This is a genomic window from Kitasatospora sp. GP30, assembly GCF_029892145.1.
Lineage (GTDB): Bacteria > Actinomycetota > Actinomycetes > Streptomycetales > Streptomycetaceae > Kitasatospora > Kitasatospora acidiphila.
Map to the genome: position 1 here is coordinate 1 of NZ_JARZAH010000013.1, position 53730 is coordinate 53730.

Here is a 53730-nt window from a genome sequence, read left to right on the forward strand (position 1 = left end):
TCGAAGCCGGCCAGTTCGGCGGGGTCGGCGGTGGGGCGGTAGCGGCCGGCCGCCAGCAGCGGGCGGAGCCGGTCGGCCGGGATGTCCTCCACGTACGACTCGCCGGCGGCGAGCTGCTTGGTACGGTGCTGGTCCACGTCGTAGCCGACGACGTGATGGCCGACCTCGGCCGCGCGTACGGCGAGCGGCAGACCGACGTAGCCTTGGCCTGCGACGACAACGTTCATCATGATGACTCCGTCTGGGTAAGGAGCGGCCGTGCCCCTGGTTTCTGTGGTGATGCCGGTTCACAACTCGGCTGCCACGCTTGGTGCCTCGGTGCGCTCGGTGCTCGCGCAGACCCACGCCGACGTGGAGCTGCTGGTCACCGACGACGCGTCCACCGACGATTCGATGGATCTGCTGCAGGAGCTGGCCCGTCAGGACGGGCGTGTGCGCCCGCAGGCGGCGCCCGAGCAGGGCGGTGCGGCCAGGGCCCGCAACCTCGCCCTTCAGCGGGCGCGGGGGGAGTACGTGGCATTCCTGGACAGCGACGACATGTGGCTGTCGGAGAAGCTGGAGCGGCAGCTCGCGTTCGCCGCCTCGGGCGATGCCCCGCTGACCTTCACCTCCTACTACAAGGTCGACGGCGACTATGTGGGCGAGGCCTCCGCCTTCACGCCGAACAGGCGCGTTATCGCGGCACGGGAACACGTAACGTACCGGGACATGCTGGTGCAGGACCACATCGGTGCCCTGACCGCCATGTACGACCGGACGGTGCTGGGCACCCGGCTGATGCCCGATATGCCGCGGCGGCAGGACTACGCGTTGTGGCTGTCGATCATGCGGGACGGGCACCCCGCCCGGGGCCTGCAAGAGCCGCTGGCGATCTACAGGTCCGGCCGGGCGGGGTCGCTCTCCTCCAACAAGCTGGCGCTGGTCCCGTACAACTGGGAGTTGTACCGCCAACACGAAGGGTTGTCGGTTTTCCGGGCGGTCGGAGCGCTGGCCGGGGCGACGTGGGCCAGCGTGCGGAAGTCGCGGATCTAGCGCGGCCTGCTGCAGTCCCGCAGGAACAGCTGGAGCAGCAGGCGCCGATTCTCGGGCGCCACGTCGTACTGGCCAGCGGCGAGCGCTTCGCGGCCGTGAACACAGCGATGCTGGTTCACGATCAAGACGTCACCGCGCTGGAGCGTGAACGAAACCTGCCCGGCAATCAGTTCGTCCGCAAGCTCCCTGGCCGCCTGGGCGTGCTCCGCGGCAAGCCCAGACTCGGTGAGCATCTTGGCAGTGAACCGGACGAACCCGAGGTCCGCCGGCTTGTGGTCCAGGACGGGGAACGGGCGGTACTCCGTGCCGACGTCGGACAGCTCGTAGAACGCCCCATACGTGTACGCGACTTCGGCGAGGAGGGCCCGGCTTGCCGGCGTCAGACGCATGACGGCAGCGCGGGCGTCGGACAGGATGCTCGCGCCGGCGCCGAGCGGGTCGGGTCGGACGCACAGCAGCGCCGAGTAGTCCGGCGGTTCGGTCCCGTTGACCACATCCATGTGGAAGGCGTTGTACCCGACCCCGGTAGACATGCCGGGATTGGCGCTCAGGTTGGTCCCGAGTTCCTTCCACAGCGGCCAGCGCCGGAACGGTTGGAAGGGCACAGCCACCTCGGCGAGGACCGCCGTTGCCAAGCGCTGGAACTCGTCCTTGGTTCCCAGAGCCTGAGCGATGTTCCCCAGGCGCACCACCGCGTATCCGGGGCCGTCCGCGCCGAGCATGGCGCGCAGGGATTCGGCGGTCTCGGTGAACTGCGGGACCGAAGCCAGATGAGTCCGGTACCGATCGATCGTGGAATCCGCCAGGAAGGCGCCCTCCATGCTCCAGGCGGGAAGCGCGCGTCCGATCGAGATGAGCTCTTCCTCCAGTTCCGTCGGCAGGTTGATGAAACCGTTCCAGTCGGCACTCATTGGAATACCCATGCCGACCCCTCCTTTCGCAACGCCCTGGCTGGCCCTTGCGGCCGGCCATCTCCAGAACACGGCCCATCACCGCTGCGAAACCAGGTGCGCGCTCGCCGCGCTGGCGTGCGAATCTCGCCATCCCAACCTGCTGTGTGCTGCTGCGAATTGCTGCGAATCGCGCGCCACCCTAGGTCCGGGATGCCTGCGAAGGCAGTACCCTAGGCCGACCGCACACCTGACGTTCCGTCAGCCGAGGAGGTCCGGTGGCTCCACCCGGCCAGCAACCCAATGCCGCGCTCGCCCACTGGGTGAGCCGTAGCGGAGCGAGCCACCAGAAGATCACCAGAACGATCCGAGCTGTCGCGGTGGAGCGCGGCCACCGCGACATCGCACCCGACCGTTCCCGGGTGCCCCGCTGGATCAAGGGCGAGAATCCACGGCCACCACTGCCTGACCTCATCGCCGAGGCACTCAACCGGTTGTGCGGCCCCCCGACCCGGCTGACACCCGCTGACATCGGCATGACCGGCCGTCCGGCGGCCGGGGCCACCTCGGGGTGGTCGGGCGCCGCGGTGTGTGCGGCGATCATCGACACCACCCGGAGCGACGCCGTGACCGACGGCTTCACCCCCACGAACGCCCGCCTACTGGCCGGTCCAGAGCTGCTCACCGCGGTGCAGCCCTGGCTGCACCTGCCGGACAGCGAGTTACCCAATCCGGCGAGGCCGGGCCGACTCGGCATGTCCGATGTACGGAGGATCAGGGACACTACTGACGCTTTCCGACGGCTCGACAACACGCACGGTGGCGGCCTCAGCCGGCGAGCCGTCGTCGGCCAGCTCCACGACGTCACCGCCCTCGCCCAGCAGAGCCGCGCCAGCGACGCGGTGGGGCGTGAGCTGTTCGTCGCGGTCGCCGACCTGGCGTCGGTGGCCGGTTGGATGACCCACGACACCGGACGCCACGCCGAAGCACAGCACTACCTGCTGCTCGGCCTCCAGGCCGCCAAGGCAGCGGGTCTGGCAGGTGCAGGGATCGCTGGCCACCTGCTCAACTGCCTCGCCCGCCAGGCGAATCATCTGGGCCGCACGACCGACGCCCTCGAACTCGTTCAGGCTGGGCTGTATGGCACCCGCAAGAGGCCGGCTGACCGCCTGCGCGCCGTGCTGGCCACGTTGGAGGCGCGCTGCCACGCCTCGCTCGGCGACCTGCCTGCCGTCGAGCGGTCGATCGCGGTCGCCGAGCACGCCCTGAACACCGATGCCGAGGTCCCGACGTGGGTGGAGTGGTTCGACCGGGCCGAGTACGAGGTCACCGTGGGCGTGTGCGAGCTGATCGCCGCCGAGCGCGACGCAGACCGAGCCCGGCGGGCGATCACCGGCATCCAGGCTGGTACCGCACTGCGGCCAAAGGAACGGACTCGCAGTCGGGCCTTCGACCGGATCGCATTGGCCCGTGCCTACGTCCGGGCGGGCGAACTTGAGGGCGCGGAGGCGGCCACAGCGGAGGCCCTTGCTCTGTTCGGGCAGGTCACGTCGACTCGGGTCACTGACCGCCTTGGGGAGCTCGACGCCGAACTGGCGGCCGCTGCGGGTTCGTCGGCGGCGTGCGCGGCGCGGGAACGCATCCAGGCCGCGACCGCGGCCTGACTTCCGGTCAGCCGGCTTGATCCCGCGCGGCGGCCTGGAGTGCGTCCCAGGCCGTCCAGAAGCGGCCCTCTATGCGGGCCTGGACCATGACGGGGTGCTGCCGGACGTCGCGGCCGAGCTGGTCTCGCTCGGCGCGTAGCTCCTCCAGCTTGGTGCGCTCCTCCTCGCTCCAGCGGGCCCGCTCCTGGGTCTGCTCGGGTGCGGGGTACTGCTCGCGGCGGAACCGGTCGACGGCGGCGATGTGCTGGGCGACGGCGGTCTCTGCGGTGATGCGGCGGCGCTGGAGCTGGACGAGGTCGTTGGGGATGAACAAGGGGTCGGGCACGGGGCGATCCTAGGGTGCGGGTCGGACAGGTGAGCGGCTACGCGCCGAGGTTGGCGGCGTCCATGCCGTCGGGGGTGAGGGGCTGGAGGGTGGCGGGGGTGTAGGCCAGCCAGGCCCAGCCGTCGCCGGGGTCCGCGGTCTTCCGCCAACGAACGTGGGCCACCCAGCCGGAGGGCAGCCGCCGCCACTGGGTCAGCAGGGCGGGCTGCCAGGCACCCTCCACATGCACAATCACGATCTGCCAGGCATCCGTGCTCGGGTGCTGGCCGGGGCCGGCCATCTCGGCGCGGTCGGCCAGCCGGGCATCGGCGGGGCAGCTCGGGCAGTACACACTGCCATTATCGCTCATATGTTCGAAAGCCAGCCCACCGCTTTGCCGGGTAGGTCACCAAGCAGGGAAGCGCGGGGCTATGTGACCCTCAGGTGGTGGAGCAGGAGTAGCGCAGCCACCGCGTTCGCGCTGCGGATCTCGCCCTTGGCCACCAGGTTCGGGACCTCGCCGAGCGGGACCCACTCGCGTCGCTCTGATTCGAACGCATCCTCGGGGTGGCCAACGTATTCGGCGGTCTCGGACCAGTAGACATGGTGTCGACCGTCGGCGAGCCCGTTCGACGGCTCGACGGTCAGCAGGTGGTGGAGCGGCCCCGGGCGCCAGCCGGTCTCCTCCAGCATCTCCCGGGCTGCGGCCGCCTCCAGGTCCTCACCAGCCTCGACGACACCGGCAGCCAGCTCCCACCCCCAGCTGTCGGTGATGAAGCGGTGCCGCCACAGCAACAACGCCTCGTTCCATTCGTTGACCGTGGTGGCCAGCGCGACCGGGCGCTGCCGCAGCACGTAGTGGTCGAGGTGCCGGCCGTCGGGCAGCTCGACGTCGGCGAGGTGCACCCGTAGCCATGGGTTCTCGTAGACGCTGTGCTCGCCGAGGTTCTTCCACACCGACATGCGCTGCTCTCCTCACACTGGCCTGGTCCGGCCAGGGTATCCAGTCAGATCGGGACGGCGAGCGCAGCGTCGATCTGCTCTACGGCGTCCCGCGCTGAGGCGGTTTGCTGTTGGACCAGCTGCCGCCGCAACGCCACAAACCGATCTCGGAGACGCTCCGACTCCATCCCGGCCGCGAGCCTGAGCGCGCTCAGTGCATTGCCGGCTGCCTGCTCGACCTCACCGCGGCCAAGGTCGACGGTCGTGAGGGTGGCCATGCGGTGGACCTGACCGCGGGGGTGCGCCTGGACGCGCACTGCCTCCTCGGCGTAGGACCGCGCGGGTGTCCAGTCGCCCAGGCTGATGAGCGCTTCGGCCAGCTGTGCTTCAACCAGGCCGGGTTGGACGTATCCGGTCTCTGGCGGTTCCTCGTCGCGGCGGATTGCTGCCGCCGCGCTCTCCGCCCGACTCATTGCTTGGTGGGCGCCGGTGGCGTCGCCCATGCGGGCGAACGCCTTGCCTTGCATGGCGTACAGGTCTGTGGCGAGGGCCGGGCTCAGAGCGCTGCCGGCGCTGCGGACGCCGGCCTCTGCGAACGCGACTGCCTGCCGGTAGTCCTTCAGGAACAGAGCCTGGTTGGTGAGGAGCGCGACGACGTAGCCGCCGAACGCGCGGTCCCCGCTCGCCTTGGCCAACCGCAGCGCGTGGTGGAAGTAGCGCTGGGCGAGCCCCTGATGGTCAGAGTCGTACGCGCAGATTCCGGCGACTGCGACGAGGCCGCCGGTGGCCCGGAGCAGGTCCCGGCCGACCGCGTCCGTGTAGGTGCCGCGGACCAGTGGTGCGGTGTGATCGGCCAGGAAACTCACGATTCGGCCGCGAGTAGCGACCCCGCCGGACGCCCGGTACATCTGCTCGTAGCGGCTCCGCGCGCCTCGCAGCATCTCGATGTCGGAGGCGCCAACGCGCAGACTGCCAGCGTGAGATACGTCGGCGTCGTCTGGTGGGTTCTCCCATTCCCAGACGGGGACGATGGCCGGGGTACCTACTATGGCGGCTTGCTGTTCGTGCTCGATGCGATGCTGCTGGTCGGATCGCCAGAGCGCTGCGGCGCGGTCGATGTAGGCGCCAAGGCTGGTGGGTTGGGGAAGCGAGTTGGGCTTGCCCATGCCAATGTCGTCCAGGCTCACAGACCGGCCGAGGTGCTGGGCCAGGAGCTCAGCGATGACGTCGGGTGCTGCGCCGCGTGGCCGCTGGCCTCGAAGCCAGCGCGTCACGGCCGTGTGGTCGTAGCGGCTCTTCTTCCCGCGGGCTGCATTCGCGTTGTTCACGCGGGCAGCAAGCCCGGCGTGGGACCAGCCTGCCTCGTCCAAGAGGATGTCGAGCTGTGTATTGGGGGCCATCTGATCACCTATCAGCCGTTCGGCCCGCATGACTGTACGCCACTTGGAATCACACGGGGTGTGAAACGAGCGCTCGGCCTGGCGCCCTGTGCGCGCTGCCGCGCGGCGGGCCGGCCCACCAGCATTGAAGCCGTGATGACGTTGAAGAAGGACGTTGTTCGCGTGGTGCCGCGAAGGCATACCCCGACGGACGCGCAACTCCACGCGAGGGCCTGCATCGACTGCGGCAGCACTAGCGGCCCGTTCAGCCCGGCAGGCCACGTGTACACCCGGTCGGGTGCGGCTCGTCTCGGGTGGGCGGTCGTCGCGTGTTCCGGTCATGCCAGCGGTCCCCAGGCACGGAATGCGACGGAGCTGGCCCGGTGACCCCACGGGCGCCGTTGGTGCCGGTGGTGGCGACGTCGCCGATTGCGTGGCTGGCCAGTGTGACGGGGGCTGATCAGCCTGCGACGGAGCGGGATTGGCCGCAGCAGCCCGGGGGCATCCAGATGCTGCCGTGCGGCGTGCAGTGGGACGTGATACGCCTGCCGGAGGAGCCCGGGGTGCCCGCACTCCACGCGCTCCTCGCGAGCAGCGCTGCCGGCGCGATCGGTCCGGTGATGCACGACCCGCGAGGCGGCCACACCTACTGGCTCGTCTCGATGCAGCTCCACGCCGATCACACCTGGGCCCGTATCACTCGGTCGTCCCGCGTGCTCTCGACCGGTGACTACCTGCCGGCTGTCGAGCCGGAGCCGGAGGTCCCGGGTGCGATCCGCTGGCTGCACTGGCCGGCCGTCACTGGTGTGCTGACCCCGCCGTCGCTGCTGGCCGCTGCGGTGCTCCAGGTACTGCCCCCGGTCTGAGATGCTCCCGCACCGCCATGCCCATGGAAGAGGCGGTGCGGGTCACGGTCCCGCCCTCAGTGATGCCGTCTCAGGGCCGGACCGTCCATCCGCGAACGGCTTGGCCGTTCGCGGACTCGGTCCCGTCCGTTGACGCCCCGCCGTCGGCGGGCGGGACCTCCGCCCCCTCTACAACCGAAGGACTGCGATGAGCGCCACCATCACCCGCCAGTTCGACCAGGCGCGCGCCCTGGCCGAGCTGCGTGCCCTCGGCCTCCAGCTCCACGGGCAGGCGACCGCGCACGCCGCCACCGCCGAGCTGGATGACACGCTCGGTCAGATGCGGACCGTGCACGACGGGCTGACCGCCGGGCTGGCCTCCGGCCTCTTGCCGAAGCTCGGCCGCAGCATCCGGAGCGTCGCCGCCCGCCGCGCCGCGGTGACGGACGTCGTCACGCGGGCTGCCGAAGCGGCCTGACCCGAGACGGCCAAAGATTGAACTCCCGTGCCAGGGCGGCAGCCACGCCTTCGCCCCCTGGCACGGGGCACCACCCCCAAGGAACGGAGCCGCATCATGGCCACCCCACCGCCACCGCCCCCGCCGGAGATCTGTGCCGTCTGCGGCCGGCCCGTGAGCGCCTGCGGGCGTCAGCATTTCGTGTGACCCACGGGTGCCCAGGCTCGGCAGGGCCTGGGCACAGCCGGCGCGTCTTGTGGGGACGCGCCGGTCGCTTCAGCTAAGCAGGTCACTTGGGAGGGGCCGGAGAAGAGCGTCCGGCTGGATGCCTAGCGCCGCGGCAATAGCGACGAGGTCATCCAGGGTGGGCGGCGTACGGCCAGCCTCGAAGCTGGCGATGGTGCGCCGGTCGAGTCCGCCAGCCTGTTCACCGAGGCGCTCCTGGCTGTACCGGCGGATGTGACGCCACGTCCGGATCCGCTCGCCAACCTGGCGGCGCGTCTGAAGCTGCTGGTCGGTGGGGTGGCGGGGCGCTGGCACCCGTCGACCGTTGCGTGATCGTGATCAAAAGTCTGTACGCGTAGACCGACATTTGCTCGAACTATGTTCGATAAACTGCAGGTCACAGCCTCGGGGGGACCGAGCACCGGAGCACGCAGTTGAGCATCCACGACGATCCGTACGCCGACGCCGAAAGCGCGGCGGACGAACTCCGCGCTGCCCTCCTGAGGCACGGCATCACTCTGCCGAACCTCGGCCTCGATCTCGGCGCGATCATGATCGGGGTTTCCGCAGTTAGCCTTGGCAGCGTTCCAGCTGAAATCGTTCGTCAGGTCACCGAGCTGATCCCCTGAGCTCTTGCTCGTGGCGCATGGCCTCGTGCCAGTTGTGCGCCAGCTGAAACGGCGTCGCGGCCTCGTAGCGTTCTTTGAGGCCAGCGACCGCCTCGGCCACTGTCCGCTTTGCCAAGTTCAGCTCCCGGGCGATGCTCTGCTGGCTGCCGCCGGCCGCGAGAAGCCGCATGATGTTCTTCTCGCGCACTGAGAGGGGGTCATCTTCGGCCCCTCGCCAGGGATCCGCCCGGCTCCAGTCCCGCTCGAACTGGCCAGCGAGGAACCCCGCAAGAACGGGATCGTGCACCATGTGCGCAAGCGCCTCGTTGCTGGTCACCATCACGGTGTTGCCTGGGATGACGGCAATCTTCCGGTCGATGACGAAGAACCGCTGAAACTTCTCGCCGAGTGTCCGGTACTCGGCGCCTGCGTCGGTCATCAGTGCGACCCGTCGGTCCATATTCTCGATGAGGCGGACTTGGTCGTTGTACAAGGTCCGCATGGTGACGCCGCGTCGAAGGGCGTCGGTGTCGCGGGGTGTGGCCTCATCCATGGCTTCGGGGCGGCGAACGGCCCCGGGCTGGGCGGAGAGCACCTCCTCCGTTGCGGAGGCGAGAACCTGCGTCAACCGGGCTCCGATGGCATCAGAACCACGCAGCACCTCGATCAGCGTGGAATCTACCTGGCGGTTCCCGTAGGCGTAGATCAACGGGCGCAGGGCGTCGGAGACGCCGGCTGAGTGTCGGAGCATCAGGGCGGCCTCTGCGTGGTGGTCCGCGGCCCTGTCGTGAAAGTCGGCTTGCCAGCGAGCGGCGACGTACGACGGATCGACGGGCACGGGTCCGTCGGGGGCACTCCGTAGCAGGCCGAGGTTGAGAAGGTGGCTCACTGCTCGCGCATCGGCATCGGTAGGCCTGTAGCCCTCCGTTGCGATGCGGACGTACAGCCGTTGGCTCTCTTCGTCTACGACTGGCGTGAGGTCAGCCATTCTTGGGCTACTCATGGCATGCAACTTAGTGCGATTGCATCTTAGTGCGCAGCGAAATGGTGGACGAGTGCACCGTGCGTACGAGATCGTTACAGAGAGCTTTGACGGATCATCAACAAATGATCATCACTGCCTGGTGGGGCGCGCCAGCTTGGGGGCAGAGTGCAGACGATCGGCGGGTTGACACGGAACGACGGCCACCCCCGTTTTGGTAGTGGCAGCAGGCCGCGGCTTCCCCGGCGACGCGGCCACCACGCACCATCTAAGGAGCTCACTCATGAGGCATTGCATCGGCGGTCCGCTCATTGCCCTCGCGGCCGCGGCCCTGATCGCCCTGGCAGCCGCCGGTCAGGCAACGGCCGACGACACCACGACCACCCCGCCGCCGTCGGCGCCAGCGTCATCGCCAGCACCCACGGGCACGATCATCACCAACGACACGCACTGGGGCGGCTGAGCGCGCTTCTCGCGTGAGGGGCGCCAGCCTGCTTCAGGCCGGCGCCCCGTTGCACCGCCCGGTCCAACCCCTTCAGCGCTCCTTGACTGAACAGCGCCACTCCCTGCACATCGGATCGAACTTGCGTTCGACCTACGGCCCGATGAGGTTCTATGCCCGACCACACTCACCCCCGGAGTGCCCCCTGTGTGCTGTCCAGCGTCTCGCAGGCCGAGCGCGAAGCTGTCATCGCGGCCTACGTTTGGTCCGCCGAGCCTCGGCGCTGCTTCCGCTGTGCTGACGGCGCGGGTCCGACCGCGACCGTGGGACACATCCCGGCCGGCGCTCTCAGGGCATGCGCTCAGTGTGTCGTCGAGCTGGAGCGGGACCGGGCTCGCGCGGCCGCGCGGTACGGGTGGCCGTACGCTCCAGGAACGCCGCCTATCGCCGCGCGGCCGGAGCTGTCTCGCCGCGCCGGGTAGGCTGCTCTGCGAGTCGCCATTTCCGCAGGTCGACGGGATGGTTTCCGTAGGGGAGTCGTAGGGATCGTCTTGCGTAGGGGATAGGTAGGGAGCTGGTGATCCCAAAATGGTCATAAGATATGCCCACGACGGATCACAACATCACTGCACGTCACGAGGGTGATGGAGTACCAGTCAGCCGTTTCCGCAGCATGTAGTTGCAGTCCCAGTTAGTAGTACGGCTACTTCATGCGCCGCCTGGCGGAGCGCCCGGCCAACCTGACGTTCTTCCTGCGGGCCATGGCCACCAAGGGCTAGCGGTTTCCGAATGGCGAGATGGCGAGTTGACGATGCGTCAACTCGCCATCTTCCTTTGGTCGTTGGTGCCCGCTTTGTTCGTTGTCGACGTCGCGTCGAATCAACTGGACTGCTCGCGGCGATTCAACCGGACTGCGCCGCCCGCCTGGAGCGGATCGCCCGGCGCAGTGCCGCCGGCACCGGCCCGCACAGGTCGGCGAGTTCGGCGATCCTGGCCTTCTCCTCGCGCCGCTGCTGGCGGCTCAGCACCAGTGTCAGCTCGCCCGCGTGGGCCAGCGCCACCAGGGCCGCGTCCGCCGCCTCGACCCGGCTGATCGGGTCGCGCAGCGCCGCCGAGACGGCGGCGGTCAGCTGCTTGCGGGCCCGCGGGTCGCGCGGCTCGATCCGCACCGCGTGGAACAGCCCCAGCACCCGGCGCTCCTCAAGGCGCAGCACGCCCTGGTCGGCGAGGCTGCCGCGGACCTCGCGCACGGTCGGCCGACGCCGGCCGATCCACCGCTGCCAGGACCGCGGCCGGCTCTGGGCGATCAGCCGCAGCGGCTCGGCGAGCAGCGGGTCGAGGCCGGCGGGAGCAGGGGCGACGGCCACCGGCCTGCCGCGGTCGTCGCGGATCAGGCCGAGCCGCAGCAGGTCGGCCAGGCCCGCCGCCCGCAGCAGCAGGTCGAGGTTGGAGCGGCTGGTCAGCCGGCCCTTGTCGGGGTCGTAGGCGAGCAGGAACAGCTTGCCCTGCAGGGTGTCGGGTACGTCGGTCACGAGGTTTCCTCCTCCTCATCAGGGCTGCTCGCGTCCTCCTTGGCGGGCCGGCCGCGCTTGGGCAGCCGGCCCACGCCGCCGGGCATCCGGCCGCTGTCGGTCAGGGCCCGGCGCAACAGGAACTCGATCTGGGCGTTGGTGCTGCGCAGTTCGTCCGAGGCCCAGCGGGCCAGTGCGTCGTGGACCCCCGGATCCAGGCGCAAGAGGATCTTCTTCCGCTCGGTCGCCACCTGCGCATTCTCCTACTGGTACAGGGACCCGGTGTTGACCACCGGCTGAGTGCCACGGTCGCCGCACAGCACCACCAGCAGGTTGCTCACCATGGCGGCCTTGCGCTCCTCGTCCAACTCGACCACATCGCGCTCGGCCAGCCGGTCCAGGGCGGCTTCCACCATGCCGACCGCGCCCTCGACGATCAGCCTGCGGGCCGCGACCACCGCGCCGGCCTGCTGGCGCTGCAGCATCACCTGGGCGACCTCGGGGGCGTAGGCGAGACGGGTGATCCGGGACTCGATGACCTTGACGCCGGCCGACGCCACCCGGGTGCCGATCTCCTCGGAGAGCCGGCCGGTGATCTCGTCGGCGCTGTCCCGCAGCGACAGCTGGCCGGGCTGGTGGGAGTCGTACGGGTAGCTGTTGGCGATGTGCCGGACGGCGGTCTCGGTCTGGATCGCGACGAACTCCACGAAGTCGTCCACCTCGAACACGGCCTTGGCGGTGTCCTCGACCTGCCAGACCACCACGGCGGCCATCTGGATCGGGTTGCCGTCGGAGTCGTTGACCTTGGCGGTCTCGGTCTCGTGGTTGCGGATCCGGGTGGAGATCCGGCGGCGCGAGGTGAACGGGTTGACCCAGGTCAGGCCGTCGGCCCGGATGGTGCCCCGGTAGCGCCCGAACAGCATCACCACCTGGGCCACACCGGGGGCGACCACCGTCATGCCGCCCCACAGCACCAGACCGGTGATGGCCAGCAGCGGGCCGACGCAGACCAGCGCGATCCCCAGTGCGCCGCCGTGGTGGGTGGCCAGCTCGGCGATGGCGACGACGGTCAGCGCGGCGCCGCCGAGCACCGAGAGCAGGCAGAGCGCGAGCATCGGCAGACCGGCGCGGCCGGTGATCAGCCGTTCGGTGATCTTGGGGGCGGGCATCTCGGGTACCGCGATGGGGTGTTGCTGAGCGGCCATCGGACCGGCTCCTCTCAATCCTCCGTTGAGCCCGTTAGCACGGGCCTATCAAAGTGATATCACTTTACGCGGGAAGGCGGAAGGGGGGCGGTCGGAGGCAGCTTGGGAGGGGAGCCCGGAAGGGGAGCCCGGAAGGGGCACTCAGCAGTGGGCGGCGATCAAGGTCGCGGGACACCCCGGGTGGCGATCACCACGGTGGCGTCCAGCTCCTCATCCGCCACCACGCGGGCGGTGAGGCCCGCGCCACGGACCACCGACAGTGCCGCCGGAAGCTGGCGCTCGCTGGTCTCGAACAGCAGCGCGCCGCCGGGTGCCAGCCAGCTCGGCGCCTCGGCGGCCATCCGGCGCAGCACGGCCAGCCCGTCGGGGCCGCCGTCCAGCGCCGCCCGGGCCTCGTGGTCGCGGGCCTCGGCGGGCAGCACGGCCAGCCGATCCGTGGGCACATAGGGCACGTTGGCGATCAGCAGCTCCACCTCGCCGCGCAGCCCGGCCGGCAGCGGAGCGAACAGGTCACCGGTCCACACCGTGCCGCGCCCGGCCAGGTTGCGGGCGGCGCAGGCGGTCGCGGCCGGGTCGATGTCCGCCGCGTGCAACTCCAGCTCGACGGCCGCGGCCAGCACTGCGCCGAGCGCTCCCGAGCCGCAGCACAGGTCGACGGTGCGGAATCCGGTGCGGACCAGGCCGAGCGCCTGCCGGGCCAGGAACTCGGTGCGCCGCCGGGGCACGAACACCCCGGGGTCCACCGCGATCCGCAGACCGCAGAACTCGGCCCAGCCGACGACGTGTTCCAGCGGGTGCCCGGCCACCCGCCGGTCCACCATGCGGGCCAGCTCGGCATCGGAGCGGGCGGCGGCGAGGAGGAGGTCCGCCTCGTCCTCGGCGAAGACGCAGCCGGCCGCGCGCAGCGTGTCGACGACGGCGGGAAAGGCGGGAAAGGCGGGGGAGGGGGAAGTGGAGGATGACGCGGAGTGGGGCTGAGCGGTCATGGGGAGAGCCTTCCGGGGATCCGAAGGGTACTCTCGGCGGCTCAGCTCGACGAACGGCGACCGCGCGGGGCGAGTACCCGGACAACACCAGCGTTGATGGGTCTCACCTCCTTGGTCGGGCCCCGCGATCAGCGGAGCGGCAGCGGCCCTCGGTGGGCCGGGCAGAACCGTATCAGAAGAGCGGTGGCCCGATTGTCCGAAAATCGCCTGGTATCACGTCAAGTTCGGCTGCCACAGTCTGCGTGATCTTGGCGCGACCCGAGATCACGGACCGATCCGAGCGGAGCATCCCCACATGCGAACCACCGTCAAGCGCCTCGTCCTGAGCGCGGCGCTCACCACCGGCCTCATCGGTGCCTTTCCCGCCACCGCCAACGCCTACAGCGCGACCGCGATCTGCGGCTCCGACGGCTACAGCTACACCGTGCTGACCTCGTCCCCGGTGACCGCCCCGAACGGCACCGTAGTCGGCACCGTCTACCTGGCCTACAGCTCAGGGAACGGCGAGAACTGCGTCGTCACCATCAAGAGCTCCTACGTGGGCAGCTCGACCTGGACGGGCGCCGACCTGACCGTCCAGAACGTGGGCGACTTCTACGACAACAACAACTACTCGTACTACGCCGGCCCGGTTCGTAAGTACGCCGCCGGCCACTGCGTGAAGTACCAGGGCATCATGAACATGAGTGACGGCACGACCGCTACCGGTGGCAACTCGGCGTGGAACTACTGCAACTGACGTTACGTCAGTGATGCATCGGCCGGCTGTCCTTCGCCTGGACAGCCGGCCTTTGTGCACCTCGTGCTCCGCGCTTCGTGCGGCTAACGCATCTGTTCGCCGTCATTCAATCGAGGCGTTTGACAGCGAACCCAGTCGTTCAGGCTTCCTTGTCAGTGAACCTGGTCGTTCTTCGGCCCGATGCCTTTGATCCTGGTCGGAGTTCCGTCCGGGGCGAACGAGTGGTGGAAGGTGAAGGCGTGCGGCGCGGAGCCGTGGTCCTGGAGGTGTTCCAGCCTGGAAACCCCGTCCTGCCAGGTGGGTATCACGCCGTCGGAGACCCACCAGAACACGTAATTCGGGTGCTCTGTCCTCTCGAACCAGTCGTAACGCCTGTTCAGCGCCTCACGGTGCAGACCGGTGTAGACGGCGTCGAAGGCGGGGTGCAGGTCGGTCCAGAGTGAGAGGGTCGCGGCCAGGGCGGTGGTTTCCACCGTACGGCCCTTGCCGTACCAGGTCGGTACGGCGAACTCTCCCCATGCACCCCAGTCTGCCTCGAAGAGTGTGCCCCGGTTACCGTCTGCCGCTGCAGCATGACCGAGGTACCCGGGGTGCTGGCTGATCTTCCGGTAGATGGCCTCGCCGCTGTCGTAGAACTCGTTCGTGAGAGGTGTGGGATCAGCGAGAGGTGACTTCAGGACGCCGAATGTGTACAGCGCAAGATGGGGCATGCGTCTCTCCTTGGATGGGGGTGCCCGGTGTGGACCCGGTTCGGTGGCTCACACATGGGGGCGAGGATTCGTGGGGCGTGACCAACTCATCCCGTCGCGGGTGGCTCAGCCTGAAGGAACTCCCGTGCGCCCGTGGGCGATCGCCGAAGACCAGATGAAGGTAGCTGCCTTTGCGGGCCATGTCGAAGTTGCGTTTTCCCTGTCCAAGTGGCCTCTTGCACCGGTCATCGCGGGGGCTGGGGCGGTGACGGGCGGGGCAGGCTGCGGGGTGCCAGTGATCCACTTCGGCCGATCGGTTCGCCCGCCGTGCCCGTCCGCACCCCCTGGCCGATAGCCCCGAGTGCCGTTCGAACGCGTGCGGTTGAAGAAGATGGCCTACGGCCACTGGGGAGCCGGTGTGCCTGGTGATGGAGGGTGCGCAGTGATGCGGTAGCTGGTCATCTCGACGTCGAGCCCGAAATCCATATGGTGAGCGGCTGGTTCGCCGGTCCGCGCTCGATGTGGTGAGCCGGGTCCCCGTGGGCCCCGAGCGCGGACAGCCGCACGAGTGGGTACCGGCGCGCGGGGGCGCGCGGAGGGTTGCGCGGTGCGGCCGTACTGTCGCGGAAAGTCGTCGATCGGCTACGGGCGGTGTAGCGTGCGCGGTGAGCGGGTCGCCCCCGAACAGAAAAGGGGCGAGCCCGGCGGGTGTTGACGCACCTGGCCGGGCTCTTCACCCATCGAGTGGACGGAACCCACTGAGGATGCTCAGGAATGTTATCGCGCCCGCGCGCGGGTTCACGCAGATCGCCAACTCCCACATCTGGGATGACGATCTCTCAGATTCGGCTTTCCGGCTGCTGGTTCGGGCGTTGGCGCTGTCGGAGGCGGCGGCGCGGAAGACGACGGTGACGGAGCTGGCCGCTGGGTTGACGGGTGGTCGGATCACGGCGGACCGGGCGCGGCGGCAGTTGGCGAAGAAGGGGCTGCTGCACACCACGAAGTGGCGCAACCCGGCCGGTCAGGTGCGGTCGGAGTCGCTGGTGTCGAGCGTGCCGCTGCGGGCGGAGGAGGCGGAGCGGATCTTCGCCGAGCGGCGGGGAGTTGGCGGACTTGGCGGAGTTGGTGGAGTCGACGGCCGACCGGGTGCCGGATCACGAAAGGTCGGGCGGGCCGACGTTCCGTCACCCGGCACCGTCCTCCCTACGGGAGAAACACTGGGGGAGAAGACGTCTTCCCCCCTCCCGGTCCCGCCGGGTCCGGATGGGCGCCTGGAGGCTGCCGGGCAGCTGCTGCTGACGCTGCGTCGGCTCGACGAGCGCCTGGTACTCGGGTCCCGTGAGGCGGCTCGCTTGGCGCCGCTGGCCGCCGAGTGGCTGGCCAGGGGCGTCAGTTCGGCGGGCCTGCGACATGCGCTGACGGCAGGGCTGCCACCGCAGGTGAAGTGCCCGGCGGCGCTGCTGCGCACCCGGCTGCTGGAGAAGATGCCCGACCACGAGACGGACCGCCTGCCGGTGACGCTGGCGATCTGCGGCGACTGCGAGCGCCCGTTCCGCGTCGTCGCGGGCGAGGCGCGGTGCGCGAGCTGCCGCAGCGCGGCACCGGTGCAGCCACTGCAGCCCGAACCGGAGCGCCTGGGCTGGCGGGAGCGCGTGCGGCTGGCCGCTGCCGGGCGCTGCTAGCCCGCCAGCTCGGCCAGCCACGGTTGACCCGGGTGGATGCGCTCCAGTCACCCGCTGAGGACGTCGCGCCGTGCCCGGCTCAGCAGTGGCAGCACACCGTCGATTGCCTCCCGTGGAACAAGTCCAGCGCCCAGCCTGCTGCGACACACCAGCTCGTACTGACCCCGCGCAACCGCTCCACGACCTGTTCCGGCCGCCATGCGTCAGCCCATCGGGCCTTCGTGCTGGACGAACGCCAGCAGGTCGGCGTTGAGCTGTCGGCGGTGCGACAGGTGGAGCATGTGAGAGGCGTTGCGGTAGACCACGAGCCTGCTGCCGGGGATCAGGTCGGCCGAGCGGCGTCCGCAGATCTCCAAGGGAGCGAAGGCGTCGCTGTCTCCGTGGACGACCAGCGTCGGAACCCTGATCGCGCGCAGGTCGGCTCGGAAGTCGGCCACCAGATTGACGGCCGTGCAGTCGACCGCCGCCTTGAGCGACACGGCCATCCAGTCCTGGATGGTCCGGTCCTTCTCCACCTGCGGTATCGAGCAGTCGGGCAGCCCGTCGCCGAAGGCCAGCGCGGCGTTCTCCGCCACCCACTGGCCGTAGCCGACCCGGAGACGGTCGAGCAGCGCTGCCGCCACGGTGGGTTCGACATCCAGGTGCGGGAGGGTCGAACCCACGAGCGCGATACGGGAGATGCGCTGGTCACCGTGTCTGCTGAGGTACCGCACCACCTCGCCGCCGCCCATCGAGTGCCCGACCAACGTGACGTCGGTGAGGTCCAACTCGGCCAGCAGGGCGGCCAGATCGTCGGCCAGGGTGTCGAACTCGTAGCCGGTGCCCGGGTCGTCTGATCGCCCGTGCCCCCGGCGGTCGTAGGCGATCGCGCGATGACCGTGCTCGACCAGGTGCTGCATCTGGTGCTGCCACATCTGACTGCTCATCAGCATGCTGTGGACGAAGACGACCGGGCGTCCGGTGCCCCAGTCCCGGTAGAACAGCTGGGTGCCGTCCGGGGTGCGGATGGTAGGCATGATCGGCGTCCTCTCTGCCATCTCTGGCGGCCGGGGTGGCCGCGGACGCAACGATGGGCGGTGCTGCCGTGGCAGGGTCAAGTCCGGCTGCCCGCAGGACTCTCCCGCTACCGGAGACTGCATCACCCGCACGCGTCAGGCGTGCCGAACGGCCCGTAGCAGGTAGTCGCTCGCCGACAGGGCGGCCAGGGCGAGGAGGAAGGCGGCGAGCGGGCCGAGGGAGACCGGGGCGAAGCAGAGCACCAGCAGGAAGCCGAGGGTGCCCGCGGCGGAGGTCAGCGCGCCGCGCATCATCTCCTGAGCGGCCGGCGCTCCGGCCGTGCGGTGCACGGATGTCCCCATGACGGACAACAGCACCGGCAGCGCGGACAGTACGCCTCCGACGAAGGAGCCCAGTGCGCTGGCGGCGGCCAGGGCCGTCACGACCGTTGCGCCCGCCAGCGCCATCCGTACCGGTATCTCCCACCTCCGGGTACGGCTCGGCGGCGGGCAACTCGGCCCGGTGGCAGGCCAGGTGAGCAACCCGGCGCTGATGACGGCGACGGTCAGCCCGGCGGTCAGCCAGACGCTCCCGCAACTCGCCCCGACCAGCCCCGCCACGGCCGCCCACGCCAGGGTGAGCACCAGCGTCCACGCCGGGCGGCGGGCCGGGGCGAGGCGCGCGTACGCGAGGCAGAAGCACGCCACGACCAACGTCCCCGTGACGGTGCCGTGCGCGGCCGCGGCGGTCTTTGCGGCGCCGGAGCCCAGCCACGTCAGGGCGAGGAACGGCCCGGTGCTCGTCGGCGCGCCGAGCAACTGCCCACCCCGGCGCGGCCCCAGCCGGCGGGCGACCACGGAGGCGAGCAACACGAGCGACGGGGCGAGGGCGACGCGGACCAGTAGCAGTTCCATGGCTGCGATTCTTGCGCTGGTCGGGCCGACTTTGTCTCGGATCTAACGGGCACGGGTAGGTTGGTGATGAGGGAAAGTCGATGGCTGGTGAGATCTGCCGAGTATTCATAGCATGGGTGCCGTGGACCGTATCGATCGAGAAATTCTCGCCCTCCTGCTGCAGGACGGCCGGGCGACCTACCAGGAGCTGGGGCGCCAGGTCCGGCTGTCGGCGAACACGGTGGCCGACCGGGTGCGCCGGCTGCAGGCCGCCGGCATCATCAAGGGCTACCGGGCCGAGCTGAACCTGGAGGCGTTCGGCCGGGGCATGCAGATGATCAGCGACATCCGCTTGGGCGAGCGGGTGGACCGCCACGCCTTCGAGCGCCAACTCGCCGACGTGCTACAGGTGATCAGCGCGATGCGCCTGACCGGCGACTACGACTTCCAGCTCCGCGTGGTGTGCGCGGACGCGCGCGAGTTCGAGAGCGTCATCGACCGCCTCAAGGCCGAGTTGGGCGTGCGGGAGCTACGCAGCCGCCTCGTGCTGCACGAGGTGTCGCTGGGGCTTGAGCGGGTTCTGGAAGGCTGACTTCAGCAGCGGCGGGGTGACCCGTCAGGGCCAGCTGCCCGGACAGCTGGCAACCGGCCAGGCGGGGTTCAGTGTTGAACGGCGAGGTGGAGGAAGGCGGAGCTGCGCCCGGGCTTCTGCTGTCTCGGGAGGCCAGCGGCGGCAGCCAGTCTGGCTGGAGGCGCCGGTTGCAGGCTCATCTAGCCCAATTACGAACCAGACATTGGAGCACGTACCGCCATCTCAGGCCGACTGGCGCTTTCGGTGAGCCGGCATTCAGTGGGAAGTGGCCTGCCACAGGCGTACGGTGTGGTCCGTGTCGGCGGTGGCGAGGGTTTTGCCGTCGGGGCTGTACGCCATGTCTGCGACGGTACCGCCCTGTGCGGGGAGTGTGGCGCTGGTCGTGCGGTTGGCCACGTCCCAGAGTGTGACGGTGCCGTCTTCGTGAGCGGCGGCGAGCGTCTTGCCGTCGGGACTGAATGCCAGTGCTGTGACGGAGCCTGTAAGGGCTGGGCCCAGAACGGCGATGGTCGTGCGGTTGACCACGTCCCAGAGTTCGGCAGTGCCCTCGAGGCTGGCGGTGGCGACGTATCGGACGGTGGGACTGAACGCCACATCTATGACGGTACTGACCTGGGTCGGGGTGAGCGTGGCGATGGTCGTGCGGTTGGCCACGTCCCAGAGTGTGACGGTGCCGTCCTTGTGGGCGGTGGTGAGGGTTTTGCCGTCGGGGCTGAATGCCAGAGCGGTGACTACCTGCTCCTGTACGGGGAGTGTGGCGCTGATCGTCTGGTTGGCCACGTCCCAGAGTTCGAGGGTGCCAGGGCTGGCGGCGGTTGCGAGGGTTTTGCCGTCGGGGCTGTACGCGATGTTTGTGACGGTACCGGCCTGTGCGGGGAGTGTGGCGCTGATCGTGTGGCGGTCCACGTCCCAGAGTTTGACGGTGCCACCGCTGGTGGCAGCAAGGGTTTTGCCGTCGGGGCTGTACGCGATGTTTGTGACGGTACCGGCCTGTGCGGGGAGTGTGGCGCTGATCGTGTGGCGGTCCACGTCCCAGAGTTTGACGGTGCCACCGCTGGTGGCAGCAGCGAGGGTTCTGCCGTCGGGGCTGAAGACAACCTTCTGGAAGTCAGAAGCGTCGCTGAGGGTCGTTGCAGGCCTGATGGTCGGGCTTGGCGTGCCTGGCGAGCCGGTTTGCGTCGTAGTCCGTTGGCTGAGGATAAGGCCGAGAGGCATGGCGAGCAGCAGGGCGACGCTGAGGACGGCGAAGGCGAGGGGGAGTTTTCCGTCCGAAACCCTGCGCTTGTGCTTTGCGGGAGCGGTCTGCTCGCTTCGATCGGAGAGAGGGGCGGCCGGTGGCAACGCGGGCAGCGGCACGTCCAGCAGTGAGGAGAGATACCGACGCCACAGAGGGTAGCCGTGCCACAGGCGGGGCTCGGGTGTCGGGCGGGCCCTGCTGGTGCGCGAGCGCGATTGAGGTCCAGAGAAGCTCGTCCTCATTCGGAGATCTCCCCCTCCCGAAGTGAGGACTGCTTCCCACCCGCTGTGGACACGCGAGGTGAAAACCCCAGCAGTACGTCGGCGGTGTCAGCCGTCGGACTTGGCACCACTGCGCGTGTGCCCGGATCTTCGAGGATGGTCTGCCCGGAGAGCAGCTGTTGGACGCTCTTGGAGGTCGAGAACTGCCGCAGTAGTGCCGGAGCTGATGCACCTGCGGCAATCGCCGCGAATGCACCGGTCACTTGGCTGTGAAGGACGAAGCCGGCGCTGGCCCCGAGCAGGATCCGACTCAGCGCGACGAGGGAGTCCGCCAACGGGTCGACGTACCGGGTGATATGCGGCATGCGGCGTCGGCCGACCCGCCTCACCTGGCGTCGCTCGATCTGCCAGTCGGTCAGGTGGCCGAAGACGGTGACGATCTCGACCACAGAGCCACCGATTGCCCCGTAGCCGACTGCGGCTAACCAGTCCATTCGTCCTGCCCTGTTTGGTGTGGCTGTCGCTCAGTCAAGAGCTCTACTATCCACCGTCAAAGGGGCTGCGGGGGTGGAATCCCGGCTCTGACAGTTGTTCAGCAACCGAGGCTCGGTCCAGACGGCGCCTCGAAATTACGGATCTGGCCAAGAACTTGTGATCGGCATACTCAGCATGCAGGGCGTGGGCGCTGCTTGGGCTGCCCCCGACCTGCGGGCGACCAGCCGTCGGGCGAGGCGTTGGCCTGGGTGGGCACGCTACTCCTCGATCTCCGTGCGGTACACGCGCAGGCCCCGGCGCTGGTAGTTGAGGAGTGCGCTTGGGTGGTCGTTGGAGTTGGTGTGCAGCCACACCCTGCGAATGGCCTCCGCCTCCAATGATTCGCTTGCCCAGGCCTGTTGCAGCGCCAGCGTCAGGGCATGCCCGCCGAGCCCCTGGCCGACGTAATCGGGTAGGAGGCCGAAGGTGCGGATCTCCACGTCCCCACCGGGCTGGGGCTCCAGCGCGGCGATCCCGGCCGCCTCGCCCGCCAGTGTGATCAGCCAGTACTGGCCGTGCGGGTGCGATCGCGCCAACTCCTGCCACTCCTGGTCGGAGCGGGTCGAACTGCGCCATCCGTAGGCCGCGCCGACCCGCGCCTGCACCGAGCACGCCAGCAGCGAGAGCCCTTCCTCGCGCCGAAGTTGCAGCGCAGGCACGACCCGACCGGCCCTCAGCTCTCCGAGATCGGTCATCTCCAGATAGGTGACAGTCTTTCCCATCCCGCCACGCTACCGGGGGCCACCAACACCGGTCGCTACCGGCTGCTCCGGGCAGGCCCCGGCCGTGGCGTCGGGGAGATCCAGGGGAAGCACCGATGTATGGACCACCGCCGCGATACGGAGAATCCGGGTTGACCCGTCAAGGCCGGCTGCCCGGACAGCTGGCAACCGGACGGGCGGGGTTCAGTGTTGAACGGCGAGTTGGAGGAAGGCGGACCAGGCGGCGGGGGTGAGGGTGAGGGCGGGGCCGTGCTGGTCCTTGGAGTCGCGGACGTGGACGGTGGCGGGGGTCCTGGCGACCTCCACGCAGTCGCCGCCCTCGTTGCTGCTGTGGCTGCTCTTGAACCAGGCGAGTTCGGTGGGGCTCATCGTTCTCCCAGCATCTTCTGAATCAGAGTCGTGGACTCGGACGGGGTGAGCGCCTGAGCCCGGAGGAGGCCGTACTGTGAGGCCAGAATACGGACCTCCTCCGTCACCGTGCAGAGGCGACTGATGTTCTGCGCCTCCAGGTAGCCGACCTGCGCCCGGCCCTTCGGGGTGAGGAGAGTGAACGGTCCGCCCATGCCTGCGTGTTCGGTGCGCTCCATCGGCATGACCTGGAGCGATACGTTGCGCTGGCGGCCGATGCGGATCAGCTGCTCAAGTTGTCCGTGGTGTACGTCCCAGCCGCCGATCGGTCGGCGTAGGACGGCCTCCTCGAGAATCCAGCTGAAATCGGGGAACGGCCACTTGGCCAGGATCGCCTGGCGGGCCAGCCGGGCCATCACCCGTTCCTCGATGGTCTGTTCGGCCAGCAGCGGCCGTCGCATGTCGTACAGGGCCCGCGCGTGCTGCTCGGTCTGGAGGAGACCGGGGATGAAGTGCGAGCTGTACTGGTGGAACTCGACCGCCTCCGACTCCAGCCGGACGTAGTCCCGGAACCATGCCGGATGCCGGACTCTAGCCCGCGACTTCGCCGCCTCCAAGTCCGGCTTCAGCGCCAGCAGCAACCCGCCGGCGTCCAGCACTTTGTCCACGATCTCCAGCATGTCCGGGTGCAGGGTGCGTCGGCCACGCTCCAGGGAGGAGACCTGGTCCTCGCCGTAGCCGATCAGCAGGCCGAACTCCTTCTGCGTCAACCCCTTGCGCTCGCGCAGGAGTTTGATCATCTTGCCGATGGCGCGGAAGAAGTCGGCCGCACCCTCGGAGTCTTCGGGCGCCTCCGGCCGCTTCTCCTCGCCCGGCTCGGCGGACTGCACTCCGTTGCGCTGCCCAGTAATCGTCATCGTGACCACCGTCCCTGACGCACGATCAATTCGGTTACGACCGCCCACCCGGACAGGCCTGCACTGCGCGTTCGTACGCTTACGGTGAGTACCGCCGGTCGCCCTGGTCAGCGTACGCGCAAGTCGCCACGCTAAAAGACATGACGACCGATTTCACTCTTGCGGACCAGCCCGATCCCATGTCGCAGGTCAAGTGGCAGCTCCCAGCCACCCCACTCGGCGCTCGCCGAGCCCGGCTGAACGCCGTCCAACAGGTGTGCGCCTGGGGCTGGAAGCCCGAATCGCAGCTCGTCGAGTGCGTCACGCTGATCGTCGCCGAGCTCGCCTCGAACGCCGTCACGCACGGCCGACGTCGCGGCCTCGGCTTCCAACTCCGGCTCTCCCTAGACCCGTTCGCCGGCCTGCCGAAGCTGCTGCGGATCGAAGTGACCGACCCCCGGGGCGAGCGCCTGCCCCGCCAGCAGTCGGGCGATCCGTCGGGTGACGGCGAGTCGGGGCGCGGCCTGCTGATCGTGGACACGCTCGCGGACCGCTGGGGGACGGTGCCGTACCCGCCGTACGGCAAGACGCTCTGGTGCGAGCTGGACCTCGGGGGTTGAGCGCTCCTCCGCGCACGGCCGGCCAGACCGATCAGGAATGGAGAAGCACCGGCTGCCGATCCCCAACTAGCGTGATGGCCATGGCAATCATCGAATCCATCACCCTCGACGTGGCCGACACCATGGCCGCCGGTAACTTCTACGCCACCGCCTTCGGCCTGGACAGTCAGGTGCGCCTGCGGGCCTCGGAGGCACCGACGACCGGCTTCCGCGGTTTCGCGCTCGCGCTGACGGTGTCTCAGCCGGCCGACGTCAACGGCTTCATCGACGCCGCCCTCGATGCCGGCGCCACCACGCTCAAGCCCGCCGCGAAGTCGCTCTGGGGCTACGGCGGTGTCGTGCAGACCTCGGACGGCTCGATCTGGAAGATCGCCACCTCGGCGAAGAAGGACACCGGCCCGGCTACCCGGCAGATCGACGACATGGTGCTCCTGCTGGGCGTCGAGGACGTCGCCGCGACCAAGCGGTTCTACGCCGAGCGGGGCTTCACCGTGACGAGGAGCTTCGGCAGCCGGTACGTCGAATTCGCCACCGGGTCGGTCAAGTTGGCGCTGTACCGGCGTCGTGCCCTCGCCAAGGAGGTCGGCGTCGCTCCCGATGGCTCCGGCTCGCACCGGCTGGTGATCGGCACTGCCGGCGAGCCCTTCACCGACCCGGACGGCTTCGCCTGGGATGTCACCGCATCGTTGGCAGCCGCGGTCTGATCCGCCGGACTCGTCCACACCTGAGATCGTCGATCACGAACGGGGAAACGTCCATGAGCAGCAGCGATAGCGGCAAGCACGAGGGGTTCACGGCCGAGGAGCGGGCCGCGATGAAGGACCACGCCCAGGAACTGAAGACGGCCGCTCGCCGCAGCTCGCGTGCGGAGAAGGCGGCGGAGGCGGAGCGGGACGTGCTCGCGAAGATCGCTGAGATGCAGGACTCGGACCGGATCCTGGCCGAGCGCGTCCATGCCGTCATCACCGCCGGCACCCCGGCCCTCGCGCCGAAGCTCTGGTACGGGATGCCCTCCTACGCGCTGGACGGGAAGATTGTCTGTTTCTTCCAGAGCGCGGAGAAGTTCAAGGCACGCTATGCGACGCTCGGGTTCAGTGACCAGGCGAAGCTGGACGAGGGCCCGATGTGGGCGGCCGGTTTCGCCCTGACCCAGGTGACACCAGAGGTGGAGGAGCGGATCGCCGAGCTGGTGAAGCGGGCGGTGGGCTGAGGACTTGGTGGAGCGGCGGGCGCGAGCAGCAGCTGCCCCGCCGCGGACGAGTGCTCAGGCGCCCCGGAACGATGGGCAATTGCCGAGCCGGGCACGGTGCGAGGGTGTTCAGGTCTGCCGGAGCAGATCCTGAGCACCCTCATCGCTTTGGGTAGCCGTCGGTTCAGACAACGGGCGGAAACGCGAGAGGGGCCAACGAAATGCGGCGGTCGTTCGTGGGAGTCGATGGAACGTAAAGAAGGAAGAGGTGAGGGGTGAACTGGCATGACGTTGCAGGCGAGCTCTTGCAGGCCAGGGGATCCGCGTTGAAGCCGTACGGATACCTGCTGTGCGGCGACCGCACGGAAGCCGACGACCTGGTGCAGGAGGCGCTGGTCCGGGTGCTCGCCCAGCCGCGGCGGAGTTGGGACGTCGCGTCCGCGGAGCCCTACGTACGTCGCGTCATGCTCAACCGCTACCTCGACCAGCACCGTCGCCGGGCTCGCTGGACGAGCCTGCTCCCGCGCCTGGCGACGCCCACCTCGACGGGCGACTTCACCGCCGGCAGCGGGAACCGGCTGGACGTCGTCGACGCGCTCGACGCGCTCTCCCCACGCCAACGGGCGTGCGTGGTCCTGCGTTTCTACGAGGACCTGCCGGTGGCCGAAGTGGCCGACCGGCTGGGTTGCAGCGCGGGGACGGTCAAGCGGCACCTGAGTGAGGCCGTCGCAAGGCTCGGCAAGGTCTTGGTGCTCACCAATCTCGATGGGGATGGACATGGCGAATGAGCTGAACACCGTCAAGCAGCTGCTGCTCGACACAGCAGAGCAAGCCGGGCCACTCGATGTGAGCCTGGCGGACGTCACCACGCGCGTCAGAAGGCGTCGGCGGGTGCGCACCAGCGCACTTGGGCTCGTGGCCGGCTGCCTCGCGGCCGGCGCGGTGATGGCGGTCCAGGTCGCTGATGGATCGTCATCCCGTCCGATGGTCACCTCGGTGTCGGCGCAGCCGGCCGCCGCCCCGCCCACGGGACCGACCTGTGTTGCCACGTCCGCTCCCGCGTCCGCTGCCACGTCCGCTCCCGCGTCCGTTGCGGCGTCCGGTGCCGCGCCGCCGCCGATCGAGCTCAGCCCGGATACGCGATCCTGTCAGTACGTCGGGCTGACGCTGGAGGCCGCCCGTGCGCAGGCGGCCAAGGAGCATCGGGAACTGCAGATCATCAGCCAGGACGGGGTGAGCTCCGGGCCGTTCACCTTTGAGTTCCGGACCTTCAGGGTGCGTGTCACGGTGGTCAATGACCGCGTGACGTCTGCGTTCATCGGCTGACGGTGTCGGGGGTGGGCGGCTGCGGGGCGGCGTGGGTGCGGCTGGCGGGGGTAGGGGCTACACCCCCGCGGGTCGGACGACCACGGTGATGGGGCCGACCTCCCCGAAGTAGGCGCCCTCGCCTCCGTAGGCGTTGTGGAAGGACCTCGCAAGGTCCGCCACGGTGTACATCGCGGCGTTGGCGGCACCCTGCGCCGGCGGGTTGCCGTTGTCGGACCAGACCTCCAGGGTGACGCAGTCCTGGCCGTCGCGGGCCACCACGGCGGCGGCGTGGAACTGGCTCATCTCCGTGCCGTTCGGCTTGGTCGCGACGATCACGAAGGCCTCGCCGGGCTGCGGGTTGGCCGCCTCGTTGCGGGCGCCGGCGAAGGCACGCGCCTGCCGTCGGTTGGACGAGTCCGACTGGCCGAACGCCTCGGTAACGACGTTGCCACGCTTGGTGATGTCGATGTTGCTGTACTCGCCCTCGCCCCAGCCGAGTTGTCCCACCCGGTTGTTGATGATCTCCTCGGCGGCGTGCAGGCAGTCGAGCAGGATGGGGCCACCGAGCCAGTACCGGTTGTACGTCCGCTCGTTGATCTGCATCTGCTGGTTCCTTGATTGCAGTGCGGTGGCGAGCTGGCCGGCCGGTACGTCGTCGCGGACCCAGACGCTTTGCGCGTCGGGCTGGATGACGAAGCTCCCGTTCTGGGAGATCTGAACCTTGCCGAGCGTCGGATCCTGAGCGGTGGTGTAGCGCTGGACGACCTCGCCGCCGGTCGCCGTCGTTCCGGTGGCTCGGCGGGCCTCGTCCTCGTGCGTCTCCTCGGAGGAGGTGAGTTGACGCTGCATCACCCGCGTCGCGTTCGCCTCGGCCGCTCGTTCGAACCGGTCGGCGGGGTCGGAGATCCGCAGCCCGTCACCGCTGTCGGTACCGGCGACCGGTCCTTGCCGCTGCTGGATGACGTGGGTGAGTTCATGGGCGAGGGTGTGCTTGTCGGCTCCGCCGTCCCCGATGACGATGTGGTTGCCGCTGGTGTAGGCCCGTGCGCCCACCTCGGCAGCGGAAGCGCGGGCCGAACTCCCCGTGTGGATACGGACATCGGAGAAGTCCGCGCCGAGCCGCGCCTCCATCTCGGTGCGCAGCGGCTCGTCCAGCGGCTGCCCGGACGAGCGCAGGACACCGTGCACCGCGGACCGCTGCACAGCCGGTGCGTCGCCGCGGCGCTGCTCCTCGATCATCCGTGCCACCGCCGCGTTCCCAGCGCTGCGCTGCAGGGCCGCGACCGCCTGCGGGGACAACTCCCCACCGGCAGACCGCACTTCTGCGGCATCCTGGCTCAGCGTGTGCGGCTGGCGTCGTTGGCTGGGGCTCTTCTCCGGCTGTTCCTTGGCATGCATGTCCGCCTCTTCCTCCAGGCTGCTTGCTCGTTCTACGGGAGCGGGGGCCTGCCGAGAAGGTACGGAGGGGCAGGGGCAGGGGCACGATCGGCTGCCCGAGGGCACGGCCGTTGGTACAAGGGGCAGTTGGCGGACCGGCGGGGTGGTCAGTGCTGGGTACGGCCGACCGCATGCCGGTTGCGCAGGATGGTGATCGTATTGCGGCACCAGTCGCGGTTGCCCTGTTCGAAGGCGAGGCCGCGCAGGCAGGTGAGGTACGGGCCGATGTGCTCGCCGTGGCGCAGGAACTCCGCTTCCGTACGCTCCCCGCGCATGGTCCGCAGCAGCTCCTCGAACAGCTCCACCTTGGCCTGGGCGGCGGTGGCGCGTTCGTCCAGCTGGGCGATCAGCGTCCCGGTGTCGACGCGGTCGGCGGCCTGGACCTTGACCAGCAGGTCGTCGCGGATGACGGAGGGCTTGGCGGAGGCGGCGGTGAACCGCTCAAGCTCGCCCAGGCCGGTGTCCGTCACCCGGAACACCCGCTTGTTGGGCCGGTTCTCCTGGACGACCTCGCGCCCGCTGATCAGTCCGTCCTTCTCCAGTCGGGTCAACTCGGCGTAGAGCTGCTGCGGTTGGGCGTACCAGAAGTTCGCCACGCCGATGTCGAACGCCTTGGCCAGCTGATAGCCGCTGATCTCTCCGTCGAGCAGCGCGGCGAGCACGGCGTGCCGTAGCGCCATGGGGGGTGGCCTCCTTCGCCGGTGCCTCTGGTGCGGGTTGTGGTGGCCATGGTACTCATAAAAGTGAGTAGTCATTTTGATGAGTAGCTGCTCTGTTGAGCGGCTTTGATGAGTAGCTCTGTTGAGCAGGGAGGGCATGGAGCATGAACGCCACCGCAGACCGCTTCCGCGCAGCCGTCGACAACCGGGACCTCGCCGCACTGGACGACCTGTTCACCGACGACATCCGCTTCTACAGCCCCGTGAAGTTCACCCCGTTCGAGGGCAAACCGCTGGTCCTGGGGCTCTTCGGAGTCCTGCTGCGCACATTCGAGGACTTCCGGTACGTGGGCCGCTACGACGGGAGCGCACAGACCAGCGGGGACGGGACCAAGGCCCCGTCGGCGGTGCTGCTCTTCCGAGCGGTGGTGGGCGGCAAGGAGATCCACGGGGTCGACCTGCTGCACTTCGGCGAGGACGGCCGGATCAAGGAGTTCACCGTGATGGTCCGCCCGCAGTCGGCCGTCCATGCGCTGGGGGAGGCGGTGCTCGCGGGGTTGGTGGCGGACGGGGTGGTGGCGGGGTAGGGGGTGTCGCGGCGCGCCGTGGGCTGGCTATCTGAAGTAGTTCAGATAGCCTGGGCTCATGGCTGTCCAGGCCTTCTCCTACAGCGCCTTTCTGCGTGGCCCTTCTCAGGTGCTGCCCTCGCTCGACGACGCCGACGTGATACTGGAGCGTCGGGACGAGGAGAACCTCGTTCTGATGCGGGCCGAGCGCTTCGACGCCACGGCGTCCGGTCTGCGTATCGCGGCCCGTTCGCTGGCGATCCTCGCCCGCCGGGATCGCGGCTTGGCGGAGGAAGTGCTCGCCGAGGAACTGCCATGGCTGCACTGGTTGTCCGAGACCGAGCGGACCAGCTGTGTTCGGGAACTGCTCGCTGACCTGGTCGCTGGCGCCGATACCGGCCTGCTGCTGCCATTCGCTCGGAACCTCGCATCATGGCGGGCCACGGCCGAGGTGTGGTCCGACCCGCAGCTGGCCCACGAGTTGCAGGGCCCCTTCCCAGGTGACGGCCCCGAGCTTCATCGCCCTGACCCTGGAGGTACGGCGTGACCGGGCGAGGGTAGGAGCTCGCGCGGCCCCGGCCGTGGACAGTGCGAGCTGCTGATCGTCAGGCGTTCGTGGGATGGCAGCAACTGCTCAAGCAGGTGCCGGACAACCTCGACCGAGCCTGGGTCGCTATGACGGGTGAGCCGCGCCATGTCGACCAGCGGCAGCACCCGTTGAAGGGCGCGCTCGGCACCGTGAAGCTCGGCGGTGCGGTGCTTGATCAGTGGCAGTACGAGGTGACCGGCGGCGGTCGCATCTGGTACGCCGTCGATGATGAACGACGGATCCTGTGGATTACGCGAGTTGGCAGCGGGCACCCGAAGCGGACTGAGACCCGCGGCCACCGCTGAGGAAGGGGAGTCTGGGCGGGGGTTGGAGCACCTGGCCGGGTTCCTCCTTTGCGTCCGCGCTGATTCAGAGGAAGTCGTCGGTGCGCAGCTCGAAGGCGAAGGGTTCGGGGAGGGGGAGCGGCTTGCCGAAGGCGACGCTCTGGGACTCGGTGTAGTCGTCGCCCTCGGGGGTGGAGAAGAGCGTGATCCGGGACTCGTCGCGGTCGATCAGGAGGTAGAGCGGGATCCCGGCGAGCGCGTAGCAGTGGCGCTTGGCGATGCGGTCCTGGAGGGGCTTGCTGGAGGTGACTTCGACGACCATGGTCACGCCGGCGGGGTCCATCCAGGGCGGGCCGCCGCGGAAGAGGCGCCGTTCGAGGGGGACGATGGTGGCGTCGGGGATGGCGTAGTTCCTGGGACGGTGCTCACCGCCGGGGAGCAGTAGGCCCTTGCTGCCGGATGCCAGCATGTCCGTGGCGGATTCTCGCGCGACCTGGCACAGGAACCGGCTGAGGCAGTGCTCGTGGTGGCCGTCCGGGGGTGACGACACGATGACCTCTCCCTCGATGAGTTCGGCTCGGAGGCCCTCTGGGGTGATGAGGTCGAGGAACACCTCCTCCAGGATCTCGTTCTGCGAAACCGTTGCCTAGTCGGGGAGTTCATGCGTCATGGTGATCATCATGCACCGTGATGGAGCGATCACATGGCGGAGCGGGGCGTGAATGGCTGAAGCCCGGCGCACGTCGTGCGCCGGGCTTCTGCTCACTGCCGGGCTGGGGTCAGTCCGCCGTGGCGATCAGGGGGTCGAGGCGGATGTCGGGCTTGGCGCGCTGGAAGGCGTTGAGGTGCCACTTGTCGGCGAAGAGGGCGAGGAGGGCCTCGTCGGAGCGGCGGGTGAGGACCTCGGCGTCGGTGAGGCGGGCCTTTGCGAGCTCGGCCTGGCCTTCGGCGTCGGTGACGCGGGCCAGGCGGTAGGAGAGGCGGTCCAGGGTGATGGGGGACGAGAACTCGTGCTCCATGCGGTGCAGGACGACGTCGAACTGCATCGGGCCGACAGCCGCCATCACCGGGGCCTGGTCGCCGCGGCGGTCGGAGACCAGCACCTGGACCACGCCCTCCTCGTCCAGCTGGGAGACGCCGCGGCGGAACTGCTTGGAGCGGGAGATGTCCTTGGGGCGGGCCACCGCGAAGTACTCGGGGGCGAAGGCCGGCAGCGGCGGGAAGGTCGCCTTGCGGCCGGTGTAGAGGGTGTCGCCCACGCGCAGGGCGCTGGCGTTGATCAGGCCGACCACGTCGCCGGGGTAGGCGGTGTCGACCACGGTGCGCTCGGCGCCGAAGACGGTGGAGGCGTACTTGGTGGCGAAGGAGCGGCCGCTGGCGGCCCGGGTGACGTTCATGCCGCGCTCGAAGACGCCGGAGCAGACCCGGACGAAGGCGATCCGGTCGCGGTGCGCCGGGTCCATGTTCGCCTGGATCTTGAAGACCACGCCGGAGAAGTCGTCGGTCACCTCGCGCACGCCGGCCTCCGCCAGCGGGCGGGCGCTGGGTGCGGGGGCCAGCTCCACCACCGCGTCGAGCAGCAGCTTGACGCCGATGTTGGTGAGGGCGGCGCCGAAGAAGACCGGCGTGATCTTGCCCTCCTGGAAGGCGTCCTGGTCGTAGCCGGGCCCGGAGCTGAGCGCCAGCTCCAGCTCCTCCAGGGCGGTCTCCCAGAGCTCGCCCTCCTGCTCGGCGGCCTCGGCGGCGGAGAGGGTCTCCTCCAGCGCGACGTGGGTGCCGCTCGGCACCTTGGTGTAGCGCAGCATCAGGTCGGTGTCCGAGGCCTGCACGATGCCGCGGAAGTTGCCCGCCGGGCCGACCGGCCAGACCTGCGGGACCGGGGTGATGCCGAGGATGTTCTCGATGTCGTCCAGCAGGGCCAGCGACTCGCGGCCGCGGCGGTCCCACTTGTTGATGAAGGTGATCACCGGGACGCCGCGGTGCCGGCAGACCGCGAACAGCTTGCGGGTCTGCTCCTCCAGACCCTTGGCCGCGTCGACCAGCATGATCGCGCAGTCGACGGCGGAGAGCACCCGGTAGGTGTCCTCGGAGAAGTCGGCGTGCCCGGGGGTGTCGACCAGGTTCATCACCTGCTCGCGGTAGCCGAACTGCAGCGCGGCGGAGGTGACGGAGATGCCGCGCTCGCGCTCCAGCTCCATCCAGTCGCTGGTGACGCCGCGCCGGTCGCCCTTGCCGTGGACGGCGCCGGCCGAGTTGATCGCCCGGGCGTGCAGCGCCAGGGCCTCGGTCAGCGTGGACTTACCGGCGTCGGGGTGGGAGATCACGGCGAAGGTCCGCCGGCGGCCGGCCTCATCGATGACCTGCGCGGTGGTGATGGACTGCGGCTGGCTCACTTCTCACTGACCTCGGGTCGCCGGACGGGCACAAGCAACCAATGCTACCGGGTGCCTAGAGGAGTGCGGCCGCCGGTTTCACCATGCCCCGGGCGGTCTGGGCGTCGACGTAGTGGCCGAGGGCCGTCATGACCCACTCGCCGGAGTGCTGGCGGATCAGCTTGCACAGCACCACGCCGGTGGCCGGCTCGGCGGTGGTCAGGTCGTAGCGGACCAGTTCCTCGCCGGTGACGGCGTCCAGCAGGCGGCAGTAGGCGTTCTGGACGTCGGTGAAGCGCTGGCCGGAGAACGAGTTGACCACGAAGACCAGCCCGCACACCTCGGGCGGCAGGCCGTCAAGGTGCACGTCGATGGCCTCGTCGTCGCCACCGCCGCGACCGGTCAGGTTGTCGCCGGTGTGCTGGATCGCGCCGTTGAAGACGTTCAGTTTCATGAACCAGGCGGTCTCCAGGCGCTCCCGCTGGGCGTCGAAGGCGATGCAGGAGGCGTCCAGGTCGATGTTGCGGCCCCGGCGGGCGGGCTGCCAGCCCAGCGCCATCCGGACCGAGCTGAGCACCGGGCCGCCGTTCTTGACCAGCGACACCGAGTCGCCCTTGACCAGGCTGACCCGGCCCTTGTCCAGGGTCACCCGGGGCGGCGCGGCGGGCTGCGGGGGTGCGTCGGGCGCCGCCGGCGGGGCGTAGGCGGGCATCGGCGGCGTGGCACTGGCCGGTTCGTCGACGGTGACGCCGAAGTCGGTGGCGATGCCGGCCAGGCCCTCGGCGTAGCCCTGGCCGACGGCGCGGATCTTCCACTCCGTGCCGCGCCGGTAGAGCTCCACGACCACCAGGGCCTTCTCCTGGGTCAGCCGGGGCGGGGTGAAGCTGGTCAGCACCTGGCCGGTGTCGGCGTCCCGCACGGTGGCGGTCGGCTCGGCACCGCCGAAGACGGCCGCCGGGTCGTCCAGGCTGGCGGCCACCACGACCTTGGCGATGTCGGCGGGGATCGCCCAGGTGTCCACCGTGATGGCGCCCGGGATCGCGCCGGTGGCCGGGCGGTGGCTGACGCCCGAGCGGTGCGGGGCGTTGTAGTAGATCAGGTCGGCATCGGAGCGAACCTTGCCGGCAGCGGTGACCAGCAGTCCCGAGACGTCGAGCCGTTGAGGGGCCGTCACCTCCACGGTCACCCGGACGGCGGCCAGCGGGGCGTTGGCCCCAGGGGTCAGCGTCTCGGTCACGTGATCCTCCTCGGCTCTGCGGCGTCCGGTCCGGCGGCTTGTGGCCTGGTGACCTGTGACCTGGGGCACGACGGTGTACGGCTGGTGGCACAGCGTCATCTGGCGTGGACTCAGAGCCCAAGGAGCGCACGGTAGATGTACGCGAGCCCCTCGATGCGCCGGTCCACGCCCAGCCTAACCAAGTGGGTCGGCGAAAGGGATCACGGTTTTGCCGCGGCGATGATCACGGTTGTGCGGCGACGGCGGTCGCGGTGGCGGTCACCGTTGTGTGGCGACGGCGGTCAAGGTTTTGCCGCGGCGAACCCTCCGTGCGCGGCCACCGCCTGCGGGGACCGCAGGGCGAAGCCGGAGGCGGTCCAGCGGCCGGTCGCGTCGCCGACGCCCGGGGTGGCCGAGCGGGCGCCCTGCACGGTGAAGGTGTAGGTACCGGGCAGCACGTCCTCACCGGGCGGCGGCGCGAACCGGTAGACCACCGTGTCGCCCTGCTGGAGCAGCGTCACCCGGGCGCCCGGCAGGGTGCTCCAGGTCATCGCGCCCGCCGTGGCGTCCGTGCGGGGCAGGCGCAGCTCGGTCTCCATGGCGGCCAGCGGCTCGGTGACGGTCAGGGTGACGGTGTGCCGCTGGCCGAGGCCCGCGGAGGCCACCGTGCCGCCCCAGCCGGCGAGGCTCGGCGCCGGCACCGGGTAGGCGGGGGTGCCGTAGCGGGAGGTGCCGGGGGCGGGCTGGGGTGCTGGGACGGCGGGGGTTGCGGGCGCCGAGGTTGTCGGTGTGGTGGGTGCGGTCGGCGATCCGGGCAGGCCGGCGCCGGGGTGGAACTCGTCCGCGTGCCCGGGGCCGCCCACGAGGCCGGGCGTCATGCCGGGCGTGATGCCGGGGGTCATGCCGGGCGTCCCCGGCGTCAGGCCGGCCGGATACGGGGGCCGGGGCTGCTGGGTGCTCTGCGTCGGGCTCGCCGCCGCCGCCGCCGCGGGATCGGCCGCCGTCGAGGCGCCGGGCACCGGAGTCGACGGGACGCCGGCGGCGGGCCCGGTCGCGATGCCGCCGCTCGGCGGGCTCGCCGGTGCGGACACCGGTGCCCGGTCGGCCAGTTGACCACCCGGGCCGGGCGTCGTCGAGGTCGACGCGCCGCCGCCCGCCGAGGTGGGCCCGGCAGCAGCGCCGGCGGCGGGCGGGGTGGCCCCGGGCTTGACGATCCGGTCGTTCCGGGCGGTGACGGTGGCGCCGGAGCTCAGCGGGGTGGTGCTGCTTGCGGAGCCCGCGGCCGGGGCGGTGCCGCCGGCCAGCTGGGACGGTGGGGTCGAGGCGCCGGGGATGCCGCCGTCGGTGGGCGTGGCGCCCACGGTGGACATCCGGGGGCCGTAGCCGACCCGCTGCTGGGCGGTGATCAGCCAGGTGGTGGCGATGCTGATGCCGACCACGGTGGACATCGCCATCGCGGCACCGGAGACCTTGATCGCGGGCAGCCGCAGTTGGCCACCGAGCGGCTTGGGCCGGCTGTGCCGACCGTGCGTCAGCGTCTGCGTCAGCCCCTCGCCGGTCGACAGCTCCGCCGCGGGGGCGCTCTCCCGGTGCGTCACCGGATCCCTCTCCTCCCCAGCCGGCCTTCCCGGTCGGCTGCCGCTGCCCCACTCGGCCCGGGCAGGCACTCGCTCGTCGGCGGACCGCAATGCCACCGGTCCACGCCATCTCGACAGGCTGACGAGAGTACCAGCGCGGCGTCGCTGCGTAACCGGCGGTGGGTTACGTACGGGGTGTCGAGGTGGGTTCAGAAGTCGGCGGGTTCGGCCGAATGGGCTAGGGAAGTCCACAAACTGACGAACCGTCTGTTGGATCGATCCGAACGGCGGCGCCAGCGGGCCGCATGGGGACGGCGTCTGCGGGCCGTGCGGAAGAGGTCCCCGCTGCAACCCCTTGCAACCTTTGCCAGCCGCCGTACGGCCGGGCCAGGCTGAGCCGTTCCCTCTCGCTCCGGAGAAGCAGCCATGCCGCGCGATCCACTGTCCGCCAGCAGCCAATCCCCGCACCCGGTCGGGCAAGGGGCCCGACCGCAGTCACCGCCTCGCTCGGCGCTGCCGGTGGAGGAGGTGCTGACCCTGCGCATCGCGCTGGGTCGCGACCGGGTGGGCACCGTGCCGACCCGGTTCCGCTACGAACCCGAGCGCCCCTACGAGGTCCTGGTCACCTTCCACCTCGGGCGACCGGACGAGGTGGACTGGGTGTTCTCCCGTGAACTGCTCCGCGACGGCCTGCGCGGGCTCACCGGCCAGGGCGATGTGCGGCTCTGGCCCGCGCACTGCCCGTGCCACGGCGCCACCCTTCACCTGGCCCTCGAATCGCCGTACGGCAGCGCCCTGTTGGAGGCCTCCGCACCCCGGGTGCGGGATTGGCTGGAGCGCACCTATGCCGAGGTTCCGGAGGGCGCCGAGCCGGATGCCAGTCCGACCGACGCGCAGCTGAGCGCACTGCTCATCGGCGACCCGGACTGACGTCCAGCGACGACTGGCGTCCACCGGCCGCTGACGTCCACCTCACCGCTGACGCACCGTCAGGCCGAGCCGAGCCGCCGGGGTCCGGGAATCGCCGGGCTCACCGGCTCGGCGGGGTCGGGGCGCACCGTGCGGCAGCCTGGCAGCAGCACCGAGCCGCCGTCCAGCAGCGCCCGCAGCCGCCGGATCCCGGGCGCCGAGGAGGCCGGTAGCAACTGGTAGGCGTCGTACGGGCGGACCACCTCCACCTGCACCGACTCGGCGAACCGGTACGGCCGGTGCTTCAGCAGCCCACCCAGGTAGCGGCGCAGCCGGGAGAGTTCGGCCCGTACCGTGACGGCCCTGCTCGGGTCGCCGAACAGCCCCTCGGCCAGCTGTGTGGCGGTCCGGCCGGCCTGGTGGGTGGCGAGCAGCAGCAGCAGTTCCGCGTGGCGCGGGCTGAGCGGGTGCGACCAGTTGCCGACGCCGCCGCGGACCGCAATGGTGGGGTGGTCGGCGCTGCTCAGATCGAGTACCAGCCGGGCGCCCAGCACCTGTTCGGAGACCGCCTCGGCCGAGTCGGAGAGCGGCCGGACCAGCCAGCCGTCGGCCAGCGGCTCCACCGCGCACTCGCCCAGCGAGGGCAGCCAGTGCACCGAGGTCGAGCCCCAGCCGTCGGCCGGCAGCCGCAGCCGGTTGATCGGGCCGGCCAGGCCGGTGGCGGCGGCCGTCCAGCCGTCCCGGTCGACCACCAGGGCCGGGCCTGAGGCCTGGGCGAGCATCGGTTCGGCGACCATGCGCAGCCGGTGCAGCGACTCCAACTGGGCGGCCCGCAGCTCGGTTTCGGCCAGCCGGGCGGCGGTCACGGCGAGCGCCAGCAGCTGCGGGTGGACGCCGCGCGCCGGGCCGCTGAGGTCGACCACCCCGGTGACCCGGCCGGTGCGCGGGTCGCGCACCGGTGCGCCGACGCAGGTCCAGGCGTGCTGGTTGTGCAGGTAGTGCTCGGTGGACTGGACCCGCAGCGGCCGGCCGGTGCGGGCGACCGTGCCGATTCCGTTGGTGCCGACCGACTCCTCGGCCCAGTGGCCGCCGGTCATGAAGCCGATCAGGTCGGCGCTGCGCCGCAGTTGGGGCGGGCTCTCGTGCCACAGCAGGGTGCCGGCGGAGTCCGAGACGGCGAGGATCAGCGGCAGGTCGCAGACCGGGTCGAGCAGGGTGGAGCGCAGCGCGGGCATCACCCGGTCCAGACCGCTGGCCCGGCGCCGGTGCTCGATCTCGGCCGGCCCGAGGTGCTGCGGGTCGCGGCCACGCCCCGGGTCGAGTCCGAGCCGGCGCAGCCGCTCCCAGGAGTCGCCGATCTCGGGGCGGAGCGGCCGGCTCGGCCGCTCGCCGTTCGCCCACTGCTCAAGGGTCTCGTCGGTGGGCGGTTTCACCGGGACGGCGGGGTGCCCGGCGCCGTCGTCGCTCCGCTCCGAGCGCGCGATCTTCCGCATGGTGACTGCTCCCGTTGCCGCATCACCGGTCTGTTTCGGCCGGGGCAGGGTCGGGCCGGCCCTGTCGCCCACAGCGTACGGGGCTGGCCCGCCGATTCGTCGGGTGATCCTCGGACGTGGTGCCAGGGGTTGACAGCGGCTGACTTTTTGCCACCGGCCTTCAGGGGGTGGTCAGCTGGGCCGCCCAGGGCGGGTTGGCGCCGGCGACCGAGCAGGTCAGCGCGGCTACGGTGGCCGCGAACCGGCAGGCGTCGGCCATCTGATCGACCGTCAGGGCGTTCAACCGGCCACCCAGCAGGCCGGCTTGGGAGAGGTGGTGGAGCAGCCCGGCGGTGAAGGCGTCGCCGGCCCCGACGGTGTCGACCACCTGAACGGGAGCGGCCTCGATCCGCACCCGTTCGCCGTGGAGGGAGGCCAGCGCGCCCTGCTCGCCGAGGGTCAGCACGATCAGCGGAACGCCCAGCTGGTGCCAGTGGTCGAGGACTTCGGCGATCGGCTGATCGGGGTGGAGGAGCGCCAGGTCGTCAGCGGACAGGCGTAGCAGGTCGGTGAGGGCGCACCAGGCGGCCATGCGCTCCCGGTAGCGTTCCGGGGCGACCAGCAGCGGTCGAAGGTTCGGATCGATCGAAACGGTGGCGTGCGCTCCGGCGCGGGCCAGCAACTCTTCGACGGCGGCTGCGCCGGGGGCGCGTACCAGGGCGAGTGAGCCGGTGTGGACGGCGACGGACTGCGTCAGGTCGACGGCGGCCAGCTCGGCCGGCTGCCACTGGAAGTCGGCGGTGCCCTCGGCGTGGAAGGTGTAGCCGGCCCGCCCCTCGGCGTCCAGCGCGGCGATCGCCAGGGTGCTGGGCTCGGCGGCGGCCACGCAGCCCGACAGGTCGACGCCCGAGCCGGCCAGCCGGTCGCGGAAGAGCGCGCCGAACGGGTCGGCGGCCAGCCGGCCGAGGAAGCGGGTGCGGGTGCCGAGCCGGGCGAGCGCGGTGGCGGTGTTGGCGGGGCCGCCGCCGGGGTGCACGGTCAGCGACAGCTCGCCGGGGCGGCCGTCGGTGGCGAAGGCGTCGGCGACGCACTCGCCGAGCACGGTGATGCTCAAGGGGGGTCCCCTCCGTCTTTCACGTGCGGGTCGGCCGTCGCGCGCGGGTCGGTGCCGTGCCCGGCTCAGCGCCGCGCACCGGCCTCGCTCGCCTGGGCGATCTCCACGGCGTGGTGCAGGTCGGTGGTGGCCTCCACGGTACCGGCCGCGCTGACGGCCAGGCAGGCGGCCAGAGCCAGGGCGGCCACCACCCGGCGACGGTTGCCGGTGCCGGGCAGCGCGGCGGTCAGCCCGTCGGGCTCGGGGGAGAGCAGCGCGGCCACCCGGCGGGGGACCGGTCCGGCGGCGGCCGCCGGGGCCAGCAGCGGGCGCTGCCGGCGCTCCCGTCGCGGGGTGCGGGAGGCGGCCAGCGCGGCGCGGCCGACGGCACGGGCGGTCACCGCGCGGTCGCCGACCGAGCGGGCGGCGTCCTCGTCGGCCCAGCGCTCCAGGTGGTAGCCGAGCGGGGTGCGCAGCTGGCGCAGCGCCGGGTGCAGCACGGCGGCGTACTCGGCGGCGGCCAGGAAGAGGTGGTGGCGGGACGTCAGGTGCGCTCGCTCATGGGCCAGCAGGGCGGCCCGCTCGGGGGCCGGCAGGGCGCGCAGCATGCCGGCGGTGACCACGATGCGGCCGGGGCGGCCGGGCAGGGCGTAGGCGTCGGCGTGGTCCTCGTCCAGCACCGCGAGCGGGTGGTGGTCGGTGGGGCTGAACAGCTCGCGCAGGCTCGGGCGGGGCGGCTGGGGCAGGCCCAGGGCGGCCCGGGCCCGGCGCAGGTCGCGGTACTGCCGGTGCGCGGTGCGCAGGGTCAGCGCGCCGGTCACCACCAGGGCGATCCCGGCCAGGGTGGCGAGCACCATGGCGGTGGGCGAGGCGTCGGCCAGCCAGGGCACCGACAGGTGGGCGAGCGCGGCCACCGCGGGGATCCGCAGCAGGCCGCCCGCCAGCAGCAGGCCGAGCGAGGCGGCGCTGGCCCCGGCCAGCAGCGCCCCGGTGCAGCCCAGCACCCAGGCGGCGGCGCGCGGCGGCAGCGCCTCGGCCAGTCGGCGGGCGGCGGGGGCGGCGAGGAACGGCACCAGGAACGGGGCCCAGACGGCGACGATCATTGCTGCCCGCCGCTCTGCCCGCCGACTGCCGGCCGACCGGCGGCCTGCCCGTTCGCCGGCCCGTCGCCGAGCAGCTCGCGCAGCAGGCGCTCGTCGTCGTCGGAGAGGTCGGAGACGAACCGGGCCAGCACGGTGGAGCGGTCCTGCTCGCGCTCCAGTTCGGTGCGCATCCGGCGGGCCGCCAGACCGGCCGGGTCCTGCACGGTGGGGGTGTAGGCGTAGGCGCGGCCGGCTCGGGTGCGCTCCACGGTGCCCTTGTCGTGCAGTCGGGCCAGGATCGTGGCGATGGTGGTCCGGGCCAGGTCGCCGCCGAGGGCCAGCTGGACGTCCTGCGGGGTGAGGGGTCGGTCGGCGGCCCAGAGTGCGGCGAGCACCTGCGCCTCCAGTTCCCCCGACGGGCGGCGCACGGCTGGCAGTTCCGGCATGTCGACGTGACCTCCAGTCTTCGTCTACAGTCGTGTAGACCGTCTACGTCACTGTAGACGGTTGGGGCGCGTTCCGCAGGACCGCCTCCACCAGTATGAGAGGTCCGCCAAACGTGCTCGCTGCCTCCTCCGTGCTCGCGGTCAACATCCTCGACGCATCGTCGGTGTTGTCCGCATTCGGGGCCCTCGGGATCGCCGTCGTCCTGTTCGCCGAGACCGGCCTGCTGGTCGGGTTCATGCTGCCCGGCGACTCGCTGCTCTTCACCGCCGGCCTGCTCTGCGTCTCCGGTACGCACAGTGGTCCGCACCTGGTGCTCTGGCAGGTGCTGCTGTCCGCGGTGGTCGGCGCGCTGGCCGGTGCGCAGGTCGGCTATCTGATCGGCAAGCGCGGCGGCCGGGCGCTGCTGGCCCGCAGCGAGCGCAAGGCGCTGAAGCAGGGCGTCGCGCGGGCCGAGGAGCTGCTGGCGCAGTACGGACACGCCAAGGCCATCGTGCTGGCCCGGTTCATCCCCGTGGTGCGCACCGTGCTCAACCCGATGGCCGGCGTCCTGGAGGTGCCGCAGCGCACCTTCGCCCTCTGGCAGGTGCTCGGCGGCCTGGTCTGGTCGGTCGGTGTGGTGCTCGCCGGGTACGCGCTCGGATCGTCCGTTCCCAGTATCGACAAGTACTTGTTGCCGATCATTGGTCTGGTAGTAGTTGTCTCCGTGATCCCGATTGCTCTCGAAATGCTCCGCGCCCGCAAGGCCGCCCGCCAGGGTGGTGACGCCTGATGACCGAACTCCTCGCCTATGACGGCAGCGGCATCGACGGCGGCTTCTACACCACCGTCACCGGCTGGGCCCAGGACACCCCGCACTGGCTCGACAAGACGATCGACGTCTGGTCGAACCTCGGCCTCGGCCTCTTCGCCCTGTTCATGCTCTGGGCCTGGTGGCAGGCGCGCCGGGCCGACTCGGTGGTGATGGCCCGGGTGCTCGCCGCGCCGGTCATCGTGGTGGTCGCCTACCTGGCCAACTCGGTGCTGAAGAGCCTGGTCCACGAGGTGCGGCCGTGCCAGCAGCTGCACACGGTCACTGTGGAGACCTGCCCCGGGGTCGGGGACTGGTCGTTCCCGAGCAACCACTCGGTGATCGCCTTCGCGGCCGCGACCGCGCTGCTCTTCGCCTACCGGCGGCTCGGCTGGGTGGCGATGCTGTTCGCCGTGCTGATGGGGGCGTCCCGGGTCTGGATCGGCGTGCACTACCCGCATGACGTGGTGGTCGGCCTGGTGGTCGGCATCGTGGCCGGTGCGGTGCTGGGGGCGTTCGCGGGACGGCTGGCGCCGCTGGTGGAGCGGCTGCGGGGCGGCGCGCTGGGGCCGTTCCTTGGGGCAGGGCCGGCGACGGCCTGACGCTCTCGGGCCCTGTGCCTTCTTCGTCTTGTTCGCCTGTTTTCTCAGGCGCGGGTTCTCTGCGAGTTCTCGAGTGCGAGGCCGGATCGACCGCATGGTCGGTCCGGCCTCGCGCTGCTTTCGGCGCCTGCGGATTCGTCCACAACCGGTGGGTTATCCACAGGCATGGAAGTCCCCTTGTGCGGCCCTGGCGGCAGGAGCAGCATGAAACCGCCTCCAGCGGTTGCGCATCGGCTCGGGTGCGCATCGTGTGTCGAAGGGACCAACGCCATGCCGTACCGTCTCGATGTCCTCCAGGGAGACTGGCCCGCCGAGGAGCTGCGCCAGGGAGTGGAGGGCCTGCTGGCCGAGTCCATGGTGCTCACCTTGGCCACCGCCGGGCCCGAGCACGGGCCGCACGCCAATCTCGCCTTCTACGCGTACGACGACGACCTGGTGCTCTATTTCGTCAGTGAGCGCTCCACCAGGCACAGCATCCACCTGTCCGAGCAGGCCCGGGCCGCCGCGACGGTCTTCCTGCCCCCGCCGGCCTTCGGTGAGCAGCTGCGCGGGCTGCAGCTCGCCGGGCGGGCCGGCGAGGCCTGGGGGCACCATGCCGAGGCCGCGCTGACGGCCTATCAGAAGCGCTATCCGAGCTTCGCCCAGACGCCCGAGATACGCGAGCAGTTCCTGGCGGGCGGCGGGGCGGCGGCGCTCTACCGCTTCGAGGTGGCGGAGCTCACCGCGGTGGACGAGCCGCACTTCGGCCGCCGCAACTACCTGCGGGCGGAGGTGGTGCGGTAGTCCAGTTGTCCATGATGAGCGGGGTTGTTGTCTGTACAACTTGGTGATTGTTACTGTGCTGGTCGCCGTCCGGCAACCCTGCCGTCACCTGGGCCGCGCAGCGTTGTCGCCGTGCGGGTGGGCGTCGGTTCGACCTGCACTCCGGCACCACCAACCCGCAAAGGCACCCCACAGATGAGCATCTCCGACATTCGCCTGGTCGTACTGGACATGGCCGGGACCACCGTGGCCGACGACGGCCTGGTCGAGCAGGCCTTCAACGCGGCCGCGCTGGCCCTCGGCGTCGAGCCCGGCAGCCCCGAGCACGAGCCGATGCTCGCCCATGTCCGGGCCACCATGGGGGAGTCCAAGATCTCCGTCTTCCGGCACCTCTTCGGCAACGAGGAGCGGGCCCAGCGCGCCAACCGGGCGTTCGAGCAGGCCTACCACGACCTGGTCGAGGCCGGGCACTGCGCGGCGATCCCCGGCGCCGCCGAGGCCATCACCGAGCTGCGCGCCCAGGGTCGCACGGTGGTCCTCACCACCGGCTTCTCGCGGGCCACCCAGGACCGCATCCTGACGGCGCTCGGCTGGCAGCAGATCGCCGACCTGACCCTCTGCCCCGCCGACGCCGGTCGCGGCCGCCCCTACCCCGACCTCGCCCTCACCGCGCTGCTGCGCACCGAGACCGACTCGGTGCGCGAGGTCGCGGTGGTCGGCGACACCGGCTACGACATGCTCACCGGCACCCGCGCCGGCGCCGCCGTGGTCGCCGGGGTGCTCACCGGTGCGCACGGCGCCGAGCGGCTGCGGGCCGACGGTGCCACCCATGTGCTGGCCTCGATCGCCGAGCTGCCCGGACTGCTGGGCGCGCGCTGAGCCGCTGAGCCGCGCTGCCGGGTGGTGGCATCGAGCCGTGCCACCGCCCGGCGCAACGTCATCGTCGGCTTTCGTCACTGGAAGTGACACACCCTCCGTGTTGTGCCACGATGCTCAGCGCAGTCGGCGGCCGGCAGTGCCGGTCGGCATGGTTCGACAACTCGGGGGAGACCGATGCTCAACGGCGGAGCCCTACCCATCCCCGGTTGGGTGGGCGGCGACGGCAACAGCGCCTACCTGGACAAGACCCTTCGGCACGAGCCCGTCGAGACGGTCCTCGACGACCGGGTCTCCGGGCAGACCGTCCTCAGGCTCTGGAGCCGCGCGGCCCTGGTCGCCTTCATCGCGGCCCTGGTCCAGTTCCCGATCCTGCTCTTCACGCTGTTCAGCAGCTCCGGCTCCGGGCCGTCCTACGGAAACCCGATGTACGGGGAGGGCGGTAGCAGCGGGCCCGACCCGACGTTCCTGTTCGTGATGCTCTTCGACGTCCCACTGGTCTTCTGGCTGGTGCTGCTCTGCTCCAAGCTCACCGAGCCGATCGCCGAGTGGCGGGTCCTGCTGCACGACCGCAGTGAGCAGGACGTCCAGTCCACCTATCACAAGATCTGCGGAGTGGCGGCCCAGCGCGGCTTCCCGCTGGGCGTCAACTACCGCCGCCTGGCGACCGGTCACGCCAACGGCCAGCTCAACAGCCGGCTGGCGCTCAGCAACGGCGACTGCGAGGCCGTGATCTCGGTCTTCCGCTACGGCACCAGCCTCTACCTGGGCTGGCAGATGTGGCGCAGCCGGCGCGGCTGGCGGCTGATCGCGCGCTTCCTCGGCGACGCCCTCGGCAGCATCTTCGGAAAGGCCGACCTGGCGTGGGCGATGCTGCGCACCGAGAACGTGCGGGCGATGCGCGAGGCGGTGCACGCGCTCTGCCGCGAGGGCCTGGTGACCGCGCTGGAGCAGCAGGTGGTCGGCGTCGAGTTCGGCTTCGGCAGCGGCCTGCCGCCGCAGGCCGAGTACCGGCAGGCCAGCTCCGTCATCACCGACAGCGGCCCCGCCGCCGGGCCGCTCACCCGGGCCACCGCCGCGCCGATCCCGGGGCAGACCCGGGGCCAGTACCCGGGGCAGGCCACCTGGCAGGACCCGTCGTCGGGCGCGGCCGCGGCGTTCACGGTGCCGGGCGCGGACGGCCCGACCACCCCGCCGTCCTTCCAGCCCCCCGCCCAGGCACCGATCCCGGGCCCGGTCGCGCCGCACCACGGCGGGCACGGCGATCCGCACCACGGTCACCAGCACCTCCCCCAGGACCAGCCGCCCGCCGCCCCTGCTCCTTCTCCTGCCCCTGCTCCCGCTCCCGAGCCGCCCGCGTCGTCGCCGCCGAGCCACGACTCGCACCACCACGGCCACAACGGCTGACGGAGGCGTAACGGATGGTCGACGCCTCGTCAGGCCCTGACGGCGTGCTGCTGCACTCCACCGACGCGGGCAGCTGGGCCTGGGCCGGGCTCCGGCTGGCCCCCGCCCAGGGGCTGGCCGAGCACCGCGGCTATGCGGACGTCACCGAGGAGCAGCGCATCGCCGAAGCGGTGCGGGCCGAGCTCGCCTGGCTGCAGCGCCAGTGCCGCCCCGGCGAGGCGAGCCGCCTGGACCTGCGCTACCTGAGCGAGCCGGGCAGCGGGCTACTGCGGTGCGTGCTGCTCGGCCAGGTCGCCGCAGCCACCCCGGCCGCCGCGCACACCGCCGCCCTGGCGCTGCGCGAGCGGCTGGCCGCGCTGCCCGGCCATGTCGCGGCCCGGCCGATCACCGACCAGGCCGAGCTGCTGGCGGTGCTCAACCCGCCGCTCGCGCCAGTGGCCGCGTCCACCGCGGGCCCGGCAGCCGCGCACGGCGCTGGGCCCGGCGCCGCCGGGCCCGCCACGGGGCCCGCCACGATCGAGGCCGCCGAAGTCCGGCCCCGACTCACCGCCCTAGCCCTGCAACGCCCCGACACCGACCGCCGCTACGCGGTCCTCGCCGCCGACCTGGAGCCGTCGTCCGTCAGTTGGGAACCGCTCTGGGCGGCCCTGGCCGGCGCCGACCAGCCGGTGGTCCTCTCCGTCGCCCTTGAACCGGTCCAGCTCGGCCCCGCCGAAATCGCCGAACTCGCGCGCTACGCAGCCGAATACCGCCGACTCGCCACACCCGGCCACACCGCCCCGCCCTGGCCGCAGGTCCTGCCCGGCGACCCCGCCGCCGCCCGGGCGGCGGCCGCCCTGGAGGCCGCGCTGCCCCGGCTCAGCGCCCCGGCCTTCCGCCTGCGCGCCACCCTGCTCGGCACCGGCCCGGCCGTCCCCGCAGGCCTGCTCGCGGGTGCGGCCGGGGCCGTCGCGCTGCCCGTGCCACCCGCCGAACTGCCGGTCGTGCACGCCAACGTGGCCGGCCTCAACCTCACTCCGCTCCCGGCCACCCATCACCAGGGTCTGCCCGCCGGCCACTACGGCTGGGTCGAGCAGACCGTCAGCTCGCTCGCAGCCCCGGAGCGGGCCGTCGCCCTGCTGCGGCTGCCGTACCAGGTGCCGACCCACCGCCGGCTCTTCGACGACCGCTTCCTGGCTGCCGCCGCCCCCGCCGCGGGTGGCGGGCCGGCGCCGGCCCCGACCAGCCCCGAGCCGCATCTGCCCGCCTTCTGACACATAGGTTCTGACGCATCGTTTGGATTCTGACGCATCGTTTCGCTGACGCATCGTCGGAACCGTCTGGAGACACCCATGGACCAGTACACCATCGCCTTCGACGGCGACCCCGAGGAGTTCGACGCCGACGTCCGCGACCTGCGCGACTTCCTCAGCCAGGACGCCGCTCTGCGCGGCCGGACCGAGCTCCGGCTGGTCCCGCCCGCGCCGGGCGAGCAGGGCGGCGTGGCCGACGCCGTCCGCTACGCCACCGAGCTCGGCCCACTGGTGCTGTCCCCGCTCACGCTCTGGCTCACCGCCCGGCTGCGCAAGGGCGGCAAGGTGTCGCTGACCCTGCACCGCCCGGACGGCGCCGAACTCAAGCTGGACACCGACAGCGTCGCTGACGCCAACACCCTGCTGGACCGCCTCGAAGGCTTCCTGGACCCTGACGAGCAGGGGTGAGCTGGCCCGCCCTGCTGCCCGATCCGCTGCGCTCGCGCGCGGTGCTGGTCTCGGTCGCGGAGTTCCACGATCCCGGTCTGGACGCGCTGCCCCAAGCCCAGCCCTCGGTGGACGAGTTGGCCGACGCACTGAGTGCCCCGCGCGGCCTGCTCCGCTGGGACCGGATCACCCGGATCCACGATCCACGTGATGCCAACGAGGTTCTCGGGCCGCTGCGCGAGGCCGCCGCCGACACCGCCGACCTGCTGCTCTTCTACTACGCGGGCCACGGCGTGCTGGACGGCGGCAGGGTGCACTTCGCGCTGCCCGACACCGACCAGGCGCACGCCGCGACCACCGCCCTGCCCGCCCAGCAGGTACTGGAGTTGCTGCAGCAGAGCCGGGCCAGGCACCGGCTCGCCTGGCTGGACTGCTGCTTCGCCGGCCTCGCCCTGGACCTGCCGGCAGCCGGTGACGTCAGCGTGCTGACGGCCGCCGACCGTACGCGCAAGGCGCTCGCGCCGCCCGCCCTGCGCACCACGCTCTTCGCCGACGCCCTTCTCGCCCTGCTGCGCGACGGGGTGCCGGACGGCCCCGCCCACCTCGATCTGCCGCTGCTCCACCGGCACACCGAGATCGCGCTGGGCCAGGTGCCGCCCGGCATGCCCCGCCGCACCAGCGCGCCCAACCCCTGCCACCGCGTCACCCACACCAGCGCCGACCTCGCCCTGGCCCGCAACCCCGCCCATGGCACCGCCCACACCCGTGAAGGCCTGCGCGCCCGAGCCCGCTTCGCCGTCCGTACCGCCCGCGCCGACCGTCCCGGCCGCCCGGCGCAGGCCGTCGCCCTGTTCACGGCGATCGTCGCGGACGCCGAACGCCACCTCGGGCCGGGCGACCCGGACACGGTGGAGCTCAGGCAGGGGCTGGAGTGGGCCAAGTGGGTTGCTGCACAGAGAGGATGAGGGAGAAATCTGATGTAACGTCACCGATCTACCTCACCAGGTGAGTTGGCGTGTCGCCCGTGGGCTCTTACATAGGTTTTCACTAAGAGCACACGAAAGGATGATGTCATTCCGTTTCCTGTTGCCCCCGACGCGCGCCCCCTGGAGGCTGGTTGCCGCCGGTCGGCGTGGCCGGCGGTCGAACCGGGAGGGATCACATGGGGATCTCACGTGGCCGCTACCGCTTGTGGGTTGGAGACCGGCCTGTGGTCGTGGTCGACAGCACGGCGGCGGTGAGCGGGGATCAGCTCGCCGAGCCGGCGGTCTGGCTCTTCAACTACTGGGAACACCTGGGCCGTTACACCATCGAGGCGCAGGACCGAAGCTGCGGGTGGGTGCTGCCCGTTGGCGACGGCATGACGCCGATCGCCGTGCGGACGCTGATCGTGGTGCCGAGCGAGCCTCCGGTCTTCCCGGCCTACGAGTTGTGGAGCATAAGCCCGTTGCCGGATAGCGAGATCGAGGCGCAGGGGCTCAAGCCGGACGCGGCGGTCTTCCGGGTGCACGCGGTCCGCGGCCGGACCGTCGGACTGAGCGCTCCGATCGGGCGCGGCAGGGCCGTGGTGGCCGACGCCGACGTGCCGGCCGTGTTCGCGGCCGAGCCGGTCTACTGAGTCCGGCATCCGACTCCGTTCCCCGGCCGTCGTGCCGTCGTCCGCCGCCGAGCCGGTCTACCGACCCCGCCGTTCGCCGCGGGCCGCCGTCGTCCGTCGTTCGCGGCCGGGCCGGTCCGCTGACCCCGGCGCCCGGCGCCCGGCGCTTGCCGCCATCCGCCGCCGGTGGGCTGTGCCACCCGTCCGATGGGCTGTCAGGCGCGCCATCCCGGCTCCTCACCAACGGCCGGGCTACGCTCCGGCCGTTGGTGAGGAGCCGGGCCGCCGGAACGGAGACGCAGACGAGCCTGTTCAGCCGCGAGTACCTGGTGCGGACGCTGACCTTCTGGCTGCGCCCCGCCTTCGCGCTGCGCGTGCTGAACCGGTTCCAGCGGATCGTCGGCTTCGACCGCTCGATGGCTCTGGCGTCCAGTGGACTCACGGCGCTGATTCCGCTGGCGGTGCTGCTGGCCTCGCTCCTGCGGCACCTCGGCGGGCCGGACGCGGCGCAGCGCCTCATCAACCGCTACAACCTGAGCGGCGGGGGAGCCGAAGCCGTCCGGAGCCTCTTCGGCGGCGGCGTGGACGCGGGCATCAACCTGCTCAGCGTCTTCTTCCTGGTGCTCTCGGCGCTGAGCTTCGAGCGGGCGGCGCAGCGCTTGCTCGAACAGACCTGGGAGCTGGCGCCGCTCGGTGTGCGCAACACCAGGAACGGTCTGTGGTGGATCCTGGGACTGACGTGCTACATCGGGCTCTCGAGCTCGGTGCACGCCGTCCTCGGTCGCCGGCCCTTCGAACTGGCGGCGAACATCTGCCAGGCGCCGCTCACGGCGGTCTTCCTGATCTGGAGCGGGACCGTGCTGTCGGCCGGGCGGATCGGCTGGCGGGACCTGGTGCCGTTCGGCCTGGTCGGGGCCGTCCTGGGGGCGGTCTACTCGGTGGGTTCGTCCGTCTACCTGCCTCACCTGTTCAGCTCGTACGCCACCCGCTACGGGCCGGTCGGTGCGGTCTTCGCGATGATCACCTTTCTGTTCGGCAGCATGGTGGTGGTGGTCGGTTCGGCCGTGCTCGGCCGGGAGATGTGGGACGAGCTGGAGCGCATCCGCCAGGGCGAACGCCCGCCGGACGACGAGGTCCGACGCCAGTGGGCGGTCCTGCAGAGCCAGATGAAGGAGCACTGGCGGACGGCGCGGCAGCGAACCCGCCGACGCCCACGCCAGGACCCGCCCGACTCCTGACCGGCCGAGCGCCGGGTGGCGACCGGTCCGAAGGCGTGTCTCAGCCGGCCCGGAGGCGTTCCGCCGGCAGTCGCCGGGTGAATGCCAGGCCACCGAGGGTGATCCCGCCCGCCGTCAGGATGGCGACCTTCAGGCCGCCGAGCTGCGCTGCCGCGTAGGCGTCCACCACATGCTGGGCCTGGTCGGCCGGGACACCCGCCTTGGCGAGCCCGGCACTGACCTGGTCCGTGGGCACGAAATTCACCCCGCTCTCCACCGCCACCCCGGTCTGCTCGCGCACCGCGTCGGAGATCTGCGGGTTGGCGGCGATGTTCCGGTTGAAGGCGCCCGCGAGGGCCCCGATCAGGATCGCCCCGATGAGCGCGGTGCCCAGCGAGGAGCCGAACTGCTGCGCCGTGTTCTGCAGCCCGCCGGCCTCGCTGCGGGCCTCCTCGCCGACGCTGGACTGCACGACGTTGCCCAGCTGCGAGGCCAGCAGCCCCATCCCCAAACCGAGCAGCGCCATCGCCAGCGCGAACTGGAGGTCGTCGATCTGCGGCCGGATGGTCGCCAGCAGCCAGCAGATCGCGGCCAGCATGACCACCAGCCCGCAGCGCACCAGCAGCCGCGGCGAGGCGACCCGGGCCAGCGACGAGCCGCCCAGCGCCGCGACCAGCATGGTGATCGAGACGGGCAGGAGCCGCAGCCCGGTCTCGAACGCGTTGAACCCCTGCACCACCTGCAGGTACAGCGGGATCACGAAGAACAACCCGAGCAGGATCAAGCTCTGCGTCAGCAGCATGACCAGTCCGGCGCGCAGCGGTGCGATCCGCAGCAGCGACAGCCGGACCAGCGGCATCAGCCCGTGCTTCTCCCGGCGCCGCTCCCAGCTGGTGAACAGGGCGAGGAGCACTCCGCCGGCCGCGATGACGAACAGGGTCGGTGAGAACCCGAAGATGGTGAACGGCGAGTTGCGCGGATGCAGCAGCCCCCAGCTGCTGCTCTGCAGGACGCCCAGCACCACCAGGGCGAGTCCGGCCGCGGACAGGCCGGCTCCCACGCCGTCCAGCTGGATCCGGCGTCCGGCCTCCGCTGGGACGGCGATCCAGCGCAGCAACGACAGGAGCACCACGACCACCACCGCTTCGCCGGCGAACACCAGGCGCCAGGTGAGGTAGGTGGTCACCCAGCCGCCGAGCAGCGGGCCGACCGCGATGCCGACCCCCGACATCCCGCCGATCACGCCATAGGCGATGGCCCGGTCCCGCCCCTGGTAGCAGCCGGCCACCAGGGCGGCCAGCGCCGGCAGCACGACTGCCGCGCCGAGCCCCTCGATGACCGACCACCCGAGCGCCAGCACCCACAGGACCGGCGCGACCGCGGTCAGCAGGGAGCCGACCCCGTAGACCACCAGGCCGATGCCGAAGGCACGACGGCGTCCCAGTACGTCGCCGAGCTTGCCTCCGGTGATCATGAAAGCGGCCATCACCAGGGCATAGAGCGTGATGATGGCCTGAATCGTGGTGACGTCGGTGTGGAAGTCGTGCACCAGTTGGCTGATCGACACGTTCATCACCGCGGTGTCGAGCACCATCAGGAACTGAGCCGTGCCGAGCACGGCTAGCGCCTTCCAACGGCCCATCACCCGATCTCCGTTCGGTCATGCCGGGTTGGTGGCGAGTGCCTCGTGATTCACTGCCACCGTATGTCCGCACGTACCACCCCGCAGAACGGGTGGCGTGCGCGGCCCTCCGTACCGCCATTTGGAGTCACCACGTGCTCACCGTCCTGGTCAACGGCCTGCCCGGCGCCGGAAAGACCACGCTGGCACGCCAGTTGGCCGCCGAGCTCGAGTTGCCGCTGTTCAGCAAGGATGCCGTCAAGGAGACCCTCGCCGACATCCTCGCTCCCGCCCGGCCGCCAGGTGCGACGGATCACGAGTGGAGCCGTTCGCTCGGCGCGGCGGCCGGCGAGACCCTCTGGACGCTGCTCGCGGACGCCCCCGCCGGCGCCGTGCTGGACGCCCCGTTCCTCGCCCACCTGCGTCCGGTCGTCGCGGCCGGCCTGCGCCGTGCCAACGCCCGTACGGTGCATGAGATCTGGTGTGACGTCCAGCCGGTAATGGCGCGTCGCAGGTTCATTGACCGGATGGCCGAGCGGCACCCGATCCACCCCGAGCGCGAGGGCAGCCACCCCGGCGACTGGGAGCTCTGGGAACAGGGCGCCCGGCCGCTCGCCCTGGGGGAGGTGCACCGGGTGGACACCAGCGGTCCGGTGGACGTCATGGCCCTGGCCGCGGTGCTCCGCGCGCCGCGCCGGCCGCGCGGCTGATCGCTCCGTCCGGGGCACATCCCGGCACCCTTGAAATCATTTGCCCGCTTGCGCAAGCATAGAAGTGAGAGCGGCTGGCGAAGGTAATTTCGGGAACGCCTCGGTTGGTTTCGGGAGTTGATGGAGAAATGCGGCCGCGAGTGCGACTGGTCCGCAATTCGAGATGACTGTCCCTTTTGGGTCGGCGTGTCGGCTGCAGTGTCGATTGCAGCGCCGGGTGTGGCCGTCAGAAATTCGCCAAGGGCTCCGCGTGGTGACGGCGTCCGGTCTCCCGGGCGAAATCCCGGACCAAATGGTGCAGTTCGTACCGGCCGAGATCCGTCTCCTCGATGAGTGCCGCGTCGTGCAGCCGGTCGAGTGCCGCAACGGCCCGGCGCTGGTCGACCGCCATCAGCCGGGCGACCAGCGGTGCCTCGTAGTGGGTGCGGCTCAGCTGCCCCAGGCGGCGCAGAGCCAGCGCGGCGTCCCGGTCCCGGAGCAGGTCGGAGCTCGTCAGCGCCTGGTAGCCGATGCGCAGCGAGCGGCGCACGCTCAGGTCGTCGTACTCCAGGTGGTTCAGCCGGTCCTCCTTCACAGCGAGCAGCTCGACCATGGCGCGCACGGTCAGCGCCCAGCGGGCGGCCGCGCCAGAGGGCGATGGCCCGGCCGGCGGCCGCGCTGACGGCGGGCCAGTCCTGCGCCAGGTAGGCGGTGCGCGCCCGGCACAGCGCGGCGGTGAAGTCATGGGTGTCCAGCTCGCCGTCCGCGACCCGCAGGAGGTAGCCGCCCCCGACCGAGCTGATCCGCGGCTCGGCGGCGCGGTCCTCATCGTGGTGAACGATGACGGTTCGGTGCATGTGTGGTTGAACCGTGGTGGTGACGGTCACGGTGGCTGGGTGGATGACGGTGTGGTGGCGACGGGTCTGACGACGGACAAGTCCCGGGTGCAGTTTGCGGATTGGGATGGTGACGGCCGGGCGGACGACGTGGTCCTCAATCCGGACGGCTCGGTGACGGTGTATGTGAACAACGGTGGTGACGGGCACGGTGGTTGGACGCTGCGGTCGAAGATCGCCTCGGGTGTGACCACCAACCAGAACCTGGTGGACTTCGCGGACTGGAACGGTGACGGTCTGGCGGACTACCTGGTCACCAACGGTCCGACCAACGCGTTCATGAACAACGGCGGCGAAGACGTGCGCAACCCGGGCTGGATCGACTGGGGCCAGGTCGCCGCCGGCGTCTGACCGTTCAGCAGGCAGTGCACCAGTTTCCTCCGTCCCGCCGGCGTCTTCGGCGGGGCGGGGGATCACGCGCTGCCGGGCTGGTCGACCAGCGACTGCGTGCCCAACACCATGGCCAGGGCGAGGCGTTCGGCGTCCTCGGTGCCCGGCTCGGCGGTGTAGACCATGATGTGCATGTCGCTGCCGGCCACCGTGAGCATGTCGCAGTCCAGCGTGATCGCGCCCACCTGCGGGTGGTCGATGGTCTTGGCCGACGTCTCATGGCGGCCGACCGCACCGGAGTCCCACAGCTCGACGAACCGCTCGCTGCCGGCCCGCAGTTCGGCCACCAGGGCGCGCAACCGCTGGTCTGCCGGGTAGCGTTCGGCCGCCGTGCGCAGATCGGCGACCAGCGCGGCCTCGAACGCCGCTTGGGCCTGCGGGGTGCGCCGAGCCCGGATGCCGGGGCCGAGGAACTGCCGCCAGACCCCGTTGCGCATCTTGCCCCGCCAGCCGGACGGATCGCCCATCAGCGCCGCGTAGCCCGGGTTGGCCAGCAGCAGCGTCCAGGCCGCGTCATAGACCGCGGCGGGCGTCCCGGTGAGCCGGTCCAGGATCCGCTGCACGCTCGGGGTGAGGTGCGCGGGCACGGTGTCCGGCCCGGGCGGTGCCAGCCCGGCCAGCCGGAACAGGTGCGCGCGCTCGGCCTCCGCCAACCGCAACGCCCGCGCCAGCGCCTCGACCACCTGCGCCGACGGGTGCGCGGCCCGGCCCTGCTCCAGCCGGGTCACGTAGTCCACGGAGATCCCGGCCAGCAGCGCCAGCTCCTCGCGCCGCAGCCCCGCCGCCCGCCGCTGCCCACCCGTGGGCAGCCCGACCGCGTCCGGCGGCACCCGATCCCGCCAGCGCCGCACCGCCCGCCCGAATTCCGTCGTCGCCATACCCACCAGTCTGCCTCGCGGCCCGCCGGGCTTCCTGGTACCCGCAGTCCCAGGAAGCCGGGGGTACTGGCCGCCAGCCGACCGGGAGTGGAAGCTTTGAGGCATGACGACAACACTCATCACCGGAGCCAACAAGGGCCTCGGTTACGAAACCGCCCGCCGGCTGATCGCCGCCGGACACACCGTCTACCTCGGCAGCCGGGACGCCGAGCGCGGCCGCCGGGCCGCCGAGCAGTTGGGCGCCCGCCCGGTGCGGCTCGACGTCACCGACGACGCCTCCGTCACCGCGGCGGCCCGCGCCATCGAGGCCGACGGCGGACTGGACGTGCTGGTCAACAACGCCGGCATCGAGCAGCGGCTGCCGGACGGCGGCATCATCGGCGCGGCGGAGCTGACGGCGGACGCGATCCGCGAGGTGTTCGACACCAACGTCTTCGGCACGGTGCGCGTCACCCACGCCTTCCTGCCGCTGCTCCAGAAGTCCGCCG

The 53730-nt window shown here is 70.8% G+C and carries 63 protein-coding genes and 1 pseudogene (1 of these 64 only partly in view); 31 read left to right on the plus strand and 33 right to left on the minus strand.

The window, feature by feature from the left end; translation table 11 throughout:
• A pseudogene (locus P3T35_RS19820) lies at positions 1 to 227 on the minus strand (nucleotide sugar dehydrogenase); the annotation flags it as partial.
• A gap of 31 nt (positions 228 to 258) precedes the next feature.
• Between P3T35_RS19820 and P3T35_RS19825 the strand changes: the two are divergent.
• Positions 259 to 1032: a glycosyltransferase family 2 protein gene (locus tag P3T35_RS19825; RefSeq protein WP_101382706.1), complete on the plus strand. Its 774-nt coding sequence runs from the start codon at positions 259 to 261 to the stop codon at positions 1030 to 1032.
• Here P3T35_RS19825 and P3T35_RS19830 read toward each other — a convergent pair.
• A complete protein-coding gene (locus P3T35_RS19830) occupies positions 1029 to 1955 on the minus strand; it encodes a TauD/TfdA family dioxygenase (protein ID WP_101382707.1) in 927 nt (308 codons plus the stop codon). The two genes, P3T35_RS19825 and P3T35_RS19830, sit on opposite strands and share 4 nt — an antisense overlap.
• Before the next feature lie 245 nt (positions 1956 to 2200).
• On the opposite strand from P3T35_RS19830, the gene P3T35_RS19835 reads away from it, so the two are divergent.
• A complete protein-coding gene (locus tag P3T35_RS19835; RefSeq protein ID WP_143676923.1) occupies positions 2201 to 3586 on the plus strand; it encodes a transcriptional regulator in 1386 nt (461 codons plus the stop codon).
• Between the two features lie 7 nt (positions 3587 to 3593).
• Here P3T35_RS19835 and P3T35_RS19840 read toward each other — a convergent pair whose 3' ends face one another.
• The 4 genes from P3T35_RS19840 to P3T35_RS19855 form a co-directional block, all read right to left on the minus strand.
• On the minus strand, positions 3594 to 3911 hold the full coding sequence (locus tag P3T35_RS19840) for a hypothetical protein (RefSeq protein ID WP_101382709.1): 318 nt from the start codon (positions 3909 to 3911) through the stop codon (positions 3594 to 3596).
• A gap of 37 nt (positions 3912 to 3948) precedes the next feature.
• Positions 3949 to 4242 carry a hypothetical protein gene (locus tag P3T35_RS19845; protein WP_101382710.1) on the minus strand — a complete coding sequence of 98 codons (294 nt, stop codon included), beginning with the start codon at positions 4240 to 4242 and terminating at the stop codon, positions 3949 to 3951.
• Positions 4243 to 4319: 77 nt separating this feature from the next.
• Positions 4320 to 4853 (minus strand): NUDIX hydrolase, encoded by a 534-nt coding sequence (locus P3T35_RS19850; protein WP_101382711.1) that lies wholly within the window; start codon positions 4851 to 4853, stop codon positions 4320 to 4322.
• Positions 4854 to 4897: 44 nt separating this feature from the next.
• A complete protein-coding gene (locus P3T35_RS19855; RefSeq protein ID WP_101382712.1) occupies positions 4898 to 6232 on the minus strand; it encodes a transcriptional regulator in 1335 nt (444 codons plus the stop codon).
• Between the two features lie 542 nt (positions 6233 to 6774).
• Between P3T35_RS19855 and P3T35_RS19860 the strand changes: the two genes are divergently transcribed.
• Positions 6775 to 7077 (plus strand): hypothetical protein, encoded by a 303-nt coding sequence (locus tag P3T35_RS19860; RefSeq protein WP_143676924.1) that lies wholly within the window; start codon positions 6775 to 6777, stop codon positions 7075 to 7077.
• A 187-nt stretch (positions 7078 to 7264) separates the two neighbouring features.
• Entirely contained in the window at positions 7265 to 7534 is a 270-nt protein-coding gene (locus P3T35_RS19865; RefSeq protein ID WP_101382714.1) for a hypothetical protein, read from the plus strand.
• 255 nt (positions 7535 to 7789) lie between these two features.
• Here P3T35_RS19865 and P3T35_RS19870 read toward each other — a convergent pair whose 3' ends face one another.
• A complete protein-coding gene (locus P3T35_RS19870) occupies positions 7790 to 8053 on the minus strand; it encodes a helix-turn-helix transcriptional regulator (protein ID WP_101382715.1) in 264 nt (87 codons plus the stop codon).
• Positions 8054 to 8172: 119 nt separating this feature from the next.
• Between P3T35_RS19870 and P3T35_RS19875 the strand changes: the two genes are divergently transcribed.
• Complete coding sequence (locus P3T35_RS19875) at positions 8173 to 8367, plus strand: hypothetical protein (protein ID WP_280707065.1); 195 nt, start codon at positions 8173 to 8175, stop codon at positions 8365 to 8367.
• Here P3T35_RS19875 and P3T35_RS19880 read toward each other — a convergent pair.
• On the minus strand, positions 8348 to 9334 hold the full coding sequence (locus P3T35_RS19880; protein WP_180356629.1) for a LuxR C-terminal-related transcriptional regulator: 987 nt from the start codon (positions 9332 to 9334) through the stop codon (positions 8348 to 8350). The two genes, P3T35_RS19875 and P3T35_RS19880, sit on opposite strands and share 20 nt — an antisense overlap.
• A 277-nt stretch (positions 9335 to 9611) precedes the next feature.
• Here P3T35_RS19880 and P3T35_RS19885 point away from each other — a divergent pair, with 277 nt between their 5' ends.
• Positions 9612 to 9791 carry a hypothetical protein gene (locus P3T35_RS19885; RefSeq protein ID WP_101382717.1) on the plus strand — a complete coding sequence of 60 codons (180 nt, stop codon included), beginning with the start codon at positions 9612 to 9614 and terminating at the stop codon, positions 9789 to 9791.
• Between the two features lie 881 nt (positions 9792 to 10672).
• Here the strand turns inward: P3T35_RS19885 and P3T35_RS19890 are convergent.
• From P3T35_RS19890 to P3T35_RS19905, 4 genes are all read right to left on the minus strand, one after another.
• Entirely contained in the window at positions 10673 to 11302 is a 630-nt protein-coding gene (locus tag P3T35_RS19890) for a GPP34 family phosphoprotein (RefSeq protein ID WP_101382718.1), read from the minus strand.
• Positions 11299 to 11532: a hypothetical protein gene (locus P3T35_RS19895; protein WP_101382719.1), complete on the minus strand. Its 234-nt coding sequence runs from the start codon at positions 11530 to 11532 to the stop codon at positions 11299 to 11301. The genes P3T35_RS19890 and P3T35_RS19895 overlap by 4 nt, the downstream gene beginning before the upstream one ends.
• Before the next feature lie 12 nt (positions 11533 to 11544).
• Complete coding sequence (locus P3T35_RS19900; RefSeq protein WP_101382720.1) at positions 11545 to 12486, minus strand: SPFH domain-containing protein; 942 nt, start codon at positions 12484 to 12486, stop codon at positions 11545 to 11547.
• Positions 12487 to 12644: 158 nt separating this feature from the next.
• Positions 12645 to 13472: a putative protein N(5)-glutamine methyltransferase gene (locus P3T35_RS19905; protein ID WP_101382721.1), complete on the minus strand. Its 828-nt coding sequence runs from the start codon at positions 13470 to 13472 to the stop codon at positions 12645 to 12647.
• A 295-nt stretch (positions 13473 to 13767) separates the two neighbouring features.
• On the opposite strand from P3T35_RS19905, the gene P3T35_RS19910 reads away from it, so the two are divergent.
• Entirely contained in the window at positions 13768 to 14211 is a 444-nt protein-coding gene (locus P3T35_RS19910) for a hypothetical protein (RefSeq protein WP_101382722.1), read from the plus strand.
• A gap of 152 nt (positions 14212 to 14363) precedes the next feature.
• Here P3T35_RS19910 and P3T35_RS19915 read toward each other — a convergent pair whose 3' ends face one another.
• Positions 14364 to 14921 (minus strand): DUF3291 domain-containing protein, encoded by a 558-nt coding sequence (locus P3T35_RS19915; protein ID WP_101382723.1) that lies wholly within the window; start codon positions 14919 to 14921, stop codon positions 14364 to 14366.
• A gap of 743 nt (positions 14922 to 15664) precedes the next feature.
• Here P3T35_RS19915 and P3T35_RS19920 point away from each other — a divergent pair.
• Complete coding sequence (locus P3T35_RS19920) at positions 15665 to 16582, plus strand: hypothetical protein (RefSeq protein WP_101382724.1); 918 nt, start codon at positions 15665 to 15667, stop codon at positions 16580 to 16582.
• 203 nt (positions 16583 to 16785) lie between these two features.
• Here P3T35_RS19920 and P3T35_RS19925 read toward each other — a convergent pair whose 3' ends face one another.
• Both P3T35_RS19925 and P3T35_RS19930 read right to left on the minus strand, forming a co-directional pair.
• Positions 16786 to 17598, minus strand: coding sequence for an alpha/beta hydrolase (locus P3T35_RS19925; protein ID WP_101382725.1), 813 nt, complete (start codon positions 17596 to 17598; stop codon positions 16786 to 16788).
• Positions 17599 to 17733: 135 nt separating this feature from the next.
• Complete coding sequence (locus P3T35_RS19930) at positions 17734 to 18492, minus strand: hypothetical protein (RefSeq protein ID WP_101382726.1); 759 nt, start codon at positions 18490 to 18492, stop codon at positions 17734 to 17736.
• Positions 18493 to 18613: 121 nt separating this feature from the next.
• On the opposite strand from P3T35_RS19930, the gene P3T35_RS19935 reads away from it, so the two are divergent.
• A complete protein-coding gene (locus tag P3T35_RS19935; protein WP_101385338.1) occupies positions 18614 to 19063 on the plus strand; it encodes an Lrp/AsnC family transcriptional regulator in 450 nt (149 codons plus the stop codon).
• 255 nt (positions 19064 to 19318) lie between these two features.
• Here P3T35_RS19935 and P3T35_RS19940 read toward each other — a convergent pair whose 3' ends face one another.
• From P3T35_RS19940 to P3T35_RS19960, 5 genes are all read right to left on the minus strand, one after another.
• On the minus strand, positions 19319 to 20419 hold the full coding sequence (locus P3T35_RS19940) for a WD40 repeat domain-containing protein (protein ID WP_180356630.1): 1101 nt from the start codon (positions 20417 to 20419) through the stop codon (positions 19319 to 19321).
• Positions 20420 to 20538: 119 nt separating this feature from the next.
• The gene (locus P3T35_RS19945) at positions 20539 to 20970 is read right to left on the minus strand and encodes a hypothetical protein (RefSeq protein WP_143676925.1); all 432 of its coding nucleotides are present in this window, start codon (positions 20968 to 20970) and stop codon (positions 20539 to 20541) included.
• 303 nt (positions 20971 to 21273) lie between these two features.
• Complete coding sequence (locus P3T35_RS19950) at positions 21274 to 21777, minus strand: GNAT family N-acetyltransferase (protein ID WP_101382729.1); 504 nt, start codon at positions 21775 to 21777, stop codon at positions 21274 to 21276.
• A gap of 183 nt (positions 21778 to 21960) precedes the next feature.
• Positions 21961 to 22146 carry a DUF397 domain-containing protein gene (locus tag P3T35_RS19955; protein WP_101382730.1) on the minus strand — a complete coding sequence of 62 codons (186 nt, stop codon included), beginning with the start codon at positions 22144 to 22146 and terminating at the stop codon, positions 21961 to 21963.
• Positions 22143 to 23042, minus strand: coding sequence for a helix-turn-helix transcriptional regulator (locus tag P3T35_RS19960; RefSeq protein WP_101385339.1), 900 nt, complete (start codon positions 23040 to 23042; stop codon positions 22143 to 22145). The genes P3T35_RS19955 and P3T35_RS19960 overlap by 4 nt, the downstream gene beginning before the upstream one ends.
• A gap of 140 nt (positions 23043 to 23182) precedes the next feature.
• On the opposite strand from P3T35_RS19960, the gene P3T35_RS19965 reads away from it, so the two are divergent.
• The 5 genes from P3T35_RS19965 to P3T35_RS19985 all read left to right on the plus strand — a co-directional run bounded on the left by P3T35_RS19965 (position 23183) and on the right by P3T35_RS19985 (position 26156).
• Positions 23183 to 23641 (plus strand): ATP-binding protein, encoded by a 459-nt coding sequence (locus tag P3T35_RS19965; RefSeq protein ID WP_101382731.1) that lies wholly within the window; start codon positions 23183 to 23185, stop codon positions 23639 to 23641.
• Positions 23642 to 23721: 80 nt separating this feature from the next.
• Positions 23722 to 24345: a glyoxalase gene (locus tag P3T35_RS19970; protein ID WP_101385340.1), complete on the plus strand. Its 624-nt coding sequence runs from the start codon at positions 23722 to 23724 to the stop codon at positions 24343 to 24345.
• A gap of 53 nt (positions 24346 to 24398) precedes the next feature.
• Positions 24399 to 24851, plus strand: coding sequence for a DUF1801 domain-containing protein (locus P3T35_RS19975; protein ID WP_101382732.1), 453 nt, complete (start codon positions 24399 to 24401; stop codon positions 24849 to 24851).
• 254 nt (positions 24852 to 25105) lie between these two features.
• Entirely contained in the window at positions 25106 to 25618 is a 513-nt protein-coding gene (locus tag P3T35_RS19980) for a SigE family RNA polymerase sigma factor (protein WP_101382733.1), read from the plus strand.
• Positions 25608 to 26156 carry a hypothetical protein gene (locus P3T35_RS19985; protein WP_180356631.1) on the plus strand — a complete coding sequence of 183 codons (549 nt, stop codon included), beginning with the start codon at positions 25608 to 25610 and terminating at the stop codon, positions 26154 to 26156. The genes P3T35_RS19980 and P3T35_RS19985 overlap by 11 nt, the downstream gene beginning before the upstream one ends.
• A 57-nt stretch (positions 26157 to 26213) precedes the next feature.
• Here the strand turns inward: P3T35_RS19985 and P3T35_RS19990 are convergent, their stop codons facing one another.
• Positions 26214 to 27536: a DUF4157 domain-containing protein gene (locus tag P3T35_RS19990; protein WP_101382735.1), complete on the minus strand. Its 1323-nt coding sequence runs from the start codon at positions 27534 to 27536 to the stop codon at positions 26214 to 26216.
• A gap of 146 nt (positions 27537 to 27682) precedes the next feature.
• On the minus strand, positions 27683 to 28255 hold the full coding sequence (locus tag P3T35_RS19995) for a PadR family transcriptional regulator (protein WP_101382736.1): 573 nt from the start codon (positions 28253 to 28255) through the stop codon (positions 27683 to 27685).
• A 143-nt stretch (positions 28256 to 28398) separates the two neighbouring features.
• On the opposite strand from P3T35_RS19995, the gene P3T35_RS20000 reads away from it, so the two are divergent.
• The 3 genes from P3T35_RS20000 (at position 28399) to P3T35_RS20010 (ending at position 29694) form a co-directional block, all read left to right on the plus strand.
• Entirely contained in the window at positions 28399 to 28821 is a 423-nt protein-coding gene (locus P3T35_RS20000) for a nuclear transport factor 2 family protein (protein ID WP_101382737.1), read from the plus strand.
• Between the two features lie 58 nt (positions 28822 to 28879).
• Positions 28880 to 29347, plus strand: a complete 468-nt coding sequence (locus tag P3T35_RS20005) for a hypothetical protein (protein ID WP_101382738.1) — start codon at positions 28880 to 28882, stop codon at positions 29345 to 29347.
• 68 nt (positions 29348 to 29415) lie between these two features.
• Positions 29416 to 29694, plus strand: a complete 279-nt coding sequence (locus P3T35_RS20010) for a hypothetical protein (protein ID WP_280707077.1) — start codon at positions 29416 to 29418, stop codon at positions 29692 to 29694.
• Between the two features lie 64 nt (positions 29695 to 29758).
• Here the strand turns inward: P3T35_RS20010 and P3T35_RS20015 are convergent, their stop codons facing one another.
• The 4 genes from P3T35_RS20015 to P3T35_RS20030 form a co-directional block, all read right to left on the minus strand.
• A complete protein-coding gene (locus P3T35_RS20015; protein ID WP_280707079.1) occupies positions 29759 to 30286 on the minus strand; it encodes a Uma2 family endonuclease in 528 nt (175 codons plus the stop codon).
• A 166-nt stretch (positions 30287 to 30452) separates the two neighbouring features.
• Positions 30453 to 32066 carry a peptide chain release factor 3 gene (locus tag P3T35_RS20020; protein ID WP_280707084.1) on the minus strand — a complete coding sequence of 538 codons (1614 nt, stop codon included), beginning with the start codon at positions 32064 to 32066 and terminating at the stop codon, positions 30453 to 30455.
• Positions 32067 to 32121: 55 nt separating this feature from the next.
• On the minus strand, positions 32122 to 33270 hold the full coding sequence (locus tag P3T35_RS20025; protein ID WP_101385342.1) for a TerD family protein: 1149 nt from the start codon (positions 33268 to 33270) through the stop codon (positions 32122 to 32124).
• Between the two features lie 293 nt (positions 33271 to 33563).
• Positions 33564 to 34859, minus strand: coding sequence for a hypothetical protein (locus tag P3T35_RS20030; protein WP_101382741.1), 1296 nt, complete (start codon positions 34857 to 34859; stop codon positions 33564 to 33566).
• A 405-nt stretch (positions 34860 to 35264) separates the two neighbouring features.
• Between P3T35_RS20030 and P3T35_RS20035 the strand changes: the two genes are divergently transcribed.
• Positions 35265 to 35768 carry an SsgA family sporulation/cell division regulator gene (locus P3T35_RS20035; RefSeq protein ID WP_101382742.1) on the plus strand — a complete coding sequence of 168 codons (504 nt, stop codon included), beginning with the start codon at positions 35265 to 35267 and terminating at the stop codon, positions 35766 to 35768.
• Positions 35769 to 35827: 59 nt separating this feature from the next.
• On the opposite strand, the gene P3T35_RS20040 is transcribed toward P3T35_RS20035, so the two are convergent.
• The 4 genes from P3T35_RS20040 to P3T35_RS20055 form a co-directional block, all read right to left on the minus strand.
• On the minus strand, positions 35828 to 37240 hold the full coding sequence (locus P3T35_RS20040) for a GAF domain-containing protein (RefSeq protein ID WP_101382743.1): 1413 nt from the start codon (positions 37238 to 37240) through the stop codon (positions 35828 to 35830).
• Positions 37241 to 37400: 160 nt separating this feature from the next.
• Positions 37401 to 38333: a carbohydrate kinase gene (locus tag P3T35_RS20045; RefSeq protein WP_101382744.1), complete on the minus strand. Its 933-nt coding sequence runs from the start codon at positions 38331 to 38333 to the stop codon at positions 37401 to 37403.
• Positions 38334 to 38398: 65 nt separating this feature from the next.
• The gene (locus P3T35_RS20050) at positions 38399 to 39415 is read right to left on the minus strand and encodes a M56 family metallopeptidase (protein ID WP_101382745.1); all 1017 of its coding nucleotides are present in this window, start codon (positions 39413 to 39415) and stop codon (positions 38399 to 38401) included.
• Positions 39412 to 39840, minus strand: coding sequence for a BlaI/MecI/CopY family transcriptional regulator (locus tag P3T35_RS20055; RefSeq protein WP_101382746.1), 429 nt, complete (start codon positions 39838 to 39840; stop codon positions 39412 to 39414). The genes P3T35_RS20050 and P3T35_RS20055 overlap by 4 nt, the downstream gene beginning before the upstream one ends.
• A gap of 95 nt (positions 39841 to 39935) precedes the next feature.
• Here P3T35_RS20055 and P3T35_RS20060 point away from each other — a divergent pair, with 95 nt between their 5' ends.
• From P3T35_RS20060 to P3T35_RS20105, 10 genes are all read left to right on the plus strand, one after another.
• Complete coding sequence (locus P3T35_RS20060; RefSeq protein WP_101382747.1) at positions 39936 to 40610, plus strand: DedA family protein; 675 nt, start codon at positions 39936 to 39938, stop codon at positions 40608 to 40610.
• Positions 40610 to 41230, plus strand: a complete 621-nt coding sequence (locus P3T35_RS20065) for a phosphatase PAP2 family protein (protein ID WP_101382748.1) — start codon at positions 40610 to 40612, stop codon at positions 41228 to 41230. The genes P3T35_RS20060 and P3T35_RS20065 overlap by 1 nt, the downstream gene beginning before the upstream one ends.
• Positions 41231 to 41500: 270 nt before the next feature.
• On the plus strand, positions 41501 to 42013 hold the full coding sequence (locus P3T35_RS20070) for a pyridoxamine 5'-phosphate oxidase family protein (protein ID WP_180356632.1): 513 nt from the start codon (positions 41501 to 41503) through the stop codon (positions 42011 to 42013).
• A gap of 174 nt (positions 42014 to 42187) precedes the next feature.
• On the plus strand, positions 42188 to 42871 hold the full coding sequence (locus tag P3T35_RS20075) for a phosphonatase-like hydrolase (protein WP_101382750.1): 684 nt from the start codon (positions 42188 to 42190) through the stop codon (positions 42869 to 42871).
• A 174-nt stretch (positions 42872 to 43045) separates the two neighbouring features.
• Positions 43046 to 44275 (plus strand): hypothetical protein, encoded by a 1230-nt coding sequence (locus P3T35_RS20080; RefSeq protein ID WP_101382751.1) that lies wholly within the window; start codon positions 43046 to 43048, stop codon positions 44273 to 44275.
• Between the two features lie 14 nt (positions 44276 to 44289).
• The gene (locus P3T35_RS20085; protein WP_101382752.1) at positions 44290 to 45528 is read left to right on the plus strand and encodes a hypothetical protein; all 1239 of its coding nucleotides are present in this window, start codon (positions 44290 to 44292) and stop codon (positions 45526 to 45528) included.
• 78 nt (positions 45529 to 45606) lie between these two features.
• Entirely contained in the window at positions 45607 to 45975 is a 369-nt protein-coding gene (locus tag P3T35_RS20090) for a hypothetical protein (protein ID WP_141633736.1), read from the plus strand.
• Positions 45972 to 46919 carry a caspase family protein gene (locus tag P3T35_RS20095; protein ID WP_101382754.1) on the plus strand — a complete coding sequence of 316 codons (948 nt, stop codon included), beginning with the start codon at positions 45972 to 45974 and terminating at the stop codon, positions 46917 to 46919. Before P3T35_RS20090 ends, P3T35_RS20095 begins: the two co-directional genes overlap by 4 nt.
• 197 nt (positions 46920 to 47116) lie before the next feature.
• A complete protein-coding gene (locus P3T35_RS20100; RefSeq protein WP_101382755.1) occupies positions 47117 to 47572 on the plus strand; it encodes an I66 family serine proteinase inhibitor in 456 nt (151 codons plus the stop codon).
• Between the two features lie 248 nt (positions 47573 to 47820).
• Positions 47821 to 48789 (plus strand): YhjD/YihY/BrkB family envelope integrity protein, encoded by a 969-nt coding sequence (locus P3T35_RS20105; protein WP_280707200.1) that lies wholly within the window; start codon positions 47821 to 47823, stop codon positions 48787 to 48789.
• Between the two features lie 40 nt (positions 48790 to 48829).
• Here P3T35_RS20105 and P3T35_RS20110 read toward each other — a convergent pair whose 3' ends face one another.
• The gene (locus P3T35_RS20110; protein WP_101382757.1) at positions 48830 to 50410 is read right to left on the minus strand and encodes an MFS transporter; all 1581 of its coding nucleotides are present in this window, start codon (positions 50408 to 50410) and stop codon (positions 48830 to 48832) included.
• 134 nt (positions 50411 to 50544) lie between these two features.
• On the opposite strand from P3T35_RS20110, the gene P3T35_RS20115 reads away from it, so the two are divergent.
• The gene (locus P3T35_RS20115; RefSeq protein WP_280707093.1) at positions 50545 to 51099 is read left to right on the plus strand and encodes an AAA family ATPase; all 555 of its coding nucleotides are present in this window, start codon (positions 50545 to 50547) and stop codon (positions 51097 to 51099) included.
• 226 nt (positions 51100 to 51325) lie between these two features.
• Here the strand turns inward: P3T35_RS20115 and P3T35_RS20120 are convergent, their stop codons facing one another.
• Positions 51326 to 51691: a hypothetical protein gene (locus P3T35_RS20120; protein WP_180356634.1), complete on the minus strand. Its 366-nt coding sequence runs from the start codon at positions 51689 to 51691 to the stop codon at positions 51326 to 51328.
• 130 nt (positions 51692 to 51821) lie between these two features.
• Here P3T35_RS20120 and P3T35_RS20125 point away from each other — a divergent pair, with 130 nt between their 5' ends.
• Positions 51822 to 52325: a VCBS repeat-containing protein gene (locus P3T35_RS20125; RefSeq protein ID WP_180356635.1), complete on the plus strand. Its 504-nt coding sequence runs from the start codon at positions 51822 to 51824 to the stop codon at positions 52323 to 52325.
• A gap of 62 nt (positions 52326 to 52387) precedes the next feature.
• Here P3T35_RS20125 and P3T35_RS20130 read toward each other — a convergent pair whose 3' ends face one another.
• The gene (locus tag P3T35_RS20130; protein ID WP_101382760.1) at positions 52388 to 53242 is read right to left on the minus strand and encodes a helix-turn-helix transcriptional regulator; all 855 of its coding nucleotides are present in this window, start codon (positions 53240 to 53242) and stop codon (positions 52388 to 52390) included.
• 103 nt (positions 53243 to 53345) lie between these two features.
• Between P3T35_RS20130 and P3T35_RS20135 the strand changes: the two genes are divergently transcribed.
• On the plus strand, positions 53346 to 53730 hold the 5' portion of the coding sequence (locus tag P3T35_RS20135) for an SDR family oxidoreductase (RefSeq protein ID WP_101382761.1). The gene runs 323 nt beyond the window's last position; the window shows 385 of its 708 coding nt (coding positions 1–385); its start codon is at positions 53346 to 53348; its stop codon lies off the right edge, out of view.

What these genes read in the sequence shown, in the direction of transcription:
- P3T35_RS19830 (WP_101382707.1), bottom strand. Translation starts at nt 1,955, where the DNA reads ATGGGTATTCCAATGAGTGCCGACTGGAACGGTTTCATCAACCTGCCG.
- P3T35_RS19850 (WP_101382711.1), bottom strand. Translation starts at nt 4,853, where the DNA reads ATGTCGGTGTGGAAGAACCTCGGCGAGCACAGCGTCTACGAGAACCCA.
- P3T35_RS19855 (WP_101382712.1), bottom strand. Translation starts at nt 6,232, where the DNA reads ATGGCCCCCAATACACAGCTCGACATCCTCTTGGACGAGGCAGGCTGG.
- P3T35_RS19865 (WP_101382714.1), top strand. Translation starts at nt 7,265, where the DNA reads ATGAGCGCCACCATCACCCGCCAGTTCGACCAGGCGCGCGCCCTGGCC.
- P3T35_RS19880 (WP_180356629.1), bottom strand. Translation starts at nt 9,334, where the DNA reads ATGGCTGACCTCACGCCAGTCGTAGACGAAGAGAGCCAACGGCTGTAC.
- P3T35_RS19885 (WP_101382717.1), top strand. Translation starts at nt 9,612, where the DNA reads ATGAGGCATTGCATCGGCGGTCCGCTCATTGCCCTCGCGGCCGCGGCC.
- P3T35_RS19900 (WP_101382720.1), bottom strand. Translation starts at nt 12,486, where the DNA reads ATGGCCGCTCAGCAACACCCCATCGCGGTACCCGAGATGCCCGCCCCC.
- P3T35_RS19905 (WP_101382721.1), bottom strand. Translation starts at nt 13,472, where the DNA reads ATGACCGCTCAGCCCCACTCCGCGTCATCCTCCACTTCCCCCTCCCCC.
- P3T35_RS19910 (WP_101382722.1), top strand. Translation starts at nt 13,768, where the DNA reads ATGCGAACCACCGTCAAGCGCCTCGTCCTGAGCGCGGCGCTCACCACC.
- P3T35_RS19915 (WP_101382723.1), bottom strand. Translation starts at nt 14,921, where the DNA reads ATGCCCCATCTTGCGCTGTACACATTCGGCGTCCTGAAGTCACCTCTC.
- P3T35_RS19920 (WP_101382724.1), top strand. Translation starts at nt 15,665, where the DNA reads ATGCTCAGGAATGTTATCGCGCCCGCGCGCGGGTTCACGCAGATCGCC.
- P3T35_RS19925 (WP_101382725.1), bottom strand. Translation starts at nt 17,598, where the DNA reads ATGCCTACCATCCGCACCCCGGACGGCACCCAGCTGTTCTACCGGGAC.
- P3T35_RS19930 (WP_101382726.1), bottom strand. Translation starts at nt 18,492, where the DNA reads ATGGAACTGCTACTGGTCCGCGTCGCCCTCGCCCCGTCGCTCGTGTTG.
- P3T35_RS19950 (WP_101382729.1), bottom strand. Translation starts at nt 21,777, where the DNA reads ATGGGAAAGACTGTCACCTATCTGGAGATGACCGATCTCGGAGAGCTG.
- P3T35_RS19955 (WP_101382730.1), bottom strand. Translation starts at nt 22,146, where the DNA reads ATGAGCCCCACCGAACTCGCCTGGTTCAAGAGCAGCCACAGCAGCAAC.
- P3T35_RS19960 (WP_101385339.1), bottom strand. Translation starts at nt 23,042, where the DNA reads ATGACGATTACTGGGCAGCGCAACGGAGTGCAGTCCGCCGAGCCGGGC.
- P3T35_RS19965 (WP_101382731.1), top strand. Translation starts at nt 23,183, where the DNA reads ATGACGACCGATTTCACTCTTGCGGACCAGCCCGATCCCATGTCGCAG.
- P3T35_RS19970 (WP_101385340.1), top strand. Translation starts at nt 23,722, where the DNA reads ATGGCAATCATCGAATCCATCACCCTCGACGTGGCCGACACCATGGCC.
- P3T35_RS19975 (WP_101382732.1), top strand. Translation starts at nt 24,399, where the DNA reads ATGAGCAGCAGCGATAGCGGCAAGCACGAGGGGTTCACGGCCGAGGAG.
- P3T35_RS19985 (WP_180356631.1), top strand. Translation starts at nt 25,608, where the DNA reads ATGGCGAATGAGCTGAACACCGTCAAGCAGCTGCTGCTCGACACAGCA.
- P3T35_RS19990 (WP_101382735.1), bottom strand. Translation starts at nt 27,536, where the DNA reads ATGCATGCCAAGGAACAGCCGGAGAAGAGCCCCAGCCAACGACGCCAG.
- P3T35_RS19995 (WP_101382736.1), bottom strand. Translation starts at nt 28,255, where the DNA reads ATGGCGCTACGGCACGCCGTGCTCGCCGCGCTGCTCGACGGAGAGATC.
- P3T35_RS20000 (WP_101382737.1), top strand. Translation starts at nt 28,399, where the DNA reads ATGAACGCCACCGCAGACCGCTTCCGCGCAGCCGTCGACAACCGGGAC.
- P3T35_RS20005 (WP_101382738.1), top strand. Translation starts at nt 28,880, where the DNA reads ATGGCTGTCCAGGCCTTCTCCTACAGCGCCTTTCTGCGTGGCCCTTCT.
- P3T35_RS20035 (WP_101382742.1), top strand. Translation starts at nt 35,265, where the DNA reads ATGCCGCGCGATCCACTGTCCGCCAGCAGCCAATCCCCGCACCCGGTC.
- P3T35_RS20040 (WP_101382743.1), bottom strand. Translation starts at nt 37,240, where the DNA reads ATGCGGAAGATCGCGCGCTCGGAGCGGAGCGACGACGGCGCCGGGCAC.
- P3T35_RS20050 (WP_101382745.1), bottom strand. Translation starts at nt 39,415, where the DNA reads ATGATCGTCGCCGTCTGGGCCCCGTTCCTGGTGCCGTTCCTCGCCGCC.
- P3T35_RS20055 (WP_101382746.1), bottom strand. Translation starts at nt 39,840, where the DNA reads ATGCCGGAACTGCCAGCCGTGCGCCGCCCGTCGGGGGAACTGGAGGCG.
- P3T35_RS20060 (WP_101382747.1), top strand. Translation starts at nt 39,936, where the DNA reads ATGAGAGGTCCGCCAAACGTGCTCGCTGCCTCCTCCGTGCTCGCGGTC.
- P3T35_RS20065 (WP_101382748.1), top strand. Translation starts at nt 40,610, where the DNA reads ATGACCGAACTCCTCGCCTATGACGGCAGCGGCATCGACGGCGGCTTC.
- P3T35_RS20070 (WP_180356632.1), top strand. Translation starts at nt 41,501, where the DNA reads ATGCCGTACCGTCTCGATGTCCTCCAGGGAGACTGGCCCGCCGAGGAG.
- P3T35_RS20075 (WP_101382750.1), top strand. Translation starts at nt 42,188, where the DNA reads ATGAGCATCTCCGACATTCGCCTGGTCGTACTGGACATGGCCGGGACC.
- P3T35_RS20080 (WP_101382751.1), top strand. Translation starts at nt 43,046, where the DNA reads ATGCTCAACGGCGGAGCCCTACCCATCCCCGGTTGGGTGGGCGGCGAC.
- P3T35_RS20085 (WP_101382752.1), top strand. Translation starts at nt 44,290, where the DNA reads ATGGTCGACGCCTCGTCAGGCCCTGACGGCGTGCTGCTGCACTCCACC.
- P3T35_RS20090 (WP_141633736.1), top strand. Translation starts at nt 45,607, where the DNA reads ATGGACCAGTACACCATCGCCTTCGACGGCGACCCCGAGGAGTTCGAC.
- P3T35_RS20100 (WP_101382755.1), top strand. Translation starts at nt 47,117, where the DNA reads ATGGGGATCTCACGTGGCCGCTACCGCTTGTGGGTTGGAGACCGGCCT.
- P3T35_RS20110 (WP_101382757.1), bottom strand. Translation starts at nt 50,410, where the DNA reads ATGGGCCGTTGGAAGGCGCTAGCCGTGCTCGGCACGGCTCAGTTCCTG.
- P3T35_RS20120 (WP_180356634.1), bottom strand. Translation starts at nt 51,691, where the DNA reads ATGGTCGAGCTGCTCGCTGTGAAGGAGGACCGGCTGAACCACCTGGAG.
- P3T35_RS20125 (WP_180356635.1), top strand. Translation starts at nt 51,822, where the DNA reads ATGGGTGTCCAGCTCGCCGTCCGCGACCCGCAGGAGGTAGCCGCCCCC.
- P3T35_RS20130 (WP_101382760.1), bottom strand. Translation starts at nt 53,242, where the DNA reads ATGGCGACGACGGAATTCGGGCGGGCGGTGCGGCGCTGGCGGGATCGG.